This window comes from Pantoea sp. SGAir0183, assembly GCF_043545505.1.
Window position 1 is genome coordinate 3,215,025 of record NZ_CP028053.1, and the last position, 55,754, is coordinate 3,270,778.

Consider the following 55,754-nt stretch of genomic DNA (forward strand, 5'->3'; position numbering starts at 1 on the left):
AAGGGAAAAGTAGACTTTAAGGGATGTAAACAGAAGAGAAAGTGGCGCGCCCTACAGGATTCGAACCTGTGACCTACGGCTTAGAAGGCCGGTGCTCTATCCAGCTGAGCTAAGGGCGCGGAGAGGTTGGGTCGAATTATACGGTTGAACGCTGTTACGTCAACGTTTTTGCCGCGCCGACGCGGTGAGTGCCCAGGTAATGACCAATTTTCGCTAATGTTTGTCTCGCCAGGCGCTCAGCGACACCAGGTTACTCACCTCGGCAGTTTCACCTTCCAGCTCAACGCCTTGCTGAGTCACGCGCGTATTATATTGCTCGCGTAGCGCATTGAGCTCATGACTATCCGGTTCCAGCTGGCGCAAAAAGCCCAACGCCAGCAACAACTGCTGGCGGGAAATCGTCGCGGTAAAGCCTGCCCGGCTGAGTGCGCCGTGCCAGCGCCAGAGATTTTCATCGCTGCCATCGACAATCATCACCTGCCAGATTACCAGCACTGCCGCACCATTATTCAGATGTGCTTCATTATCACCGCTGATGTAGTCGGTAAACTCTTTTGCCGCCTCCTTTCCCATCAGGGAAAGCATGGATTCGATATGAACCGGCGGGAGTTGTAGACGCTTACTGAGCGCCTGCGCGGCATGGCGTGAACCGGCGGTCAGCAGCTGGAAGCCTATAACAAACACGACAACTAAAGTGGCGATTATTAACCAAATCATTACGTCTTCCCTTCATTTCTCTGTCTGGCATCATAAGCGTTAACCCATACTTTCGTCACGGCGAAATGTCGGTAACCACACTGTGGTCAGAATCTCTACCTGACAGCCGGACGTGCTTCTGACAAAATAGGCGCCATTCCCGATTCAAACTCAACACAGTGGATTTACGCTCTGATGGCAGCAAAAATTATTGACGGTAAAACGATTGCGCAGCAGGTACGGCTTGAGGTTGCAGAAAAAGTGAAACAACGCCTGGCCGCCGGTAAACGTGCACCGGGTCTGGCCGTAGTTTTGGTAGGTGAGAACCCTGCCTCACAGATTTATGTCGGCAGCAAACGCCGCGCCTGTGAAGAAGTCGGCTTTATCTCCCGCTCTTACGATCTGCCCGACACCACCAGTGAAGCGGAATTGCTGCAGCTGATTGATACTCTGAACAGCGACAACACGATCGATGGCATTCTGGTGCAACTGCCTTTGCCAGCCGGCATTGATAACGTCAAAGTGCTTGAGCGCATCACGCCCGATAAAGATGTTGATGGTTTCCATCCCTATAACGTTGGTCGCCTGTGCCAGCGTGCGCCAAAACTGCGCCCGTGCACCCCGCGCGGCATTGTGACACTGCTGGAGCGCTACAACATTGATGCTTACGGGCTCAATGCGGTGGTTGTCGGTGCATCAAACATTGTGGGCCGTCCCATGAGCATGGAACTGCTGTTAGCCGGCTGCACAACCACCGTCACGCACCGTTTTACCCGCGATCTGCGCCACCATGTTGAACACGCCGATCTGCTGATTGTCGCGGTCGGTAAACCCCATTTTATTCCGGGCGACTGGATTAAACCGGGCGCAATCGTCATCGATGTCGGTATTAACCGTCTTGAAAGCGGCAAAGTGGTCGGGGATGTGGATTATGAGGCTGCCTTTGAACGTGCTTCTTATATCACCCCGGTTCCGGGTGGCGTAGGGCCAATGACCGTGGCGACACTTATTCAAAATACCTTGCAGGCATGCGAAGCGTTTCATGATGGGGAGCAGGCATAATGGCTACGTTTTCTTTGGGCAAATTTCCCCACGTTGATCTCTGCGATCTGCTGAAACTTGAAGGCTGGGTAGAAAGCGGTGCACAGGCTAAAGTGGCGATCGGTGACGGCGAGGTGCGGGTCGACGGCGAAGTCGAAACCCGTAAGCGCTGCAAAATCTTTCAGGGGCAAACGGTCGAGTTTGCCGGGCAGCGCGTTACCGTTGTTGCCTGATCCGCTGGTGCCCCAGGTGGGGCACCTTAAATCCGCGCCTCTCCCACTATCCGCGTCTCACCGTTAACCTGCTCCAGCGCAATGTGACTGACCTCTGCATGTTGTGCAATCAGCGTCGCCAGCCGGGGCGAATGGCTGGTGATCCATAACTGACTGAACTGACTGGCCTCGGCAATCAGGGCGGCAAGGGCAGGCAGTAAATCCTCATGCAGGCTGTTTTCAGGCTCGTTCAGCGCCATAAAGGCAGGCGGGCGCGGGCTGAGCAGCGCCACGACCAGGCACAGGAAGCGCAGCGTACCATCGGAAAATTCGGCGCTTTCCAGCGGGCGCAAAATGCCCTGGCGCTGCATCAGCATCTGAAAACGTCCGTTCTGCACATCCACCTGAAACTCAGTGTCCGGGAAGGCTGTTTTCATCACTTTATACAACAGTTCATGATGCCCACGTTCCACTATCGTTGCCCATGCTGCGGCGAGATTACTGCCATCATGGGCCAGAACGGGTGCGCGCACGCCAATCTGCGGCGAACGAATCGGTGAACCTGGCCAGACGGCAAACTCATGATAAAAGCGCCATGCTTTCAGGCGTTCACGCATCCGGGAAAGTTCGGGATAGCGGTGCGGCTCCCCCAGTTGTCCAAACAGGGATTCTTCAGGATGCAGTACGCCAGCATAACTGACGCGCTCTCCGTCGATGTTATGCAGAAAGGCGGTCTGATTAGTGCGCTGCATAATGCAGGAAGACGGTCGGCGCTGCTGGCCACTCAGCCAGATGCGTTCTTCTTTAACCAGCGGATCCAGGTTAAACAGGCTGGTTGATAGCGGTTCAGGAAAACCGGTTTCCAGCTGGTAATCCATATCATCCATCGTCACGGCCAGGATGAGCCGCTTAGGATCATGTCGGCGGTCGCCACGGCGCAATCCGCCCGCCCACATCACTTTTTGCCCCCCGCCCTCTTCGGCCAGCGCCAGCGCAAGCCGTCCGTTAGCCGCCTCGTGCAGCAGCCGCACCGCTTTATAAAGATTGGATTTACCACAGCCGTTGGGACCGCTCACCACGTTGAGCGGGTGCAGCGGAAGCGTGAGATCGCGTACCGAACGGAAACCGCGAATGTGAATCTGCTTTATCGTCATCGACAAAAAAGGGCGATTGCTCGCCCTCTCCTGTGTTGCGTGTTATTTACGTCGCCAGGTGGAACCCTGCGGGCCGTCTTCCACAATCACGCCCAGCGCATTGAGCTTATCGCGTGCCACATCCGCCTGCGCCCAGTCTTTCGCCGCACGCGCATCGGCGCGGGCTTTGACCCAGTGTTCAATTTCAGCCACTTCATCGTCATTGCCTTGGGCACTGCTTTGCAAAAACACTTCCGGCTCCTGTTGCAGAATCCCCAATACATTGGCGATTTCACGCAGTTTTGCTGCCAGCGCACTGGCGGCCGTCATGTCTTCACCTTTCAGACGATTCACTTCACGCGCCATATCAAACAGCACCGAATAGGCTTCTGGCGTGTTGAAATCGTCGTTCATTGCTTCGCGGAAACGGGCTTCGAACGCCTCGCCACCGCTGGCCGCTACGGTGCGGTCAGTATGACGCAGCGCGGTGTAAAGGCGTTCCAGCGCGGCGCGTGCCTGGTTCAGGTTATCTTCACCATAATTTAGCTGGCTGCGATAGTGGCCCGACATCAGAAAGTAACGCACGGTTTCGGCATCATAATGCTGTAGCACATCGCGCACGGTGAAAAAGTTGTTCAGTGACTTCGACATCTTTTCACGGTCAATCATCACCATGCCGGAATGCATCCAGTAATTCACATACGGACCATCGTGGGCACAGGTCGACTGGGCGATTTCGTTTTCATGATGGGGAAACATCAGATCAGAACCGCCACCGTGAATATCAAAGTGCGCACCCAGCTGTTTGCAGTTCATCGCCGAACATTCAATGTGCCAGCCCGGACGACCGTTGCCCCACGGCGATGGCCATGAAGGTTCGTCCGCTTTGGACATTTTCCACAGCACGAAATCCATCGGGTTACGTTTCACGTCGGCAACCTCTACACGCGCACCTGCCTGTAGCTGCTCCAGATCCTGACGCGACAGTGCGCCATAATCAACATCGCTCAGGACATCAAACATGACATCGCCGTTATCCGCGACATAGGCGTGACCGCGGGCAATCAGCGTTTCCACCAGCGCAATGATGTCAGGAATATGGCGCGTGGCACGCGGCTCCACATCCGGCGGTAAAATCCCCAGCGCATCGAAGTCGCTGTGCATTTCGCCGATCATACGGTTGGTCAGCGTTTCGATGCTCTCGCCGTTCTCATTGGCTCGTTTGATGATTTTGTCATCAATGTCGGTAATGTTGCGCACATAATTGACGTCATAACCGACGTAGCGCAGATAGCGCGAAACCACGTCGAAGGCCACAAACGTGCGCCCGTGCCCAATGTGACAGAGGTCATACACCGTGATGCCGCAGACATACATGCCGATTTTGCCAGCATGAATAGGGGTGAATTCCTCTTTTTGTCGACTCAGGGTGTTGTAAATCTTCAGCATTGGGGGTTTCCGTAGTGAGGCGTGCGTAACGCACCGTTTTGAGTATCCTGTTATTGTGCCGTATTTTTATCTGTCACGCGACGCAAAGCAAGCCAACTGCGCTGCCTGGCTGACGTATTATCGGAAATTATGATATAAGAACGTTCGAGAAAAAGGCGTGTGCGCTTAAAAGCACACCCTATGCTACTGACGACAACCTTTACAGGACGAAAAAAATGGTAACTTTCCAGACTAACCATGGCGATATCGTGATCAAGACCTTCGATGACAAAGCGCCCGCAACCGTAAAGAACTTCCTGGATTACTGCCGTGAAGGTTTCTACGACAACACCATTTTCCACCGTGTGATTAACGGCTTTATGATTCAGGGCGGCGGTTTTGAGCCTGGCATGAAGCAGAAAGCCACCAAAGAAGAGATCCGTAACGAAGCCAACAACGGTCTGAAAAACACCAAAGGCACGCTGGCCATGGCCCGTACCTCTGCGCCGCACTCTGCGACCGCACAGTTCTTCATCAACGTGGCGGACAACGACTTCCTGAACTTCCGTGACGAAAGCCTGCAGGGCTGGGGTTACTGTGTATTTGCTGAAGTGGTTGAAGGGATGGACGTGGTAGAGAAAATCAAAGCGGTTTCAACTGGTCGCAGCGGTATGCATCAGGACGTACCGAAAGATGACGTCATCATTCAGAAAGTGACCGTTAGCGAGTAATGTCGCGCACGCTGTTTATCGCAGATCTCCATCTGTGTCAGGAAGAACCGGCGATTACCGCCGGTTTTCTGCATTTTTTGCAGCGCGAAGCGCCCCACTGCGACGCGCTTTATATTCTGGGCGATCTGTTCGAAGCCTGGATCGGTGATGACGATCCGAATCCGCTGCATCAACAGGTTGCCAGCGCCCTTCATGCCCTGCCCGTGCCGGTCTTTTTTATTCACGGCAACCGCGATTTTCTGATCGGCAAACGCTTTGCCCGCGCCAGCGGCATGACCTTATTGCCCGAGGAGCAGGTTCTGACGCTTTATGGTCACCGACTTCTGATTATGCATGGCGATACGTTGTGCACCGACGATGCGGGTTATCTGCAGTTCCGGGCGAAAGTGCATAATCTCTGGATTCAACGTCTGTTCCTGACGCTGCCGCTGTTTATTCGTAAACGGATTGCGGCACGGATGCGCGCCAACAGTAAACAGGCCAACCAGCATAAGTCGCTGGAGATTATGGATGTCAATCAACAGGCCGTGGTCGATGCGATGGTACGTCAGCAGGTGCCTTTACTGATTCATGGTCATACGCACCGCCCCGCTATCCATGATGTGTCGCTGAACGGAGCCCCCGCACAGCGCGCGGTATTGGGTGCCTGGCACAGCCGGGGATCAATGATCCAACTGGATGCAAACGGCATCCAGCTCATCGACTTCGATTTTTAGTCGTCCGGTGACATCGCGTTGCACACCTGCGCTGAGGCCCGTCGAGCGGCGCAAGGTACCCGGGGACTGTGCGAACGGGCGGCAGGCCAGCATAGTGAAACGCGTTCACGCCCTGCCGCCTGCCTTCCCCGCCCTGCGGTGAGCCGAGTTGTCTCACTCAGGCCGTATGCATTCCTGATGCGATAAGCTTATCGTCTGACGCTAACCCGCCCGACGCAACCGTTTTCCTTGCGCCTTTCTCATGGTATTCTCTGTGCCCTTCAAAACCTGTCCGCCTGGTCAGGTGTGTTTTTATTCACAGGAGTTGACCGCATGTCGTCGAATGCCGCCCCGGCCCGCATCGCAGTTGTTATGGGTTCCAAAAGTGACTGGTCCACCATGCAGTTCGCTGCGGAAATCCTTACCAGCCTGGACGTACCCTTCCATGTGGAAGTGGTGTCAGCGCACCGTACCCCGGATAAACTGTTTAGCTTTGCGGAAACCGCAGCGGACAACGGTTTTCAGGTGATTATTGCCGGTGCCGGTGGCGCGGCGCATTTGCCAGGGATGCTGGCTGCCAAGACCCTGCTGCCGGTACTCGGTGTGCCGGTACAGAGCGCCGCGCTGAGCGGCGTCGACAGCCTCTACTCGATTGTGCAAATGCCACGCGGCATTCCGGTCGGCACGCTGGCCATTGGCAAAGCGGGCGCCGCTAACGCAGCCCTGCTGGCGGCGCAGATTCTGGCGATTCATGACAGCGCGCTGGCGTCACGTCTGGCCGCCTGGCGTCAGTCACAGACCGATGAGGTACTGGACAATCCGGACCCGCGGGAGGAAGCATGAAGCCGGTTTGCGTACTGGGTAACGGACAGCTTGGCCGTATGTTACGTCAGGCGGGCGAGCCTATGGGCATTGCCGTGCATCCGGTTGGCCTGGATGCCGACCCCGCTACCCTGCCTATCGCCGGGAGCGTGATTACGGCTGAGATCGAACGCTGGCCCGAGACGGCACTGACGCGCGAACTCGCGAGCCACCCGGCCTTTGTGAATCGCGATATTTTCCCGCGGCTGGCCGACCGTCTGACGCAAAAACAGCTGCTGGATCAGCTCAGTCTGGCGACTGCCCCCTGGCAACTGCTGGCGGATAAAGGTGAATGGCCGCACGTTTTCAAAACGTTGGGCGAACTGGCTATTGTTAAGCGCCGCACGGGCGGTTATGACGGTCGTGGTCAATGGCGGTTACGTGCCGGTGAAACCGATACGTTACCCGACGACTGTTACGGTGAATGCATTGTCGAACAAGGCATTAACTTCTCGGGGGAAGTGTCGCTGGTCGGCGCGCGCGGCCATGATGGCAGCACCGTATTTTATCCGCTGACACATAATCTGCATGAAGAAGGCATTCTGCGTACCAGCGTTGCGTTCCCGCAGGCAGATGCCGCGCAGCAACAGCAGGCTGAGGCGATGTTAAGCGCCATCCTGCACGAGCTGAACTACGTCGGCGTCATGGCCATGGAATGCTTTGTCACGCCGCAGGGATTGCTGATTAACGAACTGGCGCCTCGCGTTCACAACAGCGGGCACTGGACTCAGAACGGGGCCTCAATCAGTCAGTTTGAACTTCACCTGCGCGCTGTTCTGGGTCTGGCTCTGCCACAGCCCGTGGTCATTGCGCCCTCAGTGATGGTTAACCTGATTGGCACAGCGTTAAATACTGACTGGCTCCAGCAGCCGCTGGTGCATTTGCACTGGTACGACAAAGCGGTGCGTGAAGGACGCAAAGTCGGTCACCTCAACCTGACCGACAGCGACCAGAGCCGTCTCGCTGCCGCCTTGCAGGCCTTGTTGCCGCTGTTACCTGCCGGGTATGCCAGCGGTATTCGCTGGGCAGCAGCCAAGCTGTAAATCTGTTCACGACCGGGCGCAGTATCATCGCGCCCGGTCGGTTTTACGTCGCGTCAAACGTCCTGAACAACGCATTGCCTTTCAACAAACGCACGCCCAGCCAGCCACCACAGAGCGACAGTAAGAGCGCGCCGCCCAGCGGTAAGGCCAGCCACAATGTCCAGTCGGGTTGCCACGGAAAATCAAAGATTTTACGCTGCAATGCCCAGAGTGCGGCCTCAGCACCGAGCGCCGCCGCAATGCCCGAGACGACGCCAATCAGCGCAAATTCACACCACAACGTAGTGCGCAGCAGACGTTTGCCCGCGCCCAGCGTGCGATAGACGACCAGTTCCTGTCGGCGCTGGCGCATCCCCACCTGAATCTGCGCCATGAGCAGCAATACACCGCAGGCCGTGACCAGCACTACCATGATTTCCAGTGCCTGGCTGACCTGGGTCAGAACCTGTCCAATCTGACGCAGGATACTGCCGATATCCAGCAGACTCAGCGTGGGGAATGTGCGGTTAAGCTGCGCCAGTAATGCGGCACGGTTGTCCAGACGGAAACTGGTCAGCCAGGTCAGCGGCTGGCTGTCCAGCGCGCCGGGGGGAAAAATAAAGAAGAAATTGGGGCGCAGGCTTTCCCAGTCCACTTTTCGCAGACTGGTGATTTTGGCGCTGAACCGCTGCGTATCGCCCTCAAAGGTCAAACTGTCGCCCGGTTTTACCCCCAGGCGATCGGCCAGCGCCACCTCCATGGACACTTCTCCGGCTTTCGGCGGCCAGCTCCCCGCGACAAGCGGATTATGATCGGGAAGCGTTGCCAGCGCAGTCAGATTCAGTTCGCGGTTCAGCGCGTTGTCCCGTGCGGGATCGGCAGGCTGACCGTTAATCTCACTCAGGCGCATGCGCGCAATCGGGTAAAAGGTTTCAGGTTTAACCTGATGCGACTGCAGAAACTCACGCACCTGCGGAATCTGCTCCGCCGTGATGTTGAGCAGGAAAAAGTTCGGGCTGTCTGCGGGCAACTGCTGCTGCCAGCGATCCAGCAGATCACCCCGCATCACCAGCAGCAACGCCAGTAACATAAACGACAGGGAAAAGGCGGCAAGCTGACTCAGCGTCATAGCAGGCTGACGCAGTAAACGATTAATGGCAAGCCGCAGCGCCAGATTACGTACGGACAAACGACGCAGAAGCAGTAATGTGCCCCAGCCGAGCAGGGCCAGCAGCCCTGCCAGCACCATTACGCCCGCCAGCAGTGCCCAGAGCATTTTGCTGCCGCCGACCAGTACCTCCAGCAGCGCCACCACCAGTAAGCCCATCGCGGGCAGATAGATTTTCAGCGGCCAGACGGCGGCAACGGCATCGCGTCGCAACACGCGTAACGGCTGCGTCGCCAGCAGCAAGCGGTAAGGACGTAATCCCACCAGCAGGGAAATCATAAACAGCGAACCGATCGCCCACACCCACGGCCACAGGCTGGCCGCTGGCAGAGACGCCGGCAGCACCGGTTTCAACATCGCCATCAGGATGGCTTCAACCACCTGACCGACTGCGCCACCGGCCAGGGCGGCCAGCAGCAACACCGCCAGCCACTGACCGATGATCAATCGTTGTAACGCGCCGCGCGTGGCACCCAGCGTTTTCAGCACGGCCACCAGATCGTAGCGGCTGCGGCAGTAGTGACTCATGGCGACCGCCACCGCGGCAATGGCGAGCATCAGCGTTAACAGAGCAGATAACAGCAAAAACTGCTGGGCACGCTGCATGGAGCGGCCCAGCGCGTCTTCCGAATTTTCAATACTGATCCAGCGCTGCCCGGTTTTAATCTGTGGCGTTATCCAGCGGTCATACGTGTCCAGTTGCTGAGGCTTGCCTGCGAATTTATAGCGCCAGGTGAGGCGACTGCCGGGCTGGATGGCACCGGTTTTATCCGCGTCAGCCAGGTTAATCAGTAAACGCGGGGCCATCTCAAACGGATTAAAACCGCCATCTGGCTCCTGGATAATCTCACCCGTAATACGTAGCGTGGTATCGCCCACATCCAGTTCATCGCCGACGTGCAGATTAAACAGTGCCATTAAACGCGGCGCGGCCAGCGCGGTACCGGGCTGGGGCTTCAGGCCTGGCGGCTGCGTTTTCAGCTCACCAAACATCGGATAAGTGTTTTCTACGGCTTTCACCGCAGCCAACTGCGGTGTCTGACCGGCAAAAGTCATGGTCATAAAGCTTAACTGTCGGCTGACTAATAACCCCGTTTCGCGGGCTTTATCCAGCCATGCCGCCGGCGCCGCCGTGCTGCTGCGCAACGTGCGATCGCCTGCCATAAAATCCCGGCTCTGCTGGCTCAGCCCCTTTTCCATGCGATCGCTAATCGATCCCAGCGCCAGCACACAGGCGACAGCCAGCATTAACGCCAGCCAGACGATCAATAATGAGGGCGAGCGCCACTCACGCCAGAACCACCGCCAGATCATTTTTCCTCCCATAATTTTCCCTCGCGCAGACGCAAACGGCGGTCACAACGCGCCGCCAGCTGCGCATCGTGGGTAACCAGAATTAACGTCGTGGCAAAATCGCGATTGAGGGAAAATAACAGGTCGGCAATGCGATCGCCGGTGTGGCGATCCAGATTGCCTGTGGGTTCATCGGCAAACAGCAGCCCCGGACGGCCGCTGAACGCCCGCGCCAGCGCAACGCGTTGTTGTTCGCCGCCGGATAACTGCGCAGGCAGATGCTGTAAACGCCCGGCCAGGCCTAACTGCGTCAGGAGATCGCGCGCCTGATCGCGGCTCTGCCGATCGCTCTCACCGCGCAGCAGTGCAGGTAACTGGACGTTTTCCAGCGCGTTGAGCGTGGGCACCAGCATAAATGACTGGAACACGAACCCGACCTGCTTCGCGCGCAACGCGGCACGCTGTTCTTCGTTCATGTGATGTAACGGCTGCCCCAACAGATGCACTTCACCTTCGCTGCCGTCATCCAGCCCGGCCAGAATGCCCAGCAAGGTAGATTTACCGGATCCTGACTCGCCAATCAGGGCTATCGTTTCTGCTGGTTTGACAACTAACTCAACTCCGGTAAGGATGGTTAACTGATGCTCTCCCTGACCCACGGACTTAGTAAGATGATGAACTTCAAGAATGTTTTCCGCTGGCATTATCCTTTCCTGTTATTGTGCTGTCTGTTGGTGTCCCGTCTTGCTGCGGCCGATACGTTGCTGGTGCTGGGTGACAGCTTGAGCGCAGGCTATCAAATGTCAGCCAGTCAGGCCTGGCCCAGCCTGCTGAATAAACAGTGGCAGCAGCAGCCCAGCGTCGTGAATGCCAGTATCAGTGGCGATACCGCCGCACAAGGGCTGGCACGCTTACCTGCCCTATTAAAACAACATCAGCCGCAGTGGGTGTTAATCGAACTGGGCGGTAATGACGGTCTGCGCGGCTTTCCTCCCAAAGACGTGGCGCAAACGCTGGGCACCATCATCGATCAGGTGAAAGCCGCAAAGGCAAAACCGATTCTGATGCAGATACGTTTACCCGCGAACTATGGCCGCCGTTATACTGATGCCTTCCGCGATATTTATCCGCAACTGGCAAAACAGTACGACATTGCTTTAGTGCCCTTTTTTATGGAGCAGGTTTATTTGAAACCGGAATGGATGCAGCAGGATGGGATTCACCCCAATCCTGATGCCCAACCGTTTATCGCCGACCTGATGGCAAAAGAGCTGGCTCCCTTAGTTAAGCAGTAGTTGTGCAAAAAAGGTAACGCATGCAAAAAACCATTTTGATAACGGGCTGCTCCAGCGGGATTGGTCTGGTCGCCGCCAAAGATCTGCTGGCACGCGGCTATCACGTCATCGCAGCCTGTCGTAAAGCCGACGATGTCGCACGGATGGACAGCCTGGGATTCACAGGGCTGCAGCTGGATCTGGACGATCCTGACAGCGTTGATCGCGCTGCCGACAGGGTACTGGCGCTGACGCATGGCCGACTGTTTGCGCTGTTTAACAATGCGGGATTTGGCACCTATGGTCCCTTAAATACCCTGACGCGCCAGCAACTGGAAAAGCAGTTTTCCAGCAATGTGTTCGGCACTCATCAGCTCACCCTGCGCCTGCTCCCGGCCTTAAAGGCCTGGGGCAATGCCCGAATCATTAATACCAGCTCGGTGCTGGGCATTATTTCGACGCCGGGCCGCGGCGCTTATGCGGCCAGTAAATACGCGCTGGAAGCCTGGAGCGACGCGTTACGTATGGAACTGCATACCAGTGGCGTGCGTGTCAGTTTAATCGAACCGGGTCCCATTCATACCCGCTTCACGGATAATGTTACTCAGGGCGAGCAGGATAATCCGGTGCAAAATCCGGGCCTTGCGGCACGTTTTACATTACCACCTGAGGCCATTTTACCCAAACTGCGCCACGCACTGGAGAGCAACCATCCTCGCCTGCGTTATCCGGTGACGCTGGTCGCGCATATCATGAGCCTGTTGAAACGTCTGCTGCCTGGCTGGATACTGGATCGCATAATTCGCAGTCAGTGAGGCGAATCCGCGAATACAACTTGAAGCCGGGTCGGTCGGCCCCATATTCTTTAAACATTTTCTGCAAAGAGACTTAGTCATGTCACCACACGCTTCGATTATCGACATTAACGAATCCAACCTGCATCAGACCCTTGAGCAGTCAATGCAGATTCCGGTGCTGTTCTACTTTTGGTCGGATCGCAGCCAACACTGTCAGGAACTGACGCCACTGCTGGAACGCCTGGCGCAGGAATATGCAAGCCAGTTTATTCTTGCCAGACTGGATTGTGACAAGGAACAACGGGTTGCCTCGCAGTTTGGGTTACGCTCCATTCCCACGGTTTACCTGTTCCAGAATGGCCAGCCCGTCGATGGCTTCCAGGGGCCGCAGCCAGAAGAGGCCGTGCGCGCCCTGCTGGAAAAAGTGCTGCCGCGCGAAGAAGAGCTAAAAGCCCAACAGGCGATGGCGCTGATGCAGGAAGGCAAACCGCTGGATGCGCTGCCGCTGCTGAAAGACGCCTGGCAGCTCAGTAATAAAGACAGCGAAATCGGCTTTCTGCTGGCAGAAGTGCTGATTACGTTAAATCGTAGCGACGAAGCTGAAACCGTCTTAAAGGCCGTTCCCCTGCAGGATCAGGACACCCGTTATCAAAGCCTGGTCGCGCAGATCGACCTGCTGAAACAGGCCGCTGACACGCCAGAAATTCAGCAGTTGCAGTCGCAGCTGGAAAGCGATCCGGAAAACGCCGAACTGGCAACCAAACTGTCGCTTCAGCTGCATCAGGTCGGACGCAATGAAGAAGCGCTGGAACTGTTATTTAGTTTTATCAAACGCGATCTGAATGCTGCAGATGGCCAGGCGCGTAAAATGTTGCAGGAGATTCTGGCTGCATTAGGCACCGGCGACGCCCTCGCTGCACGCTACCGCCGCCAGCTTTACTCCCTGCTTTACTGAGGTAAGCAGAAAACGGGCCGAACGACTTGGCCCGTCACGCTGACAACCCGGAGGTTATATGTTCACGGTTATTCCCGTTCTTATCCTGGTCGCACTGGTCATTGTCTGGTCCGGCGTGAAAATTGTGCCGCAAGGTTACCAGTGGACAGTTGAACGCTTTGGTCGTTATACCCGTACACTGCAGCCCGGCCTGAGTCTGGTCGTGCCTTTCATGGATCGTATCGGGCATAAGATCAACATGATGGAACGGGTGCTGGATATTCCCTCCCAGGAGATCATCTCCAAAGATAATGCGAACGTGACCATCGACGCCGTCTGTTTTGTTCAGGCTATCGATCCGGCACGGGCTGCCTATGAAGTCAGTAATCTTGAACTGGCTATCCTCAATCTCACTATGACCAATATGCGCACCGTGCTGGGCAGCATGGAACTTGACGAGATGCTGTCCCAGCGTGACAGCATTAATACGCGCCTGCTGCATATTCTGGACGAAGCCACCAATCCCTGGGGCGTAAAAATCACCCGTATCGAAATCCGCGATGTCCGGCCGCCGCAGGAGCTGATCGGTGCTATGAATGCGCAAATGAAGGCCGAACGCACCAAACGTGCCGATATTTTAACGGCGGAGGGCGTGCGTCAGGCAGAGATTTTGCGCGCGGAGGGAGAGAAACAGGCCCAGATTTTGAAAGCGGAAGGGGAAAGAACGTCAGCTTTCCTTCAGGCAGAAGCGCGTGAGCGCCAGGCCGAAGCGGAAGCCCGTGCGACAAAAATGGTGTCGGACGCCATTGCCTCAGGCAATATCCAGGCCGTGAACTACTTTGTGGCGCAGAAATATACCGACGCGCTGCAAAAAATTGGCGAATCCAGCAACAGTAAAGTGGTGATGATGCCGCTGGATGCCAGCAGCCTGATGGGCGCCGTTGGCGGTATCAGTGAGTTGTTAAAAGAAACCCGTAGCGAGTCAACGCGCTGATGCTCAGCGAAATTGTGGCGCATCCGCACGGATTCTGGCTGACGCTGGGCGGCTTACTGCTGGCGGCTGAGATGCTGGGTACCAGTGGTTATCTGCTCTGGAGCGGGCTGGCCGCGATGCTGGTTGGCCTTGTAGTCTGGTTTCTCCCCATGAACTGGGCCGCACAAGGGATGCTGTTTGCCCTGTTCACACTGGTCAGCGTATTTTTATGGTCTCGCTGGCTGCGCTACCGCGAACGTCAGCAGCAGCCCAGTTCACTGAATCAGCGCGGCAGTCAGATGATTGGTTTACACCTGACGCTGGAACAGACGCTGCAAAACGGTATCGGACATGTGCGCATCGGTGACAGCAGCTGGCGCGTTCAGGCCGAACACAATTTGCCTGCCGGAACCGAAGTGGTCATCGTGGCCGTTGAAGGCATCACGCTACGTATTCAGCCACGTTTGCCGTCAGCCTGACGGCAGCAACCTGCCAGATCATTAATGATGGGGCAGTCTGCACTGTCGTTGCCCGGACAGGCTGCCGCCAGCGCCAGCAAACGTGCGCGCATGGCGTGCAACTCTTCAATATGCGCAGCAATCTCATCGGCTTTTTGCAGCGTACGCGCCTTCACATCGGCGCTGTGACGCTCAGGATCGTTAAACAGCGCAACCAGTTCGCGGCATTCATCCAGCGTAAAGCCAACCTGGCGCGCCTGGCGCAGCAGATTCAGCTCATCAAGATGATGCGTATTGTAATGCCGGTAACCATTATCCCCGCGCAACGGGGGCGTCACGACGCCCTTCTCCTCATAAAAACGAATAGCCTTGCTGGTCAGTCCGGTCTTTTTCGCTACGGCACTAATATTCATAATGGATTCCCTGCCCTTCCCCTTAACAGTTAGCGGGATGATGAAAACAACGTTTGCACGCTGCTGGCTTAATACTCAGTTTACCTGTTTAGCCTCTGCCTTATCACCCTGGTTTCACTTCACTATGTTGACCCGCTTTCCTGAGAAACTATAGCGCACATCACCCCGTTTCTGAGGTCTGAGCCTGCTCATCGTCAGGCTTCAGAGACCGCGCGTTGATTCCTGTTTCCCTTATGTTGCTTACGTTGGCAGCTCTTCCTCTGCCCCAGGCTGCCCGTGCACAAGCACGGCACTTAAATCAAAGCCATAAAAAACAGCCATATAAATATTGTCAATGCGTAAAAATCTTATAAAATGCCGCCCATTTGTAACTGTTAATCACATAAATTAAGGAGTGATTATGGCTTTAGTCAGCTGCCCGGAGTGTCATAAGGAAGTAAGTGATTCAGCATTACGTTGTCCGTCATGTGCCAAACAGCTCAGAAAACCACGCCGTTCGTTCTTTGGCAAAGTCATCAAATGGGCTTTCATCCTGTTCAACATTCTCATGATCTACTGCCTTGTTGCCGGATTAAGTGGAAGCGGCGAGGTGGTCAACAACGCGGCTTCTGATGCGGAAAGAGCGGGTGCTGCGATCGGTGCCGGTTTAGGTGTCATGGCTATTGGCGGCATTTGGGTGATTGGCGACATTATTCTGGGCATACTGGTCCTCTTCACAAGACCGAAGGGATGATGGACGTCACAGCGGTGTTGTACAGTATTTTTTGCGTTAAATGCGCCAGTGCGTCACCCCGCGATAACGCGTAAAAAACCCTGTATCGTGACCATCATTAACGATTAAGTCTGACAGTGAAGCGGACAGGCCCTGAAGGCGCCCTGCTGCGCAACCCCGGCAAAGGCTCGCCGCTCAGATAATCCGATTCGGGTTAGTTGGCACACAGCTCGTCTGACGCCGAAACGATGCATAAAAGCCCCGCGGATAACCCGGGGCTTTTTGCTTTTCCACCCCCACCCGCGACACGGGCTGCACATTTTTTACCCACCCATTCTGGCATTCTGTCCCTTTTAACAGCCTGTATTTGACCTTCCCCTTGATGGAAGGTTTATCCTTAGTCACAGTCACTTCTGACTACTCACTCCGCCACACCAACCAAGGAGTCAACGATGTCAAATACGGTTATCCTGGCACTGGAAGGATTATCCTGCGGCCATTGCGTTAAACGCGTAAAAGAGGCGCTTGAGCAGCGCGACGATGTTGAACAGGCCGAGGTCACCCAACAGGAAGCCAGCATTTCTGGCAGCGCCGAGGTCACTTCGCTCATCGCCACTGTCGAACAGGCGGGCTATCATGCAACGCTGAAACCTGAAGGCGCGTGCCCAAAGCCTGAGCCGTTGACAGCATCAGAGCCGCCGCCGGAGGCGCTGACAACGGAGTCCTCTTCCCTGCCGGCAACCGAAGCATTGCCTGCTTACGTCCTGCTTATTGACGGCATGAGCTGTGCCAGTTGCGTCAGCCGGGTTGAAAAAGCCCTTGAACAGGTTGCCGGTGTACAGCAGGCACGCGTTAATCTTGCCGAGCGAAGCGCGCTGGTCATGGGCCATGTTGAGCCACAGCAGCTGGTCGCTGCCGTGGATGCGGCCGGTTACGGTGCGGAAGTGGTTGACGACGAGCAGCAGCGGCGTGAAAAGCAGCAAACCAGCGCCCGTCGCGCCCTGCGTCGCTTTAGCTGGCAGGCAGGCGTCGCGCTGCTGCTGGGCGTGCCGCTGATGGTATGGGGCATGATGGGCGACAATATGATGCTCACTGCCGCGAACAGAACCACCTGGCTGGTCCTCGGGATGCTCACCCTGCTGGTAATGATCGGGGCGGGTGGCCACTTCTACCGCAGCGCCTGGCGCAGTCTCCTTAACCGCAGCGCCACCATGGATACGCTGGTGGCGCTGGGAACGGCGGCCGCCTGGAGTTACTCCTTCAGCGTGGTCGTCTGGCCTGACTTTTTCCCGCCGCAGGCGCGCCATCTCTATTTTGAAGCCAGCGTGATGATTCTGGGCCTGATCAATCTGGGCCATGCGCTTGAACAACGCGCGCGCCAGCGTGCCTCACGCGCCCTGGAACGGCTGCTGGATCTTACGCCCGCACAGGCCAATGTCATCACGGAACAAGGTGAGACGCTTATGCCCGTCAGCGCGGTAGAGCCCGGTATGATCCTGCGACTGGTCGCAGGCGATCGTATCCCCGTAGACGGCGAGGTACAGTCAGGCGAAGCCTGGTGTGACGAAGCAATGCTGACTGGCGAAGCGGTTCCCCAATCCAAAACACAGGGCGATCGCCTGTTTGCCGGTACGCTGGTGCAGGACGGGACCGTTCGCTTTATTGCGCAGGCGACTGGCGGCAATACCGCGCTGGCACGAATTATTCAGCTGGTACGTAAAGCGCAGAGCAGCAAACCTGAGGTTGGCCGTCTTGCGGATCGTATCTCTGCGGTCTTCGTACCGGTGGTCGTGGTTATTGCCTTGCTGAGTGCGCTGATTTGGTACCTGGTGGGTCCACAGCCCCAACTGGCCTATGCGCTGGTTGTGGCCACCACCGTCATGATCATCGCCTGTCCCTGTGCGCTGGGTCTGGCAACACCGATGTCGATTATCGCGGGCACCGGACGCGCTGCTGAATACGGTGTGCTGGTGCGGGATGCCGATGCATTGCAACGCGCAAGTCATATCGACACGCTGGTGTTTGATAAAACGGGCACGCTTACCCAAGGTGCCCCGCAGGTCACCGAGGTTATCACCTGGCAGGGCAGCACCCGCGATGCCGTGCTCTCTGCCGCTGCGGCACTGGAACAGGCGTCAGGGCATCCACTGGCGAAAGCTATCGTGGCAGAGGCCGGCGCTGGCGAGAAGCCTGAGATTTCGCAATTTCGTACAATACGCGGCAAAGGGGTGAGTGGCATTCTTAACGGCAGACAACTTGTCCTGGGTAATGTCAGCCTGTTAAGCGAGCACGGTGTGGATTGCCAGGCGGCACAGGAAGAAACGGAGAGACTAACCCGCCAGGGCGCAACGCCGGTTTTACTGGCTGAAGACGGGAAGCTTACTGGCCTGATTAGCCTGCGTGATACTCTGCGGCCGGAGGCGGGTGAAGCGCTGCAACGGCTGCATCAGGCAGGTTACCGGTTGATTATGCTGACCGGGGACCATGAGAATACCGCCCGCGCTATTGCTGATGACGTGGGCATGGATGAAGTGATTGCGGGTGTTTTGCCGGAAGGTAAAGCCGATGCGATCAGCCAGTTGCAGCAGCAAGGCCGTCAGGTCGCCATGATCGGCGATGGGATTAATGATGCACCCGCGCTGGCCCAGGCGGATGTCGGCATAGCCATGGGCGGCGGCAGTGATGTGGCGGTGGAAAGCGCATCGATAACGTTGCTACGTGACGATCTGCATGGCGTGGCAGATGCCTTAGCGATTGCATCCGCCACACTCAGGAATATCCGTCAGAACCTGTTTGGTGCCTCTATCTACAACATTATCGGTATTCCGCTAGCTGCGGGCGTGCTCTATCCCTTCACGGGGTTGTTACTCAGCCCGATTGTTGCCGGCGCGGCGATGGCACTCTCATCGATTACCGTCGTCAGCAATGCTAACCGGCTACTGCGCTTCACACCGCGCAAGAAGCCTTAACGGCCGCCTCTGTTTTTCGCCGCCGGATCCCGCTAGCATGGTGTCTTTAACACAGTAAGGACAGGGAATGACTGCGAGCCTTTGGCAACGTTTGCGTAACTGGATGGCGCCACTTTTTCCCACCAGCTACCGGTGGCCGGCCGTCGATATCCGGTCGGGAGCATGCCAGTTTCATCTGGTGGGAAGCATTCATATGGGCACGCGCGATATGCAGCCTCTGCCAGTGCGGCTGCTACAACAGTTGCAAAATGCCGATGCCCTGGTAGTGGAAGCGGATATTACTCAGGGCGGTTCGCCATTTGATGACACCGAAGTATGCCCGCCGCTGTCGGTGCGTATGGATGAAGGCACGCTGGCGAAGCTGGACGCGTTATGCAATGAGACCGGTTTGTCCCTGACGCAGTTTGATACGTCACCGGCCTGGCAAATTGCGTTGATGCTGCAGGCCCGTCAGGCCCAGCGGCTGGGATTGCGCCCGGATTACGGCATTGATTATCAGTTGCTTCAGGCGGCACGTTCACTGCAAAAACCCGTGATTGAGCTTGAGGGCGCAGACGCGCAAATCACCCTGTTAAAGTCGCTGCCCGATAACGGCATGGCGCTGCTGCAGGATACGCTGACGCACTGGCACACCAACGCGCGCATGTTGCAGACGATGGTGAGCTGGTGGCTGGAAAGCCCGCCCCGCGAACCGCAAATCGCCTTACCGGCGACGTTCAGTCAGACGCTCAATGACACGCTGATTAGCCAGCGCAACCGTGAGTGGCGCGGGCGATTACAAACGTTGCCCGCGGGACGTTATGTGGTGGCCGTCGGCGCACTGCATTTATATGGTGAGAACAATCTGCCAGCCCTGCTACGGGCGGAGTAATCAGGGATAAAAAAAAGAGAGCCGACAGTCATATCGGCTCTTCAAAGAGGAATGTGTTAATGATTTTAGTTATCGCTCAACAACCCAGTTGCTGGCGCGTGGCAATTCTCGCCTAAAGCACATTATTTCGCCACATTTATCTTTCAATAAAACGTAATAAGATTTTTCTGAATCAGAGGCCATTATGACGCCTGCGGTAAAACTGTTGGAAAAACAAAAAGTCAGCTTCACACTGCACCCTTATGAGCATGACGCAAGCGAAACGCATTTTGGCGATGAAGCGGTACGTAAGCTTAACCTGGACGCCCGCCAGGTCTATAAAACGTTGCTTGTAGCGCTGAACGGCGATGCAAAGCAGCTGGCCGTGGCGGTGACGCCCGTGGCAACGCAGCTTGATCTCAAAAAGGTGGCTAAGGCTCTCGGGGCAAAAAAAGCGGAGATGGCCGAGCCCCTGCTGGCGCAGCGGATTACGGGTTATCTGATCGGCGGCATCAGTCCGCTGGGGCAAAAAAAGCGTCTGCCGACGGTGATTGACCACTCAGCCAACGACTTTGCCACGCTGTTCATTTCTGGCGGTAAACGCGGACTGGATATTGAACTCAGCCCGCAGGATTTGTCCCGTCTTCTGGATGCCCCGCTGGCAGACATTGCCCGACGCGATTAAGCCGGTTGCAGAGCGCAGAGTTCATCAATCATCCAGCGCCCGGCCGGGCCGGGCGGATGGCGGCGCGACCAGACCACTTCTACGGCGATGCGCTGCGGCCACCCGGCGACAGGCAATTCCTTTAAGACACCATGTCCAAACTGTTTCACCAGCCAGCGCGGCAAAATGCTCCAGCCAAAGCCCTGTTCCGCCATTTCAAGCAGCACATAATATGTCTGAGCAGACCAGGCCCGGCCCTGAAAAGTGGGGGCGCGGCGTTCGGTCCAGGTATTGAGACGAAGGTGACGAAGGGGGTCAAGCTGGCTTTCATTCACCGTCGCTTCCTGCGCCAGAGGATGATCCCGGTGCAGGTAAATCCCTAACTCAGCATCGACCTGCAGGCGGGCGACCGCGATGTCAGCCGGGAGCGTCGGCTGGGCACGAATCACGCCGATCTGCGCGCGCCCGGTTTGCAACAGTTCGACGACATCGTCATCTTCCGCCGCGATGCCTTCCAGCTCCACCTCCGGATAGCGCCTGTCAAATTGCCTGAGCAGGCGCTGATGGTAGTGCGTTTGCCAGAAGTCAGATACCGCCACGCTGAGCCGCGGTTCGATTCCCTCGGACAGGCGCGTTGCCAGCGCATCCAGTCGCTCACTGGCGGCAAGAATCTGCTGAACCTGCGGTAAGACGCGTCGCCCTTGTTCGGTCAGTTGCGGCTGACGACCGCGCCGGTCAAATAAGGCAAAACCCAGATCGTCTTCCAGGTTAACCACAGCCACGCTGATGGTGGACTGGCTTTTGTTTAAGGCGCGCGCGGCGGCAGAAAACGAGCCACTGGCTACCGTTTGCACAAAGGCTTCCAGGGATTCAGGAGAGTAACGCATGTGAACCATCGCTTTTATCGATAGATGATCATTTTATCTTAGCATGATGCCATGGGAAAATAGGCACCTGAACTAAGGAGACTGACATGCAAACCCATTCACTCACCGAGCGCATCTTACATGCCAGCCTGTTTGAAGGTCTGGCCATCCTCACCATTGCCCCGCTGGCAGCCTGGATGATGGATAAACCGCTGTTTCAGATGGGCGCACTGGCCATCATGTTGTCCACGGTCGCGATGCTCTGGAATATGATGTACAACAGCGTGTTTGATCGCTGGTATCCGCCTCGTCAGAAACGCAGTGCGTGGGTTCGTGTGCTGCATGCTCTGGGATTTGAGGGCGGCTTTATCCTGATAGGGCTTCCGCTGGCCGCCTGGATGCTGGAGATTTCGTTATGGCAGGCCTTTATGATCGAAGTGGCGTTTTTTCTGTTCTTTCTGCCCTACACCTTCGTCTATAACCTGGTGTGGGATAAACTGCGGTCGCACTGGTTCAACCGTAAGGCCTGCCGCGCCTGACAAGGCACCGGGGAGACGAAGCGCCTCCCCGGTGATTTAACGCGGTGCTGCACGTTCCCCGTTCCAGTGTTGTATCCATGCCAAAATCATTTTGGGATAACGACGCGCGGGCACCGTTTCTTTCGCGTCTTTCAATGCATCCTGGGCCGTTGCCGTCTGGTAAATCACCTTATCGCGAGGCACGTAGTCGCTGGCATTCAGCGGCGAATGTTTACTGACCCAGTCACGCAGCACCACGGCGTCAACGTTGCCACTGTTGACATAACCCGGATGTGAATCAATACGGGGATAGCCATCGCCGCCCGCCGCATTGAAGCTGTTAGTCGCCATCCGATAAGTTTTGGTGTCATCCAGCGGCTGTCCGTTGATCGTGACTTTACTCACGCCGCTGCCATTCGCGGTCAGACTGACATTTGCAAACTGGGCATAACCGCCTGAACCCGGTTCGATATTCGCCACCACCGCCAGATAGCGTTTAATTTCCGCCCCACTCAGCGTGACGGAAACGACCTGATTGGCAAAGGGTTGGACCTGGAGCAAATCGCGCCACGCTACGGGCCCTGGTTTGAGCGAGGCCCGAATTCCGCCGCCGCTCATCACGGCGAAGTCGGCCTGGGTCGCGGCCATCTGCGCCCGCAGGATAAGCTGCCCGAGGCTGCTTTGCTGAACGCGCACGGTTTCTTTTTCGCCGGAAAACACCCCGTTGACGCGCCCGACATTCACCTGCAACGTCGCTTCAGCGCGTTTTTGAAACGGCGTCAGTAATTTCATCATAGCCGTGTTTTTGGGGATCTCTTCCTGCCAGGTCAGCCAGGATTCGCTGCCATCGAGATTTTTGATTTTATGTTTGAGGTTAACCGGGATGAGCTGATACGACGCCAGGGTAACCTCGCCATTGCGGTAGGTAAAATCGCCACGTCCGACATATTTTCCCCACTTTTCCGCCTGCATAATCCAGACGCCATTTTGCCGGTCAGGCTGACAGGGCTGACCCGGCTGGTAATCTTTGCGGCTCACATTCTCTTTTTCCATACAGACCGCGTCATGCGAATGCCCCCCTACGATCATATTGAGGGTGCCCGCAGGCAACCTGCGCGCCAGCGTCACATCATCAATCCCGTTACTGCCGTGTTTGCCGTCGTCATAATGACCAAGATGGGTCAGCGCCACGATCACATCCGGTTTTTCTTTGGCGCGTAGTTCAGACACAACCTTTACGGCTTCGGCTACCGGGTCACGGAATTCGATATCCGTTAACTGTTCAGGGTTGGTCAGGCGGGCGGTATCCGGCGTGATTAACCCGATAACCGCAATCTTCAGCCCCATGCGCCGGAACATCGCCCAGGGTTTAAACAGACGTTTACCTGTGCTTTTTTGATAAACATTCGCGGCCAGAAAAGGAAATTTGGCCCATTTTTCCTGTTTCCGCAGCACGGCGAGGGGTTTATCGAATTCATGGTTGCCCAGCGTCATGGCATCGTAACCAATCAGGTTCATGCCACGAATATCAGGTTCGGCATCCAGGGCATCCGATTCCGGCACGCCAGTGTTGACATCTCCGGCCGACAAAATCAGTGCACCACCGCCTTTGGCCTGAATATCGTAGCGTGCGGTATCTATTAATGTTTTTTGTGCCGCCAGACCGTACTCGCCCTGCTCATCAAACCAGAAATGGCCGTGCAGATCGTTGGTGTGCAAAATGCTGAAACGGTAACTCCGGTCAGGCACGGCAGCCTGAGTAAACAGTGATGAGAGCAACATCGCCCCGGTCAGACCCGCACCCGCCCATCGAGATAACACCACAGCCTCTCTCCTTTGAATAATGATTCTTGCCGATCGTCAGCGCCCTTTTGTGTCGCACATTCCCTGTGTTAACTCAAGTTTATCGCGCGTCGTCCGGTCATTATCGCAGGTTGTTCAGCGCAGGACAGGGTCTGATTTTGTCATCACTGTTATGCATGAAGGCGCAATGTTAAGCAGAAGGAACAATCAGCTTGTTAATTTTTAGCTACTTTCGCTGGTGTGATTCGCCCTGTGTTAAATTTATGTATTACTCTGTTTTTAACAGTGCATTTCGTCAAGATGGCCTTCGCGCGCGCAGACAAGGCTGGCTGAGCCAATGCTAAATAACAGACTGTTTTGTTTGCTGTTTTATCACCCGCTTTCATGCCATCAGGTCAGCCGCCTATCCGACCGCCCCGACGCACAGAGGCCAACGAAGCAAAGGGAGCAGGCAAATCGCTGCCTGAGTGCGGTTGTAGGCTGTTACCAACACATTTTCACCTCATTATCGTCACGCTTGTGTCATTTAGAATGAATAAACTCCTTCATGACCGTACGCAACAGACCGTTGTATCGACCCATAACTGCGATAAGTGAGAAAAACAGCCTTCATCTTGCACTTTTCGCCTATTTCCCTAATTTCTTTTGATAATCCCACAAATTATTCAGCGATGCCGCCTGATATGCATTAAACTCATTTGTTACAACCGGATACATTTACATCCAAGGAGACAGGCATGCATCACACCACACCGCTGATCACCACTATTGTCGGGGCACTGGTTCTGGCTTTCCTCCTTGGTATGCTGGCTAACCGGTTACGAATTTCTCCGCTGGTGGGTTACCTTGTTGCTGGTGTTATGGCCGGCCCTTTTACACCCGGCTTTGTGGCAGACACGAATCTGGCACCGGAACTGGCCGAACTGGGCGTGATTCTGCTGATGTTTGGCGTCGGTCTGCACTTTTCACTGAAGGACCTGATGTCGGTAAAGCGGATAGCCATTCCCGGCGCGATTGCACAGATCGCGGTAGCCACCTTGCTGGGAATGCTGATGTCGTGGGCGATGGGTTGGTCGTGGATGACCGGCCTGGTGTTTGGCTTGTGTCTTTCAACCGCCAGTACTGTGGTGTTGCTGCGTGCGTTAGAAGAACGGCAGCTGATTGAAAGCCAGCGCGGTCAAATTGCTATCGGCTGGTTAATTGTCGAAGACCTGGTGATGGTGCTTACGCTGGTCTTGCTGCCCGCCATTGCGGGCATGATGGAACAGGGCAACGCCAGCGCCAGCCTGGTGATCTGGGATCTGCTCTGGACCATCGGCAAAGTTGCCGCCTTTATGGTGCTGATGATGGTGGTAGGCCGCCGTGCGGTCCCCTGGATTCTGGCGAAAAGTGCGGCCACGGGTTCACGCGAGCTGTTTACGCTGTCTGTCCTGGCGCTGGCGCTGGGCATCGCATTTGGCGCCGTCGAGTTCTTCGACGTGTCTTTTGCGCTGGGTGCGTTCTTTGCCGGAATGGTGCTGAATGAATCGGAGTTAAGTCAGCGCGCTGCCCGTGACACGTTGCCGTTACGGGATGCTTTTGCAGTGCTGTTCTTTGTCTCTGTCGGCATGTTATTTGATCCCATGATCCTGGTGAAAGAGCCGCTGGCCGTGCTGGGTGCGTTGGTGATTGTCGTCATCGGCAAATCCGCCGCCGCCTGGCTGTTGGTTTCGCTGCTGGGTCATTCGCGTCGGACAGCGATGACCATCTCGGTGAGTCTGGCGCAAATCGGCGAGTTTGCCTTTATTCTTGCCGGTCTGGGCATTTCACTTGGCCTGCTTGATGAAGAAGGCCGAAATCTGGTCCTGGCGGCCGCTATCCTTTCGATCATGCTCAATCCGGTTCTGTTTACGCTGCTGGGGCGTTACCTCGCCAAAAATGAAACGATGGAGCAGCAGACGCTGGAAGAAGCGCTGGAAGAAGAACAAGAGATTCCTGTGGATGTCTGCAACCATGCGGTCATCGTTGGCTATGGTCGCGTCGGCAACCTGCTGTGTGAGCAACTGATCAAACTGAATATTCCGGTGGTGGTGGTAGAAAGCTCCATCCCGCGCGTAAAAGCCTTACGGGATCAGGGGATCAGAGCGGTGCTGGCGAATGCCGCCCGCGCCAATACCCTGGCGCTGGCCCGGGTGGACTGTGCCAGTTGGCTGTTAGTCACTATCCCTAACGGCTACGAGGTAGGCGAAATTGTGACGGCAGCACGACAGAAGCAGGCTGATATCGATATTATCGTGCATGCCCATTATGACGATGAAGTGGAGTATATTCTGGAGCGCGGTGCAAACCACGTCGTTATGGGTGAGCGGGAAATTGCCGCCAGTATTATTCAGAAGTTACAGGAAAAGCTAACGCTGCGGGAAGAAAAAACCGTCCGCGAAGGCCAGCACTAATCCATCCCAAACGGCTGTCGCCCCGCTGAACTCTCAGAGATTCAGCGGGGCGTCTGACTTGTCGGCCTTAACGATCCCAGTAGGACTCTTCCAGGCTGTCTTCACGCTCAGGCAAACCGCGCGTCAGTCGGGGCGAATGCTGATTCAGGACCTGATAGCTGACCCGGTTAGCATATTTGCAGACCTGCGCCAGCGACGAATAGGTCAGATAAGCACGCGCATGTTTACTGGAGTTAGGTACGTTGCGGCGATGGTAGTTATTCGCCGTAATGTCATGCAGCAACGCTGCCAGCGCGCCGTCCCCTGCCCCATTGGTATTCATGATCTTCTCCGGGCCGCCCATGTAAGGCGCGATGTGCGAGAAAATGCGTAACGGCTGCTGACAATCCTGTTTACGCATTGCGCGACTGAATTCGTACTGGTTGAATTCAGCAATCGCGCCCGGTAACAAAGGATGGTTGGTTTTACGCTTAAATTCGTCTTCGGTATAGCCCGCCATATATAAACCGGTCGGCCCTGCCGTGCACAGCACCAGATCCACCCACTCCAGCGCCCTGTCCGAGGCCAGTAGCGGGTCGGCCTCGCCCGTCAGCGCCAGCGCCTCTTCTTCGTTCATCGCCACAATCGACACGTGGTCACGCAGGAAATCACGCCAGAACTGAGGATTGTCACCTATCACGTGTTTCGTGCCTAACGTCAGCACCACCGGCACGTTGTGGCGCTTTGCATACTCGATAGCCTGCAGCGTCGCCTGTGGCATCGGTTCACCGTCTTTGCAACGCACCAGATACGAGGTCAGAACCAGCGCGGAAGCGCCCGCAATTACGTCCTCAGGCACACTTTCCGCTTTGAGCTGGTTCATCTGGCCAGGGCTAATCGCAAAGGTCCGATCGCCCTGATCGCCGATCAGGGTGAAACAGCGGCCAATCGCTCCGTCCACGCCCTGAAGATAGTTAAGATCCATGCGGCTCGACGTATTACAAAGGTAACGATACGCATAACCGCCAATCTGAATGTTATTGCACATCACGCCCAGCAATACGGAACGGTCGTCCGCCAGCACGGAGAAATTGTGCAGCGTGTTGCCAATCGTGCCGCCTGCGAACTGGTGAGTAATCAGTTCGTCACGCATCAGTTCAGCGTACAGCGCTTCTGCCACGGCATCGTCAATGACCAGCGAATGGCCGGCACTCAGACCATAGCGGACCAGAAAGGCATCATCGACTTTCGCTTCGATATCGACCAACGTCTGATCGATGCCCACTACCCAACTGCCGTCTTCGTTATCGAATGACGAGGACTGGAGAAGGGGATCGCGCGCGCTGACGGGAAAATAGTGTTTGGATTTACGTTTGCCAGGAAATTTCATGGTGACTGCCGTGAGGAAAAACAGGCAGAGAAGCATATCATATTCTCTGCGACGACTTTAACGCTGCGCGCGAATCCGTAGCACGCCCATCCCGCCCTGCCAGACTCCGGCGCATCTGACGTGTCAGCGTATATTCCTGGCAGGCCATCTGATGAACGCCGGGACGTGGCGCCTGCAGGTTCATGACAGCCTGTAGGAGGATGCAGCACGACTGCAATGCGGTTCCGTACCTGTCAGGCAGCAAGGGCCAGAAAACGGTCTGCGACAAGCGCGGCTGGCGTTCAGAGGACAACGAAGAAGGAAAACGCAGGAAAATATGGGTAGATTCACTACAGCAAAAGGGGCCAGTCGTACCGGCCCCTCTCTGCTTAGCCCAGAATTTTAGCCAGCTCTGCACTCACGTCGGACACATTACGTGTGCCGTCGATTTTGTGGTACTCAGTGTTACCCGCTTCGGCTTCTTTGCTGTAGTAAGCAATCAGCGGTGCGGTTAGCTGATGGTATTCCACCAGACGTTTGCGCACCGTTTCTTCCTGATCGTCTTTACGCGTGGTCAGCTCTTCACCGGTCACGTCATCCTTGCCTTCCACTTTCGGTGGATTGAATTTGACATGGTAAACACGGCCTGATGGCGCATGAACACGGCGACCGACGATGCGTTCAACGATCAGTTCATCCGGCACAGCGAACTCCAGCACATAGTCCACTTTGATACCGGCTTCTTTCATTGCGTCAGCCTGAGGAATGGTGCGTGGGAAACCATCAAGCAGGAAACCGTTTTTGCAATCTTCCTGGGCGATGCGCTCTTTAACCAGCGCAATCACCAGCTCATCAGTAACCAGCTTGCCGGCATCCATAATGGCTTTCGCCTGGTTGCCCAGTTCGGTGCCCGCTTTAACCGCTGCACGCAACATGTCGCCAGTGGAGATCTGCGGAATGCCGTATTTCTCCATGATGAATTGGGCTTGAGTCCCCTTACCTGCGCCCGGAGCTCCGAGCAGAATAATACGCATTGCGTAAATCCCCTTGCGAATCGCATTGATGAATCTGAGAAGCGGAAGAACATACCATTATGATCCGCGCACCACAAGGAAGGGGCGGATCAACGCAGATCAGTGTACTGACTTTAGCCAGCGATCGCAGTGCGCGATACCAGTGAAAAGGCATTTTCGGACTGGTAGCGGGTACAATGGGGCTTTTAAGGCGGTTGCGCAACAAATATGGGTGCCGGAAGGCAGGAAGGCTGCAGCCAAAAAAAACCGGTGAGGATCTCACCGGTTTCGTCGTCTTACGCCGTCAGCAGTTGGTTCATCCGACGGATAAACTGATTAGGATCGTCCAGCGTGCCGCGCTCTGCCAGCAGGGCCTGATCCAGTAACAGCTCAATCCATTCACCGAAGCGGGCTTCATCCTGGGTATCTGCCACGCGCTTCACCAGTTGGTGATCGGGGTTGATCTCGAAGATATATTTCACTTCCGGCACGTCCTGTCCTGCCGCCGCGAACAGTTTGGCCATTTGCGTGGTCATCTCGTTTGCATCGGTGGTCACAATCGCAGGCGTATCGGTCAGACGGTGCGTCAGACGGACTTCTTTCACACGTTCGCCCAGCAGCGTTTTCACGCGCTCAACAAAAGGTTCCAGCGCTTTTTCCGCTTCTTTCTGCGCTTCCGTTTCTTCGTCAGCCAGCTTATCCAGCGCTTCATCCGCTTTGCTGACGGACTGGAAGGCCTTACCGTCGAACTCGGTCAGATAGCTCATCATCCATTCATCGATACGATCGGACAGCAGCAGGACCTCAATGCCTTTTTTACGGAACAGCTCCAGATGCGGACTGCTTTTCGCTGCAGCATAGCTGTCGGCGGTAATGTAGTAGATCTTCTCCTGACCCTCGACCATACGGCTGACGTAATCTTCCAGCGACACGGTTTGCGCCGCGCTCTCGCTTTGTGTGGTGGCAAAACGCAGCAGTTTGGCAATCGTCTCTTTGTTGGCGTGATCTTCAGCGGGGCCCTCTTTCAGGACCAGACCAAACTCTTTCCAGAAGGTCTGGTACTTTTCGCTGTCCTCTTTCGCCAGCTTCTCCAGCATCTGCAGAACACGTTTGGTCAACGCACCGCGCAGATTCTGGGTAACACGGCTGTCCTGCAGAATCTCACGCGATACGTTGAGCGGCAGATCGTTAGAGTCAATCAGGCCGCGCACAAAGCGCAGGTAGTTCGGCATAAACTGCTCGGCGTCATCCATGATAAACACGCGCTGCACGTAGAGTTTCAGACCATGTTTATGGTCGCGGTTCCACATGTCGAACGGTGCGCGAGCCGGGATATATAGCAGGCTGGTGTACTCCTGTTTCCCTTCTACGCGGTTGTGGCTCCATGTCGCCGGATCGCTGAAATCATGGGCAATATGTTTGTAGAACTCTTTGTACTCTTCGTCGCTGATCTCTGACTTGCTGCGGGTCCACAGCGCCTGAGCTTTGTTGATTTTCTCCCAGGTCGTGGTGCCGCTTTCTTCATCTTTGGTTTCGATTTCAACCGGCAACGCAATGTGATCGGAGTATTTACCAATGATGTTGCGGACGCGCCAGCTGTCGAGGAATTCATCTTCGCCTTCACGCAGGTGCAAGGTGATTTCCGTACCGCGATCGGCTTTGCTGATGTCAGCGATGGTATACTCACCTTCACCTGCCGATTCCCAGAACACGCCTTCGTCTTCGGCGGCACCCGCCGCGCGCGTGCGCACCGAGACTTTGTCGGCAACGATAAAGGCCGAGTAGAAACCCACACCGAACTGACCGATCAGCTGACTGTCTTTGGCCTGATCGGAGCCCAGGGATTCCAGAAAGGCTTTGGTGCCGGATTTTGCAATAGTGCCAAGGTTTTCAATCACTTCATCACGGCGCATGCCGATACCGTTATCGCTCAGCGTGATGGTGCGGTTATCCTTATCGACAGAGAGACGCACGCGCAGGTCACCATCGCCTTCGTACAGGCTGGCATCAGACAGCGCGCGGAAGCGCAGTTTATCCGCCGCATCCGAGGCGTTGGAAATCAGTTCACGCAGGAAAATCTCTTTGTTTGAATAGAGAGAATGGATCATCAGGTGCAGAAGTTGTTTTACCTCTGACTGAAAGCCACGAGTCTCTTGTCCTTTCATGGTCATTGCTACCTCAACAGAATCAGATTTAACGAACGTTGAGGAGGATGTGGGGGTACATGCAGGATTTTCAAGCCGGCGTTTTTCACAACGCCGGCAAGCGTTTAAAATTTAATCTTCTGGCGGCCTGCCAGTGAGTGGGATAGCGTGGTGCCATCCACCATTTCCAGTTCGCCGCCCATCGGAACGCCATGCGCAATGCGGCTGGCTTCAACGCCATACTGGCCGCATAATTCTGCAATGTAGTTCGCGGTCGCTTCGCCTTCCACGGTGGGGTTGGTCGCCAGGATCACTTCCTGAATCGCTTCCTTCTCCAGACGCTGTTCCAGCCGATCGAGACCGATATCTGCCGGGCCAATGCCATCCAGGGGCGAAAGATGGCCCATCAGAACGAAATAACGGCCGGCAAATTGCCCGGTTTGCTCAATAGCATGGATATCTGCCGGACTTTCCACCACGCAGATCTGACCGTTTTGCTGACGCCGGGGATTGGCGCAGATAGTGCAGATTTCCTGCTCGGTGAAGGTGCGGCAATCGGCACAGTGACCGATTTCCGACATTGCCCGGGTCAGCGCCTGTGCCAGCCGCATTCCCCCACTACGATCGCGCTGTAGCAGTTGGAACGCCATCCGTTGCGCCGACTTCGGCCCAACGCCCGGCAAACAGCGCAATGATTCCATTAAGGACTCTAGCAGTGGGCTGGTTTGCATCAGAACGGCATCTTGAAGCCTGGTGGCAACTGCATGCCTGAAGAGACAGACGCCATTTTCTCTTTCTGCGCTTCATCAATGCGACGCGCCGCGTCGTTGAAGGCGGCAGCGATCAAATCTTCCAGCATGTCTTTGTCATCTTCCAGCAAGCTGGGATCGACTTCCACACGGCGGCAGTTGTGGGCACCATTGATGGTCACTTTGACCATGCCTGCGCCTGATTCACCCGTGACTTCCAGGGCGGCAATTTCTTCCTGAACCTGGGCCATTTTGTCTTGCATCTGCTGGGCCTGTTTCATCAGGTTGCCCAATCCGCCTTTACCAAACATAGTTTTCTCTCTCTGCTGAGGCTACAACGCGGTTTATTCATAACGTTGCAGCGTGTTCAAACGGGTCGAATGCTTTCCTCATCCAAATCGGCATCGAAAAAGCGACGAAGGGTTTGAATGTGGCTGTCACTCAAGATGGACTGACGCGCCTGCGCCAGCTTCTCTTCATAAATGGCCTGACGCCACTCCAGTGGCGTCAATACCGTAGGATTATCGTCTTCAATAACCGACAGTTCAACCTGATGTCCGGCAACCTGACTCAATGCGGCGGTCAGGGCCTGCTGCGCGGAGGCCGAATTCAGGTGGCGCTGGCTGGAACGTAAATGCAGGCAAATACCCTGATCGGTGGTCTCTTTCCAGGCATTCAACGCCAGCTGTTGAACCAGTTTAGGCAGCGGCAAACCGGCCACTTCAGCCGCCCAGGCATCACGCTGCTGGGCTTCTTCAGCCAGCCGTGCGGCCAGCTCAGGATTTTTCTCATGCTCCAGCGCAGAACGCAAGGCTTTTGGCGTGGCGACGGGCGCGGCCGCTTCGGTTACGGGCGTCAGCGCTTTCCAGCGGTACGCCTCTTTTTTTACCGGCGCTTCAGGGGCGCGCTCACGCACACGCTGCTGACTGCGTTCGGTCACCGAGGCCAGTCGCTCAAGGGCAGAACTGGCCGGCCGCGCACCTGGCGCTGCCGGCTCACTCTTTTTTGCTTTGTTTGCTCCCTGGCGCAGCAGTTGGGTTCGCGCCTGCAGGAGCTGGCTGGTGGAACTGGACAGTGACGGTTCGGGTGCCGCAGGCGAGACAGACTGCGCGGTTGGTGCCGAAGCGGGTTCGGGTGCCGCCATTTGTGGCCGGGCAGCGGGCGCCGATTCGGTTGGCGACGGCGGTACGTTCTGTACCGGCACCGGCGCTGACTGCGCGGTCAGCGTGGGCCGCGCGATCGGCTCCGCGACGGCCGCTTTGGGATGAAACGCCAGCGCGCGCAATAAGGCCATCTCAATGCCCATACGACGATCGGGCGCAAGGGGTAAATCTTTGCGCCCCATCAGCAGGGTTTGATAATAAAGCTGCAGATCGGCAGGCGGCACGACGCGCGCCAGTTCCCGTAGGCGCAACGCATTGCTTTCTTCATCGTCGTTAAGAGAGGCAGGCAGTAACTGTACCATGGCAATGCGGTGCAGCAGGCGAAGCATCTCAACGAGCAATGCCTCCCAGTCAACCCCGCGCGAAGCTGCCTGCGCCAGCAACGCCATCACCTGTTCCCCGTTGCCGTCGACTACGGCTTCAAGCAGCCCCAGGGGTTGCTCATCGTCAAGCGTCCCGAGCATCGCCCCGACGGTCGCGCTGGTCACGCTGCCCTCGCCCATCGCAATGGCCTGATCGGTAAGGCTCAGCGCATCGCGCATACTGCCATCGGCAGCACGGGCCAGCAGTTGCAGCGCCCGAGGTTCCCGGGCGATCTGCTCCTGTTCTAATACATTGTCAAGCTGCTGACGGATCTGGTCAACATCCAGCGCTTTAAGGTGAAACTGCAGACAACGGGACAGGATTGTCACCGGCAGCTTCTGCGGATCGGTCGTCGCCAGCAGGAATTTAACGTGTGAAGGCGGTTCTTCCAGCGTTTTCAGCAGCGCATTGAAGCTGTGACGCGACAGCATGTGCACTTCATCAATAAGGTAAACTTTAAAGCGGCCGCGGGCGGGCGCATACTGCACGTTATCAAGCAGATCGCGCGTGTCTTCCACTTTGGTGCGCGAGGCGGCATCAATTTCGATGAGATCGACAAAACGGCCCTGTTCGATCTCACGGCAGTTATCGCACTGGCCACAGGGCGTGGCGGTGATCCCGGTTTCGCAGTTAAGGCCTTTTGCCAGCAGACGGGCAATCGTGGTTTTCCCTACGCCCCGTGTGCCGGAGAAGAGATAAGCATGATGGATGCGTCCCAGAGACAATCCATTCGCCAGCGCCGTCAGAACATGTTCCTGACCGACAACATCAGCAAACGCCTGTGGACGCCATTTTCGGGCAAGTACCTGATAGCTCATGTGGTTTCGACGAATTTGGATGGAAATGTGAGCGCAGACGCACTGCAACCCCTGTATATGATTGCAGTAGTCTAACAGCTACGCTTTCACCTATCACTCGTTATCTTGAAGCGGTAAAGCGGAATGGCCCCACAGGTGCGCGAGGCCAGAAGCGAGGCTTAGTGGCCGGGGAAATTGACCAGGCTGTAGCTGTCAACGCCCAGCGCCTTGAGGCGGGCTTCCCCTGCCAAATCGAACAGGTTAATAATAAAAGCAGCATCTTTTACTTCACCGCCTGCACGACGGATCAGTTTGATCGTGGCTTCCAGCGTTCCGCCGGTCGCCAGCAGATCGTCGACCACCAGCACGACGTCGCCCGGCTGGATCGCATCTTTGTGCAATTCCAGTTGGTCGGTACCGTATTCCAGCTCGTAGGATTCGCTGTAGGTTTCACGTGGCAGTTTGCCCGGTTTACGCACCGGGACAAAACCCAGCCCCAGCCCCAGGGCAACCGGCGCACCAAAGAGGAAGCCACGCGCTTCTGTGCCGACAACTTTGGTGATGCCTTTATTACGGTAGCGCTCAACCAGCAGGGCGATGGACGCTGCATAGGCGTTCGGGTCTTCCAACAGGCTGGTGACGTCACGGAAAAGAATACCCGGCTTCGGGTAATCAGGAATACTTTTGATACTGTTTTTAATCAGTTCAAGCTGCTGCGCAGTGTCGGTCATAATCTTAAGCCTGGTAAAAAAATTCTGTTTTGCGCAGCTTCAATAGCGCCAATACCTGATTAAAGGTTCAGCGGAAATACATTCATAATGGGAAGCCGCACACGAAGAGGCCCAAATCTAAGCAAATGGCCGGCTAATTGCAACTTTATCGCGGAGGTAAACTGTCGTCTGGTGTTTCTGCCACCACCGGCATCCGCCACATAAACAGCAACAGAAGGCACAACATGATGCCCAGCATGATCCGTACCCACAGCACTGGCACCAGCCACAAGGATAACGCAAATGTCGCCACAATCAGTATGATGGCGCGGCTTTTTGCCCCTGGCGGCATGCCACGATGCTGTTGCCAGTGACGAATATAGCGACCAAAGGGCGATTTCCAGAGCAGCCAGTGATGAAAACGTGGTGAAGAACGGGCAAAACACCATGCTGCCAGCAGCATGAATGGCGTTGTAGGTAATAAAGGTAATACAATGCCCAGTATGCCAAGCACTATCGCCAGCCAACCCAGGGTTAATAAGACAATGCGTTGCATACCTGCCACCCAGTGCGTTTTCCGTTGCATGACTTTAGCATACCTGCGTTGGGCGCAATGAGTAAGCATCCGACGCGGCAAAGGCTGCATCACTGCCTTCTCACCTTGCGCCAGGCCATCCACAGCCATCCCGACGGCGAGTGTCGCTCGCCGCGTTTTGACAACCAACTCTTTACGACGAAAGGGACCCGACTGGCCGATTATCTGCAGGAGATTGAGCACAACTATCAGCGCCTTTGTCAGGCCGGCGAGGATGTGGAACGTAGCCAGTGGCTGGCGGGTCATCTGGTGGACCAAATCGCTGCCCTGCAGCGTGAAGCCAGTACCCAGCAACTTCGTAGCCGCGCAGAACGTGTCCGGCCTTCCGCCCGTCAGCAAAAATATCTGGAATACCGGGAATATGAGCGTCGACTACAGGCGATGATCGACCAGCGGGAGCAACGGCTGTCGCTGGCAGAAACCTTTGCCGTTCAGCAGCAGTTGAAAAAAGACCTGGAGGTACTGGAAGGCCGTATGGCACGCTGCCGGCAGGCGATCCGCTCGGTGGAGTGGGCAATGTCACTGTCAGACAGCCCGTTTAGCAGTTAATGCGCTATCTTTGCAAGACCGCCATCGCAGGATGGCACGCTTATCAGGCCCATGATACAACGTCGCAGGAGGAATGATGTCCCTGGAAACGGCCCCCGAAGAGGTCAAACTGGCGGTAGATTTGATTCAGCTGTTTGAAGAACACCAACTGTCGGTGGAAACGGTGTTGTCCGCCCTGGCCATTGTTCAGCGCGATTACGAAAAGAAACGCGACGAACAGCGCAAAGACTAAGCCTTTTTTGCCAGCGTCGGACTTAAGCGCAACATATCAATCAGGGCATCCACCAGTTCGGGCGCATCGGCAACCAGATCGAATTTGCCAGGCGTAAAAAGCCAGCTTTCCATCATGCCATTGACATAGCTGCGCATGATTAACGCCGCCTGTCGGGTCTGGAACGTTTCTGGAAGTTGCCCGGCATCAATGCACTGACGCAGTACGTCTTCAATTTCGTTGTAACGCTCAAGCAACAGACTTTGCTGGATACTTTTTACGGCAGCCATTTCCCCGACAAATTCGCATTTATGAAAGATGATTTCCATCAACGCACGGCGCTGCGGATCGCGCGCAGTCGCCTGAAAGATATAGACCAGCATCGCCCGTAAAATGGAGAGTGGATCACCGGGGTATTTTGTTTGATACTCAAGTTTCACTTCATTAAGCCCGGCATCGCAGCGAAGCCATATTTCGTTCAACAAATCGGCTTTGTTTTTGAAATGCCAGTAGATAGCGCCACGGGTTACGCTGGCTGCAGAAGCGATGTCCGCCAGGGAGGTGGCTGAAACCCCCTCTTTCGAAAACAGAGCAAGGGCGGCGTCCAGAATTTGATGCCGGGTTTCAAGAGCTTGCGCTTTGGTTTTTCGTGCCATAGGGGACTTTTTTTACAAACAGGTAAGTTTACATACATTTGTGAATGTATGTACCATAGCACGAGCTAAAATAATACGCAGCAATGGGTTCATGGCTTTGTGATCCATTGATCATTTGATATCGGACTCTAGAGGTTTATTTATGAACAAATTCAGAGGGTTAACGCCTCTGGCGGCCGTCCTGATGCTCTCAGGCAGCTTTGTGTTAACAGGATGTGACGGAAATAAATCCGACCAGGCCGCCCAACAACAGCCGCCGGAAGTCGGTGTTGTCACCGTTAAAAGTGAACCCCTAAAAATTTCGACCGAACTGCCTGGCCGTACCCTGGCTTACCGTATTGCCGAAGTGCGTCCGCAGGTTTCCGGTATCATTCTGAAGCGTAACTTTATTGAAGGCAGTGAGATTAAAGCCGGTGAATCGCTCTATCAGATCGATCCCGCGACCTATCAGGCGTCCTATGACAGCGCCAAAGCCGATTTAGCGAAAGCAGAGGCCAATGCACGTATAGCGCAACTGACGGTCAATCGTTATAAGCCGCTGCTTGGCACCAAATATATCAGTCAGCAGGACTACGATAATGCCGTCGCCACCGCGGCACAAAACAATGCGGCCGTTCAGGCCGCGAAGGCTAACGTAGAAACCGCACGCATTAACCTGGCGTACACAAAAGTCTCTTCGCCTATCAGTGGCCGCATTGGTAAGTCATCCGTTACAGAAGGTGCGCTGGTACAAAGCGGGCAAACCACAGCGCTGGCCACGGTGCAGCAGTTGGATCCGATGTATGTCGATGTTACCCAGTCGAGTGAAGATTTCCTGCGTCTGCGTTCAGAACTGGAGTCCGGTCAGCTGAAACAGAACGATGGCAAAGCCAACGTTACCCTGCTGATGCAGAATGGTAAAAACTATGCTCAGCCGGGTACGCTGGAGTTCTCGGATGTGACCGTTGATCAAACCACCGGCTCGATCACCCTGCGCGCGATCTTCCCTAACCCTGATAAAGCCTTGCTGCCAGGGATGTTTGTACGTGCCCGTCTGGATGAAGGTACCAATCCAAACGCCCTGCTCGTTCCTCAGCAGGCGGTAACGCGCACACCAACCGGTGACGCCTCTGTCATGGTGGTCGGCGCGGACAATAAAGTTGAAGCACGTAAGATCAAAGCAGCCCAGGCTATTGGCGATAAATGGCTGGTAACAGAAGGTCTGAAAGCGGGCGAGCGTGTGATCTTTACAGGTCTGCAGCGTGCAAAACCGGGTGCACAAGTTACACCTAAAGAAGTCACAGACGATGCAAAAGCCGCAAAAGGTGATCCCTCTCAGGCCCAGTCTGCTAAAACATCGTCCTAACAGGAGCCGTTGATACATGGCTAAGTTCTTTATCGATCGCCCAATCTTTGCGTGGGTGCTGGCTATTATCGTCATGCTGGCGGGCGCGTTATCGATTATTAAATTACCGATTGAGCAATATCCCAATGTTGCGCCACCGGCCATTGAGATTCAGGCTAACTACCCTGGTGCTGACGCGAAAACGTTGCAAGACTCGGTGACGCAGGTCATCGAACAAAACATGAACGGCATTGATGGCCTGATGTATATGTCATCAAGCAGTGATTCCTCGGGTGCTCTGACGCTGACTATCTCCTTCCAGTCAGGGACTGATGCGGATATCGCGCAGGTTCAGGTGCAGAACAAACTGCAGCTGGCAATGCCACTGCTGCCTCAGGAAGTGCAACAACAGGGGATTCAGGTTAAAAAATCCTCCAGTAGCTTCCTGATGGTAGCGGGTTTCATCAGCGATGATGGCAGCATGACGCAGAACGATATTGCTGACTATGTTGCCTCTAACATCAAAGATCCTATCAGCCGTACGCCTGGCGTGGGTGATACCCAGGTCTTTGGTGCGCAGTACGCGATGCGCATCTGGATGGATCCGAGTAAGTTAAATAACTATCAGCTGACGCCGGTTGATGTGATCAATGCACTTAAAACCCAGAACGCCCAGGTGGCTGCCGGTCAGTTAGGCGGAACACCGCCGGTGCCGGGACAGCAGCTGAACGCCTCGATTATTGCGCAAACGCGTCTGACCTCCACCAAAGAGTTCGGCAACATTCTGCTGAAAGTGAATAACGATGGCTCTCAGGTGCGTCTGCGCGATGTGGCACAGATCGAACTGGGTGGTGAAAACTACGAGATCATTGCGCGCTATAACGGTAAGCCTGCGTCCGGTATCGGTATCAAACTGGCGACTGGCGCTAACGCCCTGAATACCGCCGAAGCCGTTAAAGCCGAGCTGGCTAAGCTGCAGCCAACGTTCCCGGCGGGAATGAAGGTCGTTTATCCTTACGACACCACACCGTTCGTTAAAATTTCTATTTTCGAAGTGGTGAAAACACTGATGGAAGCGATTCTGTTGGTGTTCCTGGTGATGTATCTGTTCCTGCAAAACTTCCGAGCCACGCTGATTCCGACTATTGCCGTGCCGGTTGTGTTGCTGGGGACCTTCGCCATTATCGGCGCCTTTGGTTACTCGATAAACACCCTGACGATGTTCGGGATGGTGCTGGCCATCGGCCTGTTGGTGGATGACGCCATCGTGGTGGTCGAGAACGTCGAGCGCGTCATGGTGGAGGAAGGACTGCCACCGAAAGAAGCGACCAAGCGCTCGATGGAGCAGATTCAGGGCGCACTGGTCGGTATTGCCCTGGTGCTGTCAGCGGTCTTTATTCCCATGGCTTTCTTTGGTGGATCGACCGGCGTGATTTATCGTCAGTTCTCCATCACCATCGTGTCGGCCATGGCACTGTCAGTACTGGTTGCGTTGATTCTGACCCCCGCACTCTGCGCCACTATGCTCAAGCCGGTGAAAAAAGGCGATCACGGCGCCACCAAAGGCTTCTTTGGCTGGTTTAACCGCCTGTTCGACAAGAGTACGCATCACTATGTTGACAGCGTAGGTCACATCGTTCGCGGTACGGGTCGCTATCTGCTGCTTTATCTGCTGATTGTGCTGGGGATGGCATTTCTGTTCCTGCGTCTGCCTTCATCGTTCCTGCCGGAAGAAGATCAGGGCCTGTTACTGGCTCAGGCTCAGCTCCCTGCCGGTGCCACACAGGAGCGCACGCAGAAAGTGCTGGATCAGGTTTCTGATTACTTCCTGACGAAAGAAAAAGACTCGGTGAAATCTGTCTTTACCGTTGCGGGCTTTGGCTTTGCGGGCCGTGGACAGAATACCGGTATTGCCTTCGTCAGCCTCAAGCCGTGGGATGAGCGTACCAGCAGCGACATGAAAGTGCCTGCGATCCAGGGACGTGCAATGCAAGCGCTGGCGCAAATTAAAGACGGTATGGTCTTTGCGTTTAACCTGCCTGCCATTATCGAGTTAGGTAACGCGACCGGCTTTGACTTTGAACTTATCGATCAGGGTAACCTGGGGCATGAAAAGCTGACGCAGGCGCGTAACCAGCTGTTTGGCATGATCGCACAACATCCGGATACGCTGGTCGGTGTGCGTCCCAACGGTCTGGAAGATACGCCGCAGTTCAAACTGGATATCGATCAGGAGAAAGCCCAGGCACTGGGTGTCTCACTCAGTGATATCAATACCACGCTGGGCGCATCCTGGGGCGGCTCTTACGTTAATGACTTCATTGACCGCGGTCGTGTGAAGAAAGTCTACGTGATGGGTAAAGCTGATGCGCGTATGCTGCCTGACGACATCAATAAGTGGTATGTCCGAAACAGCAACGGCGAGATGGTGCCCTTCTCTGCCTTCTCATCAGCACGCTGGCAGTATGGTTCACCGCGTCTGGAACGTTACAACGGTTTACCGTCTATGGAAATCCTTGGGCAGGCAGCCCCCGGCAAGAGCTCCGGTGATGCCATGAACCTGATGGAAGAACTGGCTTCGAAACTGCCGTCGGGCATTGGCTTTGACTGGACCGGGATGTCCTATCAGGAACGTCTGTCGGGTAACCAGGCACCTGCCTTGTATGCCATTTCACTGATCGTCGTGTTCCTGTGCCTCGCGGCCCTGTATGAGAGCTGGTCCATTCCGTTCTCGGTCATGCTGGTGGTTCCGCTGGGCGTGGTCGGTGCATTGATCTTTACGACCTTGCGCGGACTGAGCAATGACGTTTACTTTGTCGTGGGGTTACTGACCACTATTGGCCTCTCGGCGAAGAACGCCATCCTGATCGTGGAATTTGCGAAGGACCTGATGGAGAAAGAAGGCAAAGGGCTGGTGGAAGCCACGCTTGAAGCCTGCCGTATGCGTCTGCGTCCTATCCTGATGACCTCACTGGCGTTTATTCTGGGCGTACTGCCGCTGGCCATCAGTACCGGTGCCGGCTCTGGTGCACAGAATGCGGTCGGTACGGGCGTCATGGGCGGGATGGTGACCGCGACCGCGCTGGCCATCTTCTTCGTACCGGTATTCTTTGTGGTGGTGCGTCGTCGCTTTGGTAAAAACAAAGCCGAAATCGAAAAGGGTCATCCCGTCGATCATCCTGACCACTCGCATTAATCTGTAAACTTAAAGGCCGCATCAGCGGCCTTTTTTAATGCCTCACGCCGTCTCTTTTTTGACAGCCGCAGGGATTAACCGCTGCCACGATGACGCTGGCTTGTATTATCGCGATAACTTCCTGTTCACTCGGGGTGAACGCTGCCTTCCTCACCCTCTTTTACATTCAGGCTGGTCACGTCCGGCGCGATCCCGGATGACCTGACGAGTCACTTTGCTTCTTTTCGGTCTTAACCGGTTCACGCTGATTTCACACCCGCTTCTTTCTCTTGTCTCTGCCCGGCTTCTTACCCTCTCGTCAGACTGCGCTGACGTGTCACGCGGCTGACAAGCGTGTCTGAAGCCACTTTGTCTTTGTGGCAGCGCAAATCTGTTCTTTCCTGTCTGCCTGAAGCACGGTCTGCCCTGCGCCTGTTCTCAGTCAGCGACAGCGTGCTATCCGTTGCACGGTTTGCCCGCCATCGCCGCCCCGCTGTTTCCCCTGGGTTTTACAGGGTTGCATTCATATCGGCCACGGCGCATAATATTGTTATATTATAACATTACATTGTTGAGAAGTATGAAAGCGAATATTCATCCCTCCTATCGTGCCGTGGTGTTCCATGACACCTCGGCTGATGTCTTTTTCAAAATCGGTTCAACAATCAAAACCGACCGTACCGTTGAGTTTGAAGGCGAAACCCTGCCGTATGTGACGCTTGATGTCTCCTCGGCCTCTCATGTGTTTTACACCGGTAAGCAGAAAGACTTTGCCAAAGAAGGCAGTACCGCGCGCTTTAATCAGCGTTTTGGGCGTTTTCTGGGTCGGAAATAAGCGAGGGCAACATGCAGGTACTCAGCTCACTCCGTTGCGCAAAGCGTCGCCATCGGGATTGCAAAGTCGTTCGGCGTAAAGGCCGTATCTATGTCATCTGCAAAACGAATCCGCGCTTTAAAGCCGTGCAGGGAAGAAAGAAAAAACGTTGATGTGTCGTGAACCTTAGCCGGACTGTCTCTTTCGAGCCATTCCGGCTTTTTTTATGCTTAGCGCATGCTCTTGAGCATCACGTCAACGTTGTGTTTAAACGCGGCTTCATAGGTCGGCGCCGGGCCGGACGCGGTGGACAGCGCTTCCGGATAAAGCTCACCACCCGGCTTCGCGCCTGTCGCGCTGGCAATCTGTTTCACCAGACGGGGATCGGTCTGATTTTCCATAAAGTAGGTTTTGATATGCTCCTGCTTAAGTTGGGTGATCAAACTGGCTACATCGCTGGCGCTGGCTTCCGCTTCGGTGGAGAAACCAACCGGCGCAAGGAACGTGACGCCATAGCGTTGGCCAAAGTAACCGAAAGCATCATGGCTGGTCAGCACCTTACGTTTTTGCTGCGGAATGGCGGCAAAAGAGGTTTTGGCCCAGGCGTCCAGCTTTTGCAGTTGCTGAATATATTTTTCGCCGCGCTGACGGATATCTTCAGCGTCCTGGGGATCGGCCTTGATTAACGCATTCATCACGTTTTTGGCATAAATGGTGCCGTTATACATGCTGTTCCACGCATGGGGATCGGTAATGGTTTTGCCATCCTCTTCCATCGTGCGGGTTTCAATCCCTGTCGAGGCCACTACGGGCTCCCCTTTATAACCTGAGGCCGTCACCAGACGGTTCATCCAGCCCTCCAGACCGAGTCCGCTGACAAACACCACATCGGCTTTTGCCAGCGCTTCGCTGTCCTGCGGCGTCGGTTCGAAAGTATGGGGATCGCCATTGGGCCCGACCAGGCTTTTAACATGAACATGATCGCCGCCAATTTGTTTGACGATATCGGCCAGCACGGTAAAACTCGCCACTGCATCGATCGTTTTCGCCATGGTGAAGGGGCTGACGACTAATGCACCGATTGCCAGACTAATGGGTAATATCTTCATCGCTACCTCTGATTAATGGCGGCGCAGAATGCCACCGCACGGCCCTGTTAAGATGGAGAGAAAAAACAACATTGCGGCACTCAACACCACCGCCGGTCCGGCCGGCAGTGAAAAGTGCCAGGAAAGGACTAATCCCGTAAATGCCGACAGGACAGCCATCAACATGGCCGCGCCCAGCATCAGCACCAGATGACGGCTCCAGAATCGCGCGCTGGCGGCAGGCAACATCATCAGCCCGACCGACATCAGCGTGCCCAGCACTTGAAAACCCGCCACCAGGTTAAGCACCACCAGCGTCAGGAAAATACCGTGCACCAGTGGTGCGCTCCATTTACCTTGCGCACGAAGGAAATCCGCATCAAAAGCGTCAATGACCAGAGGGCGATAGATCACCGCCAGCATCAAGAGGGTAAACGCGGCGATGCTGCCCACCACGATCAGGGCCGGGTTGTCCACCGCCAGCAATGAACCGAACAGGACGTGAAGCAGATCCACGCTGGAACCGCGTAGTGACACTAACGTCACGCCCAGCGCCAGCGAACCCAGATAGAAGCCGGCAAAACTCGCATCTTCTTTCAGTGGCGTATAACGGCTGACCGCACCGGACAATAACGCCACCGCCAGCCCCGCTATCAGCCCACCCACGCCCATCGCAACAAGGGATAAGCCTGAGATTAAATAGCCAATGGCGGCACCGGGCAGTACGGCATGGGATAACGCATCACCGATCAGGCTCATACGCCGCAAGGAGAGAAAGACGCCCAGCGGGGTGGCACTGAATGCCAGAGCAATACAGGCCACCAGCGCCCTGCGCATAAAGCTGAATTCAATAAAAGGTTGAATAAGCGTCACGGGGCAATGCTCCGTAACGGCGTCATAGCAACCGCACTGCGCTGATGCGATCCCTCATCCATTGACAGCACATCCGTAAAATAACGTTCAACTAACGGACGGTCATGCAACACGACCAGCAGCGTCGTGCCCGCCTGCTGCTGCTGCTGCAGAATTGACATCAGTAACGCCACCGTTTTGCTGTCAATGCCGTTAAAAGGCTCATCCAGCAGCCACAAGCGACTACGTTGCAGCATGAGCCGGGCAAACAGGACACGCTGTAGCTGGCCGCCAGACAATGTCGCGGGCTGAGCATCCGCATAATCACGCATCTGCACCGCATCCAGCGCGGCGTTTATCTCATTGCGCAGTGCCCGGTTAATGCCGCCAAACCAGCCACAGCGCGGCCAGCAGCCAATAGAAACCAGCTCAAACACGGTGAGAGGGAAACGCGTTTCCAGTTCGCTACGTTGCGGCAACCAGCCCACTTCACGGCGCGAGATCCGCACATCACACTGCCCGCTTACCGGGGGTAATAATCCGGCGATCGTCTTTATCAGGGTAGATTTACCGCTGCCGTTGGCACCGATTAAGGCGGTCATACTGCCCTGCGCCAGTTCTGTTGTCACAACGGGCGTGACCGCGCGTCCCTGATAACCTGCCTGCAAATGCCTGAACGTTATCACGGCTGCATTCCCCACCACATCGCCAGCGCCAGTACGGCGATTAACATCAATGCCACCAACAGCCGTCCACCGAGTGACATCAACAGTCCACTTTGATTCATCACTACACCAAAAATGTTATAACATAACAACCATCATACCCGATGTTGTCCGCCCGCTGGCACGGCAATGTGTTTCAAAAAATAAACCAGGGCACAAATTGCCCGTATAAGGCCCAATAAGAAGCAGCAGTGAATCAATCACTTGCTTAAATGAGAGCATCACAGCGCAATATTGCTGAAGAGGGGGACTTGCAAAGCGACAAAAGAACATCAATGATGGGTCTGAAGACATTTATTATGAGTAAGCTATGTCAGTAAGCATTGAATGTGATGTTGCGCAGAATGAAACGGATTGCGTAAAATTAGCTACAATCATTGAACGGAATATTCTCAAAATAACAGAATCTCTGGTTGGCGATTTGCAATGGTATTCCGCAAACGCTCAGTTAGTACCAGACAGTTTAAAAGTTATTGATGTTCAGATGACCGGACCGAATAGATTTAAGTTACTTTACGATTTCCAGTGGAATTTATTTAATCCTTGTCTGGATTTAAATGAAACCATTACGCAAAATGAACAAGTCAGTTTTCATATCGGCCCTGCCGCGCTTGTGTTTGAGCCCATTGAGAATCACCGTCCCTCACCCGGAGATGAATTGTAATATTTAGTAATGGAGGTGAGCAGAACTAATGATTTTACACTATCCTTAATGCAGTCCGTTAATTATAAGCCCAACCACCACTTCCTGGCCGCTTCACCGAACCTGGCCGCATTGCGGTAACTTTGCTAGCTACGGAGGGGAAAAAGATGGACGAATACTCACCGAAACGGCATGATATTGCCCAGCTTAAATACGTGTGTGAGAGTTTGTTTGACGCCAGTATGGCAACATTAACCGACAGCCATCATGGCTGGGTAAATGACCCTACTGCCGATGGTAATTTACAGCTGAACGATCTGATAGAGCATATCGCCTCTTTCACCATGAATTACAAAATTAAGCATGCAGAAGACGAAGCGCTGATTACCCAAATCGATGAATATCTTGATGATACTTTTATGCTATTTAGCAACTATAGCGTTAACACTCAGGATCTGCAGCGCTGGCAACGTTCAGCAAAACGTTTATTTAATCTGTTTCAAGAAGAGTGCGCTTATCTTCAACAGCCAAGCCATTCATTATAGTACTGACGTGAGAACGGTTTATTTATGAACAAAACCCTGACTAAAACTGATTATTTGATGCGACTGAGACGTTGTCGCTCAATTGACACGCTCGAAAGAGTGATTGAGAAAAATAAGTATGAATTGTCCGATGATGAATTAGCCGTATTTTACTCCGCAGCCGATCACCGCCTGGCTGAACTGACGATGAACAAACTGTATGACAAAGTCCCCGTGTCAGTATGGAAATTTGTACGCTAAGTTAATTTTTGCGTTACGTTTAATCTGATTTAACCCGCCCGTTTCTGTTCGACTCGCCTGCCGGCAATGGATCGGCCCAGGCGAGCTTTGCCTGCCTGCGAAGAAAGAGGCGTGTCAAAAAAAGCGAGTGACAAGAGAGGAATCGGGTGGAGACAAAATGGTGGAGGCCCTGCCAGCTACATCCCGGCACACGCGTCACCTGCTGCGGCTGCTTCCTTCCGGACCTGACCGAGTTCACAAGCTAGCATTGCGGGAGAACCAACAGGGCCCCCATTGACAAGCCCTCATATCGAGAGCGCAGGCATTATCGGGGAAGCCTATGGCAATTGCAAGCCTGGCACGGATGACCGTTGGTTTCTTGTACGATCCCTGTAAATTACCCCCTTTATGTTAGCATTATGGTTCTTTTACTGGCAGGTAAGCCTATGAACTCAACCACTGACGGCTTTAAACAACGTATCTGGCAAATTGTGGCCGCCATTCCGCCCGGCAAGGTTACCACCTATGGCGATGTGGCATTACTGGCAGGCTCGCCCCGCGCGGCGCGCCAGGTGGGCGGCGTTCTGAGCCGCTTACCGGAAGGCAGTACGCTTCCCTGGCATAGAGTGATTAACCGTAACGGTACGCTTTCGCTCCAGGGCGAACGTTTTTTTCGTCAGCGTGAAGCGCTGGAAGCGGAAGGCGTGGAAGTTACGGAGGCAGGTCAGATCGATCTGGCTAAGTTTCGCTGGCAGTTTTAATACTGCAGGGCGGTACAGCACGCCGCCCTGCCTCAGAGCCTTACATCGTTGTCGGTGCCGGCACGGCGGCGGACGGCGTAACCTGCGTGGGCGATGTGGGTGGCACAGTGGTGACGGCGCCAGGCTGAGTCTTCATCGGTACAGAAGGCACGGGCACTAACACCAGATCGGCTTTGGTGCCGCCCTGATTCACGACCGGTTTCACTTCTTCCGTAACGAAGGCCAGCTTGCCATCAACCGTAATTGCTGCGCTCAACAAAATGCGTGCATTTGGCTGAACATCCGCTGGGTTAAACGGCAGTATGAAATGGAACGGCGCCTGTTTCCCGTCGGTGCGAACCACGCGCTGTGCCAACACTTTGGACGGTGCATCTGCCACCGATGCATCAGACAGGGTCACTGTCAGGGCTGCATCAGGCGGTAACGCGATACGCTGACGAATATAAACCGCCCCGCTTACATTAGGCTGAGCGATGGTCGCCGTTTGTCCTGCGACCGCAGAACCCAATGTCGGTGTCGGTACCGGTTTTCCTTTATGGGCACAACCTGCGAGAGCCATGGCCATCGCGACGCCACTTAACACATGCCAGAATTTCATCGATGTCGTCTCCTTTTGATCAGAATGATTTTTAGCAGTGAATCTTTATTACAGCGTTTCACTCGCCGTATAGCTTTAATGTTGGCACAAAATCAAAAGTTTGCCTGGTTGGATGAAAGTCCAAAAGTGTGGTTGACGGAAACTGGTCGGATCTTTCACACTTAACAAAATACATTTTCTCAGGATAGCGCCATGAGTCAGGCACTCGAAAATCTGCTTAATCTTATTCATCTGGAAAAACTCGACGAGGGGTTATTTCGCGGCCAGAGCGAAGATTTGGGCCTGCGTCAGGTATTTGGCGGTCAGGTCGTTGGACAGGCTCTCTTTGCGGCCAAACAGACCGTTCCCGAGGATCGGGGCGTTCACTCCTTTCACAGCTATTTTCTTCGCCCCGGCGACAGCCAAAAGGCGATTATTTACGATGTTGAAAGTCTGCGCGACGGCAAAAGTTTTAGCGCGCGCCGCGTCAGTGCCATCCAAAATGGTCAGCCGATCTTTTATATGACGGCATCCTTCCAGTCTCCGGAAAGCGGGTTTGAACATCAAAAACCGATGCCGCAGGTTAAAGGACCGGAAAACCTGGCCAACGAGCAGCAAATGGCGCAAAAAATGGCGCATATGCTGCCGGAAAAATTACGCGAAAAATTTGTCGCTGAACGCCCGCTGGAAATCCGCCCGGTACAGATCCACAACCCGTTAAGAGGCCATGTCGATAAACCGCAGCGTCAGGTGTGGATTCGGGCCAATGGCACCCTGCCCGACGATGTGCGTATCCATCAGTACCTCCTTGGCTATGCGTCCGATCTCAACTTTCTGCCTGTGGCCTTACAACCGCATGGTAAAGGTTTTCTTGAAGCCGATATGCAGGTGGCGACCATTGATCACTCTATGTGGTTCCATCGGCCACTGAACTTTAATGACTGGCTGCTTTACAGCGTTGAAAGCACCTCAGCATCGGGTGCACGCGGCTTTGTTCGCGGGGAGTTTTACAATCAACAGGGTGAGCTGGTCGCGTCTACCGTGCAGGAAGGCGTTATGCGTCAGCGCAGCGAATAGCAAAAAGGGGCGAATCATCGCCCCTTTTTATTTATTCAGACTGACAAGTTACTGGTTGTAAGCGTTCTCGCCATGGCTGTTGACGTCCAGACCTTCGCGCTCCTGCTCTTCCGGTACACGCAGACCGACGATCATATCGGCCAGTTTAAAGCCAATAAAGGCAACGACGGCAGACCAGACAATGGTAACGCCCACGCTCAGCAACTGAATCGCAACCTGATGGCCCATGGTCACGCCAGGCGCATAACCCACGCCGCCCAGTGAAGATGAAGCAAACACGCCGGTCAGGATACAACCGATGATGCCACAGACACCGTGGACACCGAACACATCGCAGGGATCGTCAACGCGCAGCCATTTTTTCAGCGTTGTCACGCCCCAGATACCTGCCAGACCACCCACGATACCGATGATCAGCGCGCCGCCGACACCGACATAACCACAAGCCGGCGTGATGGCAACCAGACCAGCAATAAAGCCAGAACAGGCACCTAACAAAGACGGTTTACCACGCAGCGCCCACTCGCCAAAGGTCCAGGCCAGCACCGCACCCGCCGTCGCAACCACGGTATTCAGGAAGGCCAGAGCAGCAATTTCATTCGCAGCGGAAGCTGAACCGGCGTTAAAACCAAACCAGCCAACATACAGAATCGCAGTACCGGTGAACACCATCGGCAGGTTGTGTGGTTTGAATGCTTCTTTGCCAAAACCGGCACGTTTGCCCACCAGGTAAGCACCAACCAGACCGGCTACCGCAGCGTTAATGTGCACCACCGTGCCGCCCGCGAAGTCCAGTGCGCCATCCTGAGCCAGTAAGCCGCCCGCCCAGACCATATGCGCAATGGGAAGATAAGCCAGGGTCAGCCAGACACCGACAAAAATCAGCACCGCGGAGAAACGGATACGTTCCGCCAGCGCACCGACGACCAGACCGACCGTGATACAGGCAAAGGATGCCTGGAACGCGACGTGAATATATTGATAAAAGGTGCCCATGACGGCGGTCAGTGCAATGTTTTTCAGCATGGCCCAGTTGAAGCTGCCAAAGAAGGCATTGCCTTCGCTGAAGGCCAGTGAGTAGCCATAAACCACCCACAGCACACACACCAGCGAGAAGGTCACCGCAACCTGTGTGAGCATCGACAGCACGTTTTTACTGCGGATCAGGCCGCCGTAAAACAGTGCAATCCCAGGAATTGACATAAACAGCACCAGTGCGGTGCAAATCATCATAAAGGCGTTGTCGGCTTTGTCCGCTACGGCAGGTGCCGCCATCGCCAGCGACGGTAACAGTGCCAGGCTGGTCAGGCCCAACTTGGTCAGCATTTTATTCATTTTTTTCCATCCCATCACATTACTGAGTCTTGTTTACAGTGCGGCTTCGTCGGTTTCGCCGGTACGTATGCGAATCACGCGCTGCAGTTCAGCAACGAAAATCTTGCCGTCGCCAATTTTTCCGGTGTAAGCCGCTTTACTGATTACGTCCACTACTTCGTCCAGTTGGTCATCGGCAATGGCGATATCAATTTTTACTTTCGGCAGAAAATTTACGCTGTATTCCGCCCCGCGATAGAGTTCAGCATGTCCTTTCTGACGCCCAAAACCTTTAACTTCGGAGACGGTCAGTCCCTGAATACCAATTGAAGACAATGCTTCTCGCACATCTTCCAGCTTGAACGGCTTAATCACAACGGTAACCAGCTTCATAGCCTCTCCTTAAGGATTAAAATAGGTCGGTCTCATGGACACGGAGAGAGTTAAGCAAAGCCTGTGCCAGATATAATTAATGGGCACAATCACTTTCCAGGCTGCGATAGAATCAGGGTTAGGAAACGCAGAATAAATAAGCAGGACGCAGTGATGGGATGGCTAAGCGAAGCGGATGCACGCTTTTGGTGCTGTTAAGCACAAAGACGTGCATCCAAACGGGTCAACAAGGAAAAAATGCGCAAAAAAGGTGCAGATCATCCGGCACTGGTCAGCACCTCATCCGATTCGAGCCGATCACCTGCCTGCTGCAGCTGGTACATTTGCCAGTAACGGCCCTGCAAGGCCAGCAGCTGCTGATGATTCCCCTGCTCGACAACGCGGCCACGGTGCAAAACCAGAATCGTATCGGCCTCGGTGATAGTGGAAAGGCGGTGAGCAATCACTACCAGGGTCGTATATTGACGTAAGGTGCGCAGCGTGTGTTGGATCGCCTGCTCCGTGCCGGAGTCAATATTCGCGGTAGCTTCATCCAGTATTAAAATCTGCGGCAGTTGCACCAGCACCCGAGCCAGGGCCAGTAACTGTTTCTGCCCTACCGAGAGATTATTACCCTGCTCTCCCAGTCGGGTATGGATACCGTCAGGCAAGGCGCGCGCCAGCGGGGCCAGCTGTACCTGTTCAAGTATCGACCAGACCGCCTCTTCACTGATATCCCGACCCAGCCGTACATTCGCTAACAGCGTGTCGGCCAGCACCACCGGATCCTGCTGTACCATCGCGATACCGCGACGCAGTGCCTCATGGGAATACTGGTTAAGCGGACGATCGTCCAGGCGCACCTCGCCGCGCGTGGCGGGGTAATAGCCCATCAGCAAATTTGCCAGTGTGCTCTTGCCGCTGCCGGTATGTCCCACCAGGGCGACAAAGCCCCGCGAAGGCACGTCGAGATCAATATTACTCAGCACCTCACGATCGTCCCGGTAGGCAAAGCTCAGGTTCTCCAGCGTAATGCGTCCCGATTGCAGAGGCCGATCGTCATGACCGTAATGCTGCTGTGGCGCATCCATGAGTTCAAAAATACGTTCGCCCGCCACGACCGCCTGTTGCAGCATCGACTGCTGGGTGGTCAGTTCGATCAGCGGTTCATTGAGGCGCCCCAGATAGGTAATAAAGGCGTAAAGTACCCCAACTTCAAACACACCCGGCACCGAAAAGCTGAACAGCAACAGCAATCCGCAGAGTATCAGCGCGGAGAACAGGCTCAGCAGCGGCCGTAGCAGGAAACCATCCAGCCTGAGCGTTTCCATGCGCGCCAGATAATGTGAACGGCTGGCCTCCAGCATGCGTTCACCAAAGCGCGCCTGCTGGCGAAACTGTTGTATCACGCTCATTCCGCTGATGACTTCATTGAAGCCATTATTAATGTCTGCCAGGTAGCTGCGTACACGACGGGCTATCGGCGTGCTGTAGCGCTGATAAATCAGCATCACAATGAGCACCATCGGGAAAATTAACATCGCCACCAGCGCCATGCGCCAGTCCAGACTAAACATCGCCACCATCATGGCACCGACCAGCGCGGCGCTACGCAGCACCGTTGCCACCACCGTGACGTACAGATCCCGAACAACTTCGGTATCATTCGTGACCCGGGAAATAATTTGCCCGACCGGCTGCGTATCAAAGGCGCCGAGCGGCTGGCGCAGTGCCGCATTCATGGCGTCGGTGCGCAGGCGCTGTACCACGCCAATGGCGGCCCGGTTAAACAGTAAGGCCTGCCAGTAATGCAAAGCGGCAGCCAGAAGCTGCAACAGGATAAAACTTACGACCAGTCCCGCCACCGTGCCCCACGGCATCTGATGCTTTGCGACCAGATTATCAATAAAATAGCTCACCAGAACCGGACCGGTCACTTCTGCCGCGGCCGCAATCCACAGCATCAACACGGCCAAAGACAATGACTTGCGCCACGGGCTGCCATAACTGAGCAGGCGTTTGAGCGTTGGCCACATACGTTGTGATTTAGCCATGTGCCACCTCTTCTTCCCTCTCAGCGTCGTCCAGTGCCGCTTCCAGCTGTTGGTAACGGTACATATCGCGATACCAGCCAGGCATATTCGCCAGCCCGGCATGATCGCCACGCTGTGCCACCGTGCCTTTTTGCAGCACCAGAATTTCGCTGGCCTCTGTCAGCGCCGACAAACGATGCGCACTGATAATGATCGTTCGCCCTTTGCCCCACTGCCGCAGATTATGCAGGATGTCGTGTTCAGTGCGACCATCAACCGCCGAGAGTGCATCATCAAGCACCAGAATTTCCGCATTCATCAGCAAGGCACGGGCGATGGAAATACGTTGTTTTTGACCACCCGACAGCATGACGCCGCGCTCGCCCACCTCGGTTTCATAGCCCTGCGGCAGACGCAGAATATCCTCGTGCACGCAGGCCATTTTCGCCGCCTGCTCAATCTCGTCCTGCGTAGCGTTGGGCTTACCCAACGCAATATTGCGGGCCACACTGTCCGAGAACAGGAACGGAGTTTGGCTCACCACGGCCAGGCGACTGCGCCAGCTGTCCAGACGCAGCGACGGCAGCGGGATGGCATGGTAGCGAATATCACCTTGCTGAATGTCGAAATGACGCTGAATCAGACTCAGTAACGTGGTTTTACCACTGCCGGTCGGGCCACACAGCCCCAGCATATCGCCCGGTTTTAACTGGAACGTGACATTGCTTAATACCGCACCGGCACTGGCGGGATAATGAAATTCGCGGATAGCCACCTGCAGCGTTCCCGCTGGCTCAGGCAAGGTGTGATCACCGTCTTCCACCACTGGCGCTTCGGATAATAATGCGCGGATGCGGCTCCAGGCTGCGCTGCCTCGTTCAACGATGTTAAACATCCATGCCAGCGCCAGCATCGGCCAAATCATCAGGCCAAGATACATTACAAAGCTGGTGAGCTGGCCCAGCGTCATGTCTCCGTGCCACACCAGCCAGCTTCCGCCGCCTATCGCCAGCAGGTTGGCAAAACCAATGGCAATATAGATGGTGGGATCGAAACGCGCATCCACCCGGGCGACGCGCAGATTTTTTTCGCCGGTATCGCGTGCAATATCGGCAAACTGCTGGGACTGATGCTGCTCAAGTCCAAATGCTTTGATCATACGGATACTGGTCAGGCTCTCCTGCGTTTGATCGTTCAGGCTGGAAAAGGCGGCCTGAGCCAGTTTGAAACGGTTATGGAGTTGCTCGCCATAGCGGTGAATTACCAGTGCCATAAACGGCATTGGAATAAGCGAAATCAGCGTTAACTGCCAGCTGATTTGGGTACTCATGGCAATCAGCACAACACATCCCATCACCAGCGAATCCACCAGCGTGAGCACGCCTTCCCCGGCAGCAAAAACCACGCGATCCACATCGTTCGTGGCACGGGCAATGAGATCGCCGGTGCGATGGCGCAGGTAAAAGGCGGGCTGCTGTCGGCTGAGCTGACGGTAAAAGTCCTCGCGTAATTCGACGGCGAGTTGATAGGACGCGCCAAACAACAGCACGCGCCAGACATAACGCAGCAGATAAACCACGACGGCAGTCAGCAGCATCACCCCAATCCACATCATAATGCGGCTGGCGCTCATGCTGTGATGCGTTACGCCGTCAACCACCACGCCAACCACCCACGGCGGCAAAAGTTGCAGTACGGCAATGATGATTAATAAAGTGACGGCGCCCAGATAACGCCGCCACTCACGGATAAAATACCAACTTAACTGGCTGAATAATCGCACAAGGCAGCTCTCAATCTCAGGTAATCAGGGGGCAACCGGCAGGGCTGTAGTGTATTTGATCTCTTCCATCGCAAAGCTGGAGGTCACATCGATCAGGCCTGTTACACCATTAACTAAACGCTTATAGAAGGCATCATAACTTTTCATGTCGGCAACCTGAATACGCAGCAGATAATCATACTCCCCGGCCATGCGATAGAAGCCCATCACTTCAGGCATGCTTTGCACTACCGACACAAATTCCTGATACCAGTCTTTGCTGTGCTGGGTGGTTTTCACAAACATAAAGGCGGTAAGTGACAGGCCGAGTTTTTCATTATCAAGTAGGGCAACGCGTGCGCGGATGAAGCCATCTTCTTCCAGCTTTTTCAGGCGCTTCCAGCAGGGCGTGGTGGTGAGGTTAACCGCATCCGCCAGTACCTGGAGCGAAACTGTGCAATCCTGCTGCAGCATCGCCAGCAGTTTAAGGTCGATTTTATCTAACATGCGCACTCCGGTAGAAATTTTTTCTCCATTACGCCGATCTTACTGCAAAAGCTGCAAGCTCTTTTTCCTGCACGTGCCTTAAAATAGGGGGCTTTCACCCGGTCGGAAATAACCCTTATGTCTTCATGCTGGATACGCCACGCGATAAACGAAATCAATGCTGACTTTCAACGCTCTGCGGATACGCATCTGATCCGCTTTGCATTGCCCGATTTCCCGGGAATCGGGTTCTATCTGAAAGACGAAAGTACGCATCCCAGCGGTAGCCTGAAACACCGTCTGGCGCGGTCATTGTTTCTTTATGCTCTCGCTAATGGCTGGATCAAACAGGGTACGCCCGTGATTGAAGCGTCATCGGGCAGCACCGCCGTCTCAGAGGCGTATTTTGCCCGCCTGCTGGGCCTGCCCTTTATCGCCGTGATGCCAGCCAGTACGGCCCGACGTAAAATCGAACAAATCACGTTCTATGGTGGACAGTGTCATTTTGTGAGCGATCCCTGTCAGCTTTATGCCGAATCAGAACGGCTGGCGCGGGAACTGAATGGCCACTTCATGGATCAGTTCACCTATGCAGAGCGGGCAACTGACTGGCGCGGCAATAACAACATTGCCGAGAGTATTTTCCGCCAGATGGCGAATGAGCCTTTTCCTGTTCCTCATACGCTGATTATGAGTGCGGGAACCGGTGGGACCTCCGCCACGCTTGGCCGCTACATTCGCTATCAGGGATGCGATACCCGTTTGCTGGTTGTTGATCCGGAGCATTCCGTGTTTTACGACTACTGGCGAAACCGTGATGCCTTGCTCACCGGTCAGCGCGGCAGCATGATTGAAGGCATTGGACGTCCGCGCGTGGAACCGTCGTTTATGCCCGACGTTATTGATGAAATGATCAAAGTCCCGGATGCAGCCTCGATTGCCGCCATGCTTAAGCTGGAAACCCTGCTGGGGCGTAAACCGGGCCCGTCTACCGGCACAAACTTCTGGGGCATGATGCAGGTGGCCAAACGCCTGCGCGACAATAACCAACAGGGTTCACTGGTTACCCTGCTGTGCGACAGCGGCGAGCGCTATCCTGACACTTACTACCAGCCTGACTGGGTCGCACAACATATTGGTGATATCACGCCCTGGCAGCGCGAACTGGAATAATATTTCACCCCGCCAGGCAGATATAACCTGATGTGATCGCCGCCTGCAGCTGTTCAGCGGCGCACTCAGGTATTACCATAAGCGCAAATGTTTAAACTGGGATATCTCATGAAACGCGCTGTTGTGGTGTTTAGCGGTGGGCAAGACTCCACCACCTGTCTGGTTCAGGCTTTGCAACGTTATGATGAAGTGCACTGTGTGACCTTTGATTACGGTCAGCGTCATCGTGAAGAGATTGACGTTGCCCGCGACCTGGCCCTGAAGCTGGGTGCCCGTGCTCATAAAGTGCTGGATGTGACGATGCTGAATGCGCTGGCGGTGAGCAGCCTGACGCGTGACAGCATCCCGGTGCCATCGTATGACCCGACTGCAACCGGCCTGCCCAGCACCTTTGTCCCCGGCCGCAATATCCTGTTTCTGACCCTGGCATCAGTTTATGCCTATCAGGTTGAAGCGGAAGCGGTCATCACAGGCGTTTGCGAGACCGACTTCTCGGGCTACCCCGACTGCCGCGATGAGTTTGTCAAGGCGCTCAACCATGCCGTCAGCCTGGGCATGGCGCGTAACATTCGT

The 55,754-nt window shown here is 55.1% G+C and carries 56 protein-coding genes, 1 tRNA gene, 1 other RNA gene and 1 other annotated feature (1 of these 59 only partly in view); of the genes, 30 read left to right on the plus strand and 28 right to left on the minus strand.

All coding sequences use genetic code 11. The features are described from left to right. Positions 1–42: 42 nt before the first annotated feature. Positions 43–119 (minus strand) — tRNA-Arg (locus tag C1N59_RS14995). 94 nt (positions 120–213) lie between these two features. Next, on the minus strand, positions 214–717 hold the full coding sequence (locus C1N59_RS15000) for a DUF1198 family protein (protein ID WP_054634384.1): 504 nt from the start codon (positions 715–717) through the stop codon (positions 214–216). Between the two features lie 174 nt (positions 718–891). Here C1N59_RS15000 and folD point away from each other — a divergent pair, with 174 nt between their 5' ends. Then, the gene (gene folD, locus C1N59_RS15005; RefSeq protein ID WP_006117852.1) at positions 892–1,758 is read left to right on the plus strand and encodes a bifunctional methylenetetrahydrofolate dehydrogenase/methenyltetrahydrofolate cyclohydrolase FolD; all 867 of its coding nucleotides are present in this window, start codon (positions 892–894) and stop codon (positions 1,756–1,758) included. Continuing rightward, complete coding sequence (gene ybcJ, locus C1N59_RS15010) at positions 1,758–1,970, plus strand: ribosome-associated protein YbcJ (RefSeq protein ID WP_006117853.1); 213 nt, start codon at positions 1,758–1,760, stop codon at positions 1,968–1,970. Before folD ends, ybcJ begins: the two co-directional genes overlap by 1 nt. Positions 1,971–1,996: 26 nt before the next feature. On the opposite strand, the gene C1N59_RS15015 is transcribed toward ybcJ, so the two are convergent. Further along, on the minus strand, positions 1,997–3,103 hold the full coding sequence (locus tag C1N59_RS15015; RefSeq protein ID WP_058701134.1) for an AAA family ATPase: 1,107 nt from the start codon (positions 3,101–3,103) through the stop codon (positions 1,997–1,999). Between the two features lie 42 nt (positions 3,104–3,145). Beyond that, on the minus strand, positions 3,146–4,531 hold the full coding sequence (cysS, locus tag C1N59_RS15020; protein ID WP_394549827.1) for a cysteine--tRNA ligase: 1,386 nt from the start codon (positions 4,529–4,531) through the stop codon (positions 3,146–3,148). 215 nt (positions 4,532–4,746) lie between these two features. Between cysS and ppiB the strand changes: the two genes are divergently transcribed. From ppiB to purK, 4 genes are all read left to right on the plus strand, one after another. After that, positions 4,747–5,241, plus strand: coding sequence for a peptidylprolyl isomerase B (gene ppiB, locus C1N59_RS15025; RefSeq protein ID WP_006117856.1), 495 nt, complete (start codon positions 4,747–4,749; stop codon positions 5,239–5,241). Further along, a complete protein-coding gene (gene lpxH / locus C1N59_RS15030; RefSeq protein WP_164483032.1) occupies positions 5,241–5,957 on the plus strand; it encodes a UDP-2,3-diacylglucosamine diphosphatase in 717 nt (238 codons plus the stop codon). The genes ppiB and lpxH overlap by 1 nt, the downstream gene beginning before the upstream one ends. Before the next feature lie 312 nt (positions 5,958–6,269). Then, positions 6,270–6,779 carry a 5-(carboxyamino)imidazole ribonucleotide mutase gene (gene purE / locus C1N59_RS15035; RefSeq protein WP_006117858.1) on the plus strand — a complete coding sequence of 170 codons (510 nt, stop codon included), beginning with the start codon at positions 6,270–6,272 and terminating at the stop codon, positions 6,777–6,779. Next, positions 6,776–7,840: a 5-(carboxyamino)imidazole ribonucleotide synthase gene (purK, locus tag C1N59_RS15040; RefSeq protein WP_039338460.1), complete on the plus strand. Its 1,065-nt coding sequence runs from the start codon at positions 6,776–6,778 to the stop codon at positions 7,838–7,840. The genes purE and purK overlap by 4 nt, the downstream gene beginning before the upstream one ends. Before the next feature lie 43 nt (positions 7,841–7,883). Here the strand turns inward: purK and ybbP are convergent, their stop codons facing one another. Both ybbP and ybbA read right to left on the minus strand, forming a co-directional pair. Beyond that, positions 7,884–10,301, minus strand: coding sequence for a putative ABC transporter permease subunit YbbP (gene ybbP, locus C1N59_RS15045; protein ID WP_394550873.1), 2,418 nt, complete (start codon positions 10,299–10,301; stop codon positions 7,884–7,886). Then, positions 10,298–10,984: a putative ABC transporter ATP-binding protein YbbA gene (gene ybbA, locus C1N59_RS15050; protein ID WP_058701138.1), complete on the minus strand. Its 687-nt coding sequence runs from the start codon at positions 10,982–10,984 to the stop codon at positions 10,298–10,300. The genes ybbP and ybbA overlap by 4 nt, the downstream gene beginning before the upstream one ends. On the opposite strand from ybbA, the gene tesA reads away from it, so the two are divergent. The 5 genes from tesA to C1N59_RS15075 all read left to right on the plus strand — a co-directional run bounded on the left by tesA (position 10,952) and on the right by C1N59_RS15075 (position 14,737). Continuing rightward, the gene (tesA, locus tag C1N59_RS15055) at positions 10,952–11,575 is read left to right on the plus strand and encodes a multifunctional acyl-CoA thioesterase I/protease I/lysophospholipase L1 (RefSeq protein ID WP_174250603.1); all 624 of its coding nucleotides are present in this window, start codon (positions 10,952–10,954) and stop codon (positions 11,573–11,575) included. The two genes, ybbA and tesA, sit on opposite strands and share 33 nt — an antisense overlap. Positions 11,576–11,595: 20 nt before the next feature. Next, complete coding sequence (locus C1N59_RS15060; protein WP_033738720.1) at positions 11,596–12,369, plus strand: SDR family oxidoreductase; 774 nt, start codon at positions 11,596–11,598, stop codon at positions 12,367–12,369. Positions 12,370–12,448: 79 nt separating this feature from the next. Beyond that, entirely contained in the window at positions 12,449–13,306 is an 858-nt protein-coding gene (locus tag C1N59_RS15065; protein WP_394549828.1) for a co-chaperone YbbN, read from the plus strand. A gap of 58 nt (positions 13,307–13,364) precedes the next feature. Then, positions 13,365–14,279: an SPFH domain-containing protein gene (locus C1N59_RS15070; RefSeq protein WP_006117865.1), complete on the plus strand. Its 915-nt coding sequence runs from the start codon at positions 13,365–13,367 to the stop codon at positions 14,277–14,279. Beyond that, on the plus strand, positions 14,279–14,737 hold the full coding sequence (locus C1N59_RS15075; protein WP_033738715.1) for an NfeD family protein: 459 nt from the start codon (positions 14,279–14,281) through the stop codon (positions 14,735–14,737). The genes C1N59_RS15070 and C1N59_RS15075 overlap by 1 nt, the downstream gene beginning before the upstream one ends. On the opposite strand, the gene cueR is transcribed toward C1N59_RS15075, so the two are convergent. Next, positions 14,713–15,129: a Cu(I)-responsive transcriptional regulator gene (cueR, locus tag C1N59_RS15080; protein ID WP_006117867.1), complete on the minus strand. Its 417-nt coding sequence runs from the start codon at positions 15,127–15,129 to the stop codon at positions 14,713–14,715. The two genes, C1N59_RS15075 and cueR, sit on opposite strands and share 25 nt — an antisense overlap. Positions 15,130–15,529: 400 nt before the next feature. Here cueR and C1N59_RS15085 point away from each other — a divergent pair, with 400 nt between their 5' ends. From C1N59_RS15085 to ybaK, 4 genes are all read left to right on the plus strand, one after another. Further along, the gene (locus tag C1N59_RS15085) at positions 15,530–15,862 is read left to right on the plus strand and encodes a seryl-tRNA synthetase class IIa (RefSeq protein ID WP_033738713.1); all 333 of its coding nucleotides are present in this window, start codon (positions 15,530–15,532) and stop codon (positions 15,860–15,862) included. 431 nt (positions 15,863–16,293) lie between these two features. Next, positions 16,294–18,810 carry a copper-exporting P-type ATPase CopA gene (gene copA, locus C1N59_RS15090; protein ID WP_394549829.1) on the plus strand — a complete coding sequence of 839 codons (2,517 nt, stop codon included), beginning with the start codon at positions 16,294–16,296 and terminating at the stop codon, positions 18,808–18,810. A 67-nt stretch (positions 18,811–18,877) separates the two neighbouring features. Then, positions 18,878–19,681 carry a TraB/GumN family protein gene (locus tag C1N59_RS15095; protein ID WP_006117911.1) on the plus strand — a complete coding sequence of 268 codons (804 nt, stop codon included), beginning with the start codon at positions 18,878–18,880 and terminating at the stop codon, positions 19,679–19,681. A 184-nt stretch (positions 19,682–19,865) separates the two neighbouring features. Then, positions 19,866–20,345, plus strand: a complete 480-nt coding sequence (gene ybaK / locus C1N59_RS15100; RefSeq protein ID WP_058701143.1) for a Cys-tRNA(Pro)/Cys-tRNA(Cys) deacylase YbaK — start codon at positions 19,866–19,868, stop codon at positions 20,343–20,345. Here the strand turns inward: ybaK and C1N59_RS15105 are convergent. Further along, positions 20,342–21,211, minus strand: a complete 870-nt coding sequence (locus tag C1N59_RS15105; protein ID WP_054688055.1) for a LysR family transcriptional regulator — start codon at positions 21,209–21,211, stop codon at positions 20,342–20,344. The genes ybaK and C1N59_RS15105 overlap by 4 nt on opposite strands. Before the next feature lie 86 nt (positions 21,212–21,297). Here C1N59_RS15105 and C1N59_RS15110 point away from each other — a divergent pair, with 86 nt between their 5' ends. Further along, positions 21,298–21,729, plus strand: coding sequence for a multidrug/biocide efflux PACE transporter (locus C1N59_RS15110; protein ID WP_394549830.1), 432 nt, complete (start codon positions 21,298–21,300; stop codon positions 21,727–21,729). 36 nt (positions 21,730–21,765) lie between these two features. On the opposite strand, the gene ushA is transcribed toward C1N59_RS15110, so the two are convergent. Beyond that, positions 21,766–23,490 (minus strand): bifunctional UDP-sugar hydrolase/5'-nucleotidase UshA, encoded by a 1,725-nt coding sequence (gene ushA, locus C1N59_RS15115; RefSeq protein ID WP_226376987.1) that lies wholly within the window; start codon positions 23,488–23,490, stop codon positions 21,766–21,768. A 758-nt stretch (positions 23,491–24,248) separates the two neighbouring features. Between ushA and ybaL the strand changes: the two genes are divergently transcribed. Continuing rightward, positions 24,249–25,943 carry a YbaL family putative K(+) efflux transporter gene (gene ybaL, locus C1N59_RS15120; protein ID WP_205951349.1) on the plus strand — a complete coding sequence of 565 codons (1,695 nt, stop codon included), beginning with the start codon at positions 24,249–24,251 and terminating at the stop codon, positions 25,941–25,943. A gap of 67 nt (positions 25,944–26,010) precedes the next feature. On the opposite strand, the gene C1N59_RS15125 is transcribed toward ybaL, so the two are convergent. The 8 genes from C1N59_RS15125 to C1N59_RS15160 all read right to left on the minus strand — a co-directional run bounded on the left by C1N59_RS15125 (position 26,011) and on the right by C1N59_RS15160 (position 34,786). Further along, on the minus strand, positions 26,011–27,312 hold the full coding sequence (locus C1N59_RS15125) for an inosine/guanosine kinase (RefSeq protein ID WP_033738797.1): 1,302 nt from the start codon (positions 27,310–27,312) through the stop codon (positions 26,011–26,013). Between the two features lie 368 nt (positions 27,313–27,680). Continuing rightward, complete coding sequence (gene adk, locus C1N59_RS15130) at positions 27,681–28,325, minus strand: adenylate kinase (RefSeq protein ID WP_033738701.1); 645 nt, start codon at positions 28,323–28,325, stop codon at positions 27,681–27,683. 275 nt (positions 28,326–28,600) lie between these two features. Continuing rightward, on the minus strand, positions 28,601–30,475 hold the full coding sequence (htpG, locus tag C1N59_RS15135) for a molecular chaperone HtpG (RefSeq protein ID WP_033738700.1): 1,875 nt from the start codon (positions 30,473–30,475) through the stop codon (positions 28,601–28,603). Between the two features lie 98 nt (positions 30,476–30,573). After that, a complete protein-coding gene (gene recR / locus C1N59_RS15140) occupies positions 30,574–31,179 on the minus strand; it encodes a recombination mediator RecR (protein WP_006117920.1) in 606 nt (201 codons plus the stop codon). Beyond that, positions 31,179–31,508, minus strand: a complete 330-nt coding sequence (locus tag C1N59_RS15145; RefSeq protein ID WP_033738698.1) for a YbaB/EbfC family nucleoid-associated protein — start codon at positions 31,506–31,508, stop codon at positions 31,179–31,181. The genes recR and C1N59_RS15145 overlap by 1 nt, the downstream gene beginning before the upstream one ends. Before the next feature lie 56 nt (positions 31,509–31,564). Then, on the minus strand, positions 31,565–33,541 hold the full coding sequence (dnaX, locus tag C1N59_RS15150) for a DNA polymerase III subunit gamma/tau (protein WP_039338469.1): 1,977 nt from the start codon (positions 33,539–33,541) through the stop codon (positions 31,565–31,567). Further along, positions 32,162–32,223, minus strand: a sequence feature (DnaX frameshifting element). It overlaps the preceding gene by 62 nt. A gap of 158 nt (positions 33,542–33,699) precedes the next feature. Continuing rightward, positions 33,700–34,251 carry an adenine phosphoribosyltransferase gene (apt, locus tag C1N59_RS15155; protein WP_006117923.1) on the minus strand — a complete coding sequence of 184 codons (552 nt, stop codon included), beginning with the start codon at positions 34,249–34,251 and terminating at the stop codon, positions 33,700–33,702. Positions 34,252–34,396: 145 nt separating this feature from the next. Continuing rightward, the gene (locus tag C1N59_RS15160) at positions 34,397–34,786 is read right to left on the minus strand and encodes a DUF454 family protein (RefSeq protein ID WP_033738795.1); all 390 of its coding nucleotides are present in this window, start codon (positions 34,784–34,786) and stop codon (positions 34,397–34,399) included. Between the two features lie 57 nt (positions 34,787–34,843). On the opposite strand from C1N59_RS15160, the gene C1N59_RS15165 reads away from it, so the two are divergent. Beyond that, entirely contained in the window at positions 34,844–35,374 is a 531-nt protein-coding gene (locus tag C1N59_RS15165; protein ID WP_283787652.1) for a primosomal replication protein, read from the plus strand. Positions 35,375–35,450: 76 nt separating this feature from the next. Continuing rightward, positions 35,451–35,606, plus strand: a complete 156-nt coding sequence (gene rsmS / locus C1N59_RS15170) for a pleiotropic regulatory protein RsmS (protein WP_006117926.1) — start codon at positions 35,451–35,453, stop codon at positions 35,604–35,606. Here the strand turns inward: rsmS and acrR are convergent. Next, positions 35,603–36,241: a multidrug efflux transporter transcriptional repressor AcrR gene (gene acrR / locus C1N59_RS15175; RefSeq protein WP_039338471.1), complete on the minus strand. Its 639-nt coding sequence runs from the start codon at positions 36,239–36,241 to the stop codon at positions 35,603–35,605. The genes rsmS and acrR overlap by 4 nt on opposite strands. A gap of 142 nt (positions 36,242–36,383) precedes the next feature. Between acrR and C1N59_RS15180 the strand changes: the two genes are divergently transcribed. The 4 genes from C1N59_RS15180 (at position 36,384) to ykgO (ending at position 41,727) form a co-directional block, all read left to right on the plus strand. Further along, complete coding sequence (locus tag C1N59_RS15180; protein WP_006117928.1) at positions 36,384–37,586, plus strand: efflux RND transporter periplasmic adaptor subunit; 1,203 nt, start codon at positions 36,384–36,386, stop codon at positions 37,584–37,586. A 16-nt stretch (positions 37,587–37,602) separates the two neighbouring features. Then, a complete protein-coding gene (locus tag C1N59_RS15185) occupies positions 37,603–40,761 on the plus strand; it encodes a multidrug efflux RND transporter permease subunit AcrB (protein ID WP_033738689.1) in 3,159 nt (1,052 codons plus the stop codon). A gap of 559 nt (positions 40,762–41,320) precedes the next feature. Further along, positions 41,321–41,575 (plus strand): type B 50S ribosomal protein L31, encoded by a 255-nt coding sequence (locus C1N59_RS15190; protein ID WP_033738687.1) that lies wholly within the window; start codon positions 41,321–41,323, stop codon positions 41,573–41,575. Between the two features lie 11 nt (positions 41,576–41,586). Beyond that, a complete protein-coding gene (gene ykgO, locus C1N59_RS15195) occupies positions 41,587–41,727 on the plus strand; it encodes a type B 50S ribosomal protein L36 (protein ID WP_006117931.1) in 141 nt (46 codons plus the stop codon). A 57-nt stretch (positions 41,728–41,784) separates the two neighbouring features. Here the strand turns inward: ykgO and C1N59_RS15200 are convergent, their stop codons facing one another. The 3 genes from C1N59_RS15200 to C1N59_RS15210 are packed head-to-tail and all read right to left on the minus strand — an operon-like array spanning position 41,785 to position 44,180. After that, complete coding sequence (locus C1N59_RS15200; protein WP_033738684.1) at positions 41,785–42,663, minus strand: metal ABC transporter substrate-binding protein; 879 nt, start codon at positions 42,661–42,663, stop codon at positions 41,785–41,787. Positions 42,664–42,675: 12 nt separating this feature from the next. Continuing rightward, on the minus strand, positions 42,676–43,515 hold the full coding sequence (locus C1N59_RS15205; protein WP_006117933.1) for a metal ABC transporter permease: 840 nt from the start codon (positions 43,513–43,515) through the stop codon (positions 42,676–42,678). Then, complete coding sequence (locus C1N59_RS15210; RefSeq protein ID WP_033738793.1) at positions 43,512–44,180, minus strand: metal ABC transporter ATP-binding protein; 669 nt, start codon at positions 44,178–44,180, stop codon at positions 43,512–43,514. Before C1N59_RS15210 ends, C1N59_RS15205 begins: the two co-directional genes overlap by 4 nt. A 349-nt stretch (positions 44,181–44,529) precedes the next feature. Between C1N59_RS15210 and C1N59_RS15215 the strand changes: the two genes are divergently transcribed. The 3 genes from C1N59_RS15215 (at position 44,530) to C1N59_RS15225 (ending at position 45,647) form a co-directional block, all read left to right on the plus strand. Next, positions 44,530–44,883: a hypothetical protein gene (locus tag C1N59_RS15215; RefSeq protein WP_033738682.1), complete on the plus strand. Its 354-nt coding sequence runs from the start codon at positions 44,530–44,532 to the stop codon at positions 44,881–44,883. Positions 44,884–45,029: 146 nt separating this feature from the next. After that, positions 45,030–45,407, plus strand: a complete 378-nt coding sequence (gene tomB / locus C1N59_RS15220) for an Hha toxicity modulator TomB (RefSeq protein WP_039338473.1) — start codon at positions 45,030–45,032, stop codon at positions 45,405–45,407. Between the two features lie 24 nt (positions 45,408–45,431). Next, positions 45,432–45,647: an HHA domain-containing protein gene (locus tag C1N59_RS15225; protein WP_006117940.1), complete on the plus strand. Its 216-nt coding sequence runs from the start codon at positions 45,432–45,434 to the stop codon at positions 45,645–45,647. Positions 45,648–45,814: 167 nt separating this feature from the next. Here C1N59_RS15225 and ffs read toward each other — a convergent pair. Beyond that, an RNA gene (ffs, locus tag C1N59_RS15230) (signal recognition particle sRNA small type) lies at positions 45,815–45,911 on the minus strand. A gap of 134 nt (positions 45,912–46,045) precedes the next feature. On the opposite strand from ffs, the gene C1N59_RS15235 reads away from it, so the two are divergent. After that, positions 46,046–46,387, plus strand: a complete 342-nt coding sequence (locus C1N59_RS15235; protein WP_394549831.1) for an MGMT family protein — start codon at positions 46,046–46,048, stop codon at positions 46,385–46,387. A gap of 40 nt (positions 46,388–46,427) precedes the next feature. On the opposite strand, the gene C1N59_RS15240 is transcribed toward C1N59_RS15235, so the two are convergent. Next, complete coding sequence (locus tag C1N59_RS15240) at positions 46,428–46,985, minus strand: YbaY family lipoprotein (protein WP_054688066.1); 558 nt, start codon at positions 46,983–46,985, stop codon at positions 46,428–46,430. 192 nt (positions 46,986–47,177) lie between these two features. On the opposite strand from C1N59_RS15240, the gene tesB reads away from it, so the two are divergent. Next, complete coding sequence (gene tesB, locus C1N59_RS15245; RefSeq protein WP_006117944.1) at positions 47,178–48,041, plus strand: acyl-CoA thioesterase II; 864 nt, start codon at positions 47,178–47,180, stop codon at positions 48,039–48,041. A gap of 48 nt (positions 48,042–48,089) precedes the next feature. Here tesB and amtB read toward each other — a convergent pair whose 3' ends face one another. From amtB to C1N59_RS15270, 5 genes are all read right to left on the minus strand, one after another. Next, entirely contained in the window at positions 48,090–49,376 is a 1,287-nt protein-coding gene (gene amtB / locus C1N59_RS15250) for an ammonium transporter AmtB (RefSeq protein ID WP_033738675.1), read from the minus strand. Positions 49,377–49,409: 33 nt separating this feature from the next. Beyond that, positions 49,410–49,748, minus strand: coding sequence for a P-II family nitrogen regulator (glnK, locus tag C1N59_RS15255; RefSeq protein WP_003850469.1), 339 nt, complete (start codon positions 49,746–49,748; stop codon positions 49,410–49,412). A 257-nt stretch (positions 49,749–50,005) separates the two neighbouring features. Next, positions 50,006–51,781, minus strand: a complete 1,776-nt coding sequence (locus C1N59_RS15260; protein WP_394549832.1) for a SmdB family multidrug efflux ABC transporter permease/ATP-binding protein — start codon at positions 51,779–51,781, stop codon at positions 50,006–50,008. Continuing rightward, positions 51,774–53,543, minus strand: a complete 1,770-nt coding sequence (locus C1N59_RS15265) for a SmdA family multidrug ABC transporter permease/ATP-binding protein (protein ID WP_394549833.1) — start codon at positions 53,541–53,543, stop codon at positions 51,774–51,776. Before C1N59_RS15265 ends, C1N59_RS15260 begins: the two co-directional genes overlap by 8 nt. 24 nt (positions 53,544–53,567) lie before the next feature. Next, positions 53,568–54,029 (minus strand): Lrp/AsnC family transcriptional regulator, encoded by a 462-nt coding sequence (locus C1N59_RS15270; protein ID WP_033738670.1) that lies wholly within the window; start codon positions 54,027–54,029, stop codon positions 53,568–53,570. A gap of 117 nt (positions 54,030–54,146) precedes the next feature. On the opposite strand from C1N59_RS15270, the gene C1N59_RS15275 reads away from it, so the two are divergent. Further along, positions 54,147–55,181 carry a PLP-dependent cysteine synthase family protein gene (locus C1N59_RS15275; protein WP_033738668.1) on the plus strand — a complete coding sequence of 345 codons (1,035 nt, stop codon included), beginning with the start codon at positions 54,147–54,149 and terminating at the stop codon, positions 55,179–55,181. A 108-nt stretch (positions 55,182–55,289) separates the two neighbouring features. Next, positions 55,290–55,754, plus strand: the 5' portion of a protein-coding gene (gene queC / locus C1N59_RS15280) for a 7-cyano-7-deazaguanine synthase QueC (RefSeq protein ID WP_006117951.1). The gene runs 231 nt beyond the window's last position; only the first 465 of its 696 coding nucleotides appear in the window; it begins with the start codon at positions 55,290–55,292; the stop codon falls past the right edge of the window.

What these genes read in the sequence shown, in the direction of transcription:
- htpG (WP_033738700.1), bottom strand. Translation starts at nt 30,475, where the DNA reads ATGACCATGAAAGGACAAGAGACTCGTGGCTTTCAGTCAGAGGTAAAA.
- C1N59_RS15060 (WP_033738720.1), top strand. Translation starts at nt 11,596, where the DNA reads ATGCAAAAAACCATTTTGATAACGGGCTGCTCCAGCGGGATTGGTCTG.
- C1N59_RS15200 (WP_033738684.1), bottom strand. Translation starts at nt 42,663, where the DNA reads ATGAAGATATTACCCATTAGTCTGGCAATCGGTGCATTAGTCGTCAGC.
- ushA (WP_226376987.1), bottom strand. Translation starts at nt 23,490, where the DNA reads ATGTTGCTCTCATCACTGTTTACTCAGGCTGCCGTGCCTGACCGGAGT.
- C1N59_RS15160 (WP_033738795.1), bottom strand. Translation starts at nt 34,786, where the DNA reads ATGCAACGCATTGTCTTATTAACCCTGGGTTGGCTGGCGATAGTGCTT.
- C1N59_RS15065 (WP_394549828.1), top strand. Translation starts at nt 12,449, where the DNA reads ATGTCACCACACGCTTCGATTATCGACATTAACGAATCCAACCTGCAT.
- C1N59_RS15085 (WP_033738713.1), top strand. Translation starts at nt 15,530, where the DNA reads ATGGCTTTAGTCAGCTGCCCGGAGTGTCATAAGGAAGTAAGTGATTCA.
- C1N59_RS15240 (WP_054688066.1), bottom strand. Translation starts at nt 46,985, where the DNA reads ATGAAATTCTGGCATGTGTTAAGTGGCGTCGCGATGGCCATGGCTCTC.
- lpxH (WP_164483032.1), top strand. Translation starts at nt 5,241, where the DNA reads ATGTCGCGCACGCTGTTTATCGCAGATCTCCATCTGTGTCAGGAAGAA.
- ybaL (WP_205951349.1), top strand. Translation starts at nt 24,249, where the DNA reads ATGCATCACACCACACCGCTGATCACCACTATTGTCGGGGCACTGGTT.
- ykgO (WP_006117931.1), top strand. Translation starts at nt 41,587, where the DNA reads ATGCAGGTACTCAGCTCACTCCGTTGCGCAAAGCGTCGCCATCGGGAT.
- apt (WP_006117923.1), bottom strand. Translation starts at nt 34,251, where the DNA reads ATGACCGACACTGCGCAGCAGCTTGAACTGATTAAAAACAGTATCAAA.
- C1N59_RS15185 (WP_033738689.1), top strand. Translation starts at nt 37,603, where the DNA reads ATGGCTAAGTTCTTTATCGATCGCCCAATCTTTGCGTGGGTGCTGGCT.
- acrR (WP_039338471.1), bottom strand. Translation starts at nt 36,241, where the DNA reads ATGGCACGAAAAACCAAAGCGCAAGCTCTTGAAACCCGGCATCAAATT.
- cueR (WP_006117867.1), bottom strand. Translation starts at nt 15,129, where the DNA reads ATGAATATTAGTGCCGTAGCGAAAAAGACCGGACTGACCAGCAAGGCT.
- purK (WP_039338460.1), top strand. Translation starts at nt 6,776, where the DNA reads ATGAAGCCGGTTTGCGTACTGGGTAACGGACAGCTTGGCCGTATGTTA.
- C1N59_RS15095 (WP_006117911.1), top strand. Translation starts at nt 18,878, where the DNA reads ATGACTGCGAGCCTTTGGCAACGTTTGCGTAACTGGATGGCGCCACTT.
- C1N59_RS15270 (WP_033738670.1), bottom strand. Translation starts at nt 54,029, where the DNA reads ATGTTAGATAAAATCGACCTTAAACTGCTGGCGATGCTGCAGCAGGAT.
- C1N59_RS15145 (WP_033738698.1), bottom strand. Translation starts at nt 31,508, where the DNA reads ATGTTTGGTAAAGGCGGATTGGGCAACCTGATGAAACAGGCCCAGCAG.
- amtB (WP_033738675.1), bottom strand. Translation starts at nt 49,376, where the DNA reads ATGAATAAAATGCTGACCAAGTTGGGCCTGACCAGCCTGGCACTGTTA.
- cysS (WP_394549827.1), bottom strand. Translation starts at nt 4,531, where the DNA reads ATGCTGAAGATTTACAACACCCTGAGTCGACAAAAAGAGGAATTCACC.
- recR (WP_006117920.1), bottom strand. Translation starts at nt 31,179, where the DNA reads ATGCAAACCAGCCCACTGCTAGAGTCCTTAATGGAATCATTGCGCTGT.
- ppiB (WP_006117856.1), top strand. Translation starts at nt 4,747, where the DNA reads ATGGTAACTTTCCAGACTAACCATGGCGATATCGTGATCAAGACCTTC.
- ybaK (WP_058701143.1), top strand. Translation starts at nt 19,866, where the DNA reads ATGACGCCTGCGGTAAAACTGTTGGAAAAACAAAAAGTCAGCTTCACA.
- copA (WP_394549829.1), top strand. Translation starts at nt 16,294, where the DNA reads ATGTCAAATACGGTTATCCTGGCACTGGAAGGATTATCCTGCGGCCAT.
- C1N59_RS15180 (WP_006117928.1), top strand. Translation starts at nt 36,384, where the DNA reads ATGAACAAATTCAGAGGGTTAACGCCTCTGGCGGCCGTCCTGATGCTC.
- C1N59_RS15125 (WP_033738797.1), bottom strand. Translation starts at nt 27,312, where the DNA reads ATGAAATTTCCTGGCAAACGTAAATCCAAACACTATTTTCCCGTCAGC.
- C1N59_RS15260 (WP_394549832.1), bottom strand. Translation starts at nt 51,781, where the DNA reads ATGGCTAAATCACAACGTATGTGGCCAACGCTCAAACGCCTGCTCAGT.
- C1N59_RS15225 (WP_006117940.1), top strand. Translation starts at nt 45,432, where the DNA reads ATGAACAAAACCCTGACTAAAACTGATTATTTGATGCGACTGAGACGT.
- folD (WP_006117852.1), top strand. Translation starts at nt 892, where the DNA reads ATGGCAGCAAAAATTATTGACGGTAAAACGATTGCGCAGCAGGTACGG.
- purE (WP_006117858.1), top strand. Translation starts at nt 6,270, where the DNA reads ATGTCGTCGAATGCCGCCCCGGCCCGCATCGCAGTTGTTATGGGTTCC.
- C1N59_RS15235 (WP_394549831.1), top strand. Translation starts at nt 46,046, where the DNA reads ATGGTTCTTTTACTGGCAGGTAAGCCTATGAACTCAACCACTGACGGC.
- C1N59_RS15110 (WP_394549830.1), top strand. Translation starts at nt 21,298, where the DNA reads ATGCAAACCCATTCACTCACCGAGCGCATCTTACATGCCAGCCTGTTT.
- C1N59_RS15165 (WP_283787652.1), top strand. Translation starts at nt 34,844, where the DNA reads ATGAGTAAGCATCCGACGCGGCAAAGGCTGCATCACTGCCTTCTCACC.
- C1N59_RS15070 (WP_006117865.1), top strand. Translation starts at nt 13,365, where the DNA reads ATGTTCACGGTTATTCCCGTTCTTATCCTGGTCGCACTGGTCATTGTC.
- C1N59_RS15275 (WP_033738668.1), top strand. Translation starts at nt 54,147, where the DNA reads ATGTCTTCATGCTGGATACGCCACGCGATAAACGAAATCAATGCTGAC.
- rsmS (WP_006117926.1), top strand. Translation starts at nt 35,451, where the DNA reads ATGTCCCTGGAAACGGCCCCCGAAGAGGTCAAACTGGCGGTAGATTTG.
- C1N59_RS15075 (WP_033738715.1), top strand. Translation starts at nt 14,279, where the DNA reads ATGCTCAGCGAAATTGTGGCGCATCCGCACGGATTCTGGCTGACGCTG.
- tesB (WP_006117944.1), top strand. Translation starts at nt 47,178, where the DNA reads ATGAGTCAGGCACTCGAAAATCTGCTTAATCTTATTCATCTGGAAAAA.
- C1N59_RS15000 (WP_054634384.1), bottom strand. Translation starts at nt 717, where the DNA reads ATGATTTGGTTAATAATCGCCACTTTAGTTGTCGTGTTTGTTATAGGC.
- C1N59_RS15015 (WP_058701134.1), bottom strand. Translation starts at nt 3,103, where the DNA reads ATGACGATAAAGCAGATTCACATTCGCGGTTTCCGTTCGGTACGCGAT.
- C1N59_RS15105 (WP_054688055.1), bottom strand. Translation starts at nt 21,211, where the DNA reads ATGCGTTACTCTCCTGAATCCCTGGAAGCCTTTGTGCAAACGGTAGCC.
- adk (WP_033738701.1), bottom strand. Translation starts at nt 28,325, where the DNA reads ATGCGTATTATTCTGCTCGGAGCTCCGGGCGCAGGTAAGGGGACTCAA.
- ybcJ (WP_006117853.1), top strand. Translation starts at nt 1,758, where the DNA reads ATGGCTACGTTTTCTTTGGGCAAATTTCCCCACGTTGATCTCTGCGAT.
- glnK (WP_003850469.1), bottom strand. Translation starts at nt 49,748, where the DNA reads ATGAAGCTGGTTACCGTTGTGATTAAGCCGTTCAAGCTGGAAGATGTG.
- dnaX (WP_039338469.1), bottom strand. Translation starts at nt 33,541, where the DNA reads ATGAGCTATCAGGTACTTGCCCGAAAATGGCGTCCACAGGCGTTTGCT.
- ybbP (WP_394550873.1), bottom strand. Translation starts at nt 10,301, where the DNA reads ATGATCTGGCGGTGGTTCTGGCGTGAGTGGCGCTCGCCCTCATTATTG.
- C1N59_RS15215 (WP_033738682.1), top strand. Translation starts at nt 44,530, where the DNA reads ATGTCAGTAAGCATTGAATGTGATGTTGCGCAGAATGAAACGGATTGC.
- tomB (WP_039338473.1), top strand. Translation starts at nt 45,030, where the DNA reads ATGGACGAATACTCACCGAAACGGCATGATATTGCCCAGCTTAAATAC.
- C1N59_RS15190 (WP_033738687.1), top strand. Translation starts at nt 41,321, where the DNA reads ATGAAAGCGAATATTCATCCCTCCTATCGTGCCGTGGTGTTCCATGAC.
- ybbA (WP_058701138.1), bottom strand. Translation starts at nt 10,984, where the DNA reads ATGCCAGCGGAAAACATTCTTGAAGTTCATCATCTTACTAAGTCCGTG.
- tesA (WP_174250603.1), top strand. Translation starts at nt 10,952, where the DNA reads ATGATGAACTTCAAGAATGTTTTCCGCTGGCATTATCCTTTCCTGTTA.